The 50,280-nt window shown below is 67.5% G+C and carries 37 protein-coding genes; 15 read left to right on the top strand and 22 right to left on the bottom strand.

The features are described 5' to 3' along the window. On the top strand, window positions 1-1,239 hold a 1,239-nt coding region (locus tag ACXJKJ_RS22265), incomplete at its 5' end, for a rhamnogalacturonidase (RefSeq protein ID WP_457392526.1). A 76-nt stretch (window positions 1,240-1,315) separates the two neighbouring features. Here ACXJKJ_RS22265 and ACXJKJ_RS22260 read toward each other — a convergent pair. Continuing rightward, the gene (locus ACXJKJ_RS22260; protein WP_457392523.1) at window positions 1,316-1,555 is read right to left on the bottom strand and encodes a hypothetical protein; all 240 of its coding nucleotides are present in this window, start codon (window positions 1,553-1,555) and stop codon (window positions 1,316-1,318) included. Further along, complete coding sequence (locus ACXJKJ_RS22255; protein ID WP_457392521.1) at window positions 1,552-2,490, bottom strand: LysR family transcriptional regulator; 939 nt, start codon at window positions 2,488-2,490, stop codon at window positions 1,552-1,554. The genes ACXJKJ_RS22260 and ACXJKJ_RS22255 overlap by 4 nt, the downstream gene beginning before the upstream one ends. Before the next feature lie 142 nt (window positions 2,491-2,632). On the opposite strand from ACXJKJ_RS22255, the gene ACXJKJ_RS22250 reads away from it, so the two are divergent. The 3 genes from ACXJKJ_RS22250 to ACXJKJ_RS22240 are packed head-to-tail and all read left to right on the top strand — an operon-like array spanning window position 2,633 to window position 4,624. Further along, entirely contained in the window at window positions 2,633-3,517 is an 885-nt protein-coding gene (locus tag ACXJKJ_RS22250) for an MBL fold metallo-hydrolase (protein WP_457392519.1), read from the top strand. 5 nt (window positions 3,518-3,522) lie between these two features. After that, the gene (locus ACXJKJ_RS22245; protein ID WP_457392515.1) at window positions 3,523-4,218 is read left to right on the top strand and encodes a DsbA family protein; all 696 of its coding nucleotides are present in this window, start codon (window positions 3,523-3,525) and stop codon (window positions 4,216-4,218) included. 13 nt (window positions 4,219-4,231) lie between these two features. Then, the gene (locus ACXJKJ_RS22240) at window positions 4,232-4,624 is read left to right on the top strand and encodes a nuclear transport factor 2 family protein (protein WP_457392513.1); all 393 of its coding nucleotides are present in this window, start codon (window positions 4,232-4,234) and stop codon (window positions 4,622-4,624) included. Window positions 4,625-4,640: 16 nt separating this feature from the next. On the opposite strand, the gene ACXJKJ_RS22235 is transcribed toward ACXJKJ_RS22240, so the two are convergent. The 3 genes from ACXJKJ_RS22235 to ACXJKJ_RS22225 form a co-directional block, all read right to left on the bottom strand. Continuing rightward, on the bottom strand, window positions 4,641-7,766 hold the full coding sequence (locus ACXJKJ_RS22235; protein ID WP_457392510.1) for a hypothetical protein: 3,126 nt from the start codon (window positions 7,764-7,766) through the stop codon (window positions 4,641-4,643). Continuing rightward, window positions 7,763-13,066, bottom strand: a complete 5,304-nt coding sequence (locus tag ACXJKJ_RS22230) for a hypothetical protein (protein WP_457392507.1) — start codon at window positions 13,064-13,066, stop codon at window positions 7,763-7,765. The genes ACXJKJ_RS22235 and ACXJKJ_RS22230 overlap by 4 nt, the downstream gene beginning before the upstream one ends. A gap of 274 nt (window positions 13,067-13,340) precedes the next feature. Then, the gene (locus ACXJKJ_RS22225; RefSeq protein WP_457392504.1) at window positions 13,341-14,480 is read right to left on the bottom strand and encodes an ABC transporter substrate-binding protein; all 1,140 of its coding nucleotides are present in this window, start codon (window positions 14,478-14,480) and stop codon (window positions 13,341-13,343) included. Window positions 14,481-14,879: 399 nt separating this feature from the next. Here ACXJKJ_RS22225 and ACXJKJ_RS22220 point away from each other — a divergent pair, with 399 nt between their 5' ends. Together ACXJKJ_RS22220 and ACXJKJ_RS22215 are read left to right on the top strand one after the other, a co-directional pair. Then, window positions 14,880-16,163: an AAA family ATPase gene (locus ACXJKJ_RS22220; RefSeq protein ID WP_457392501.1), complete on the top strand. Its 1,284-nt coding sequence runs from the start codon at window positions 14,880-14,882 to the stop codon at window positions 16,161-16,163. After that, window positions 16,163-16,786 carry an RloB family protein gene (locus ACXJKJ_RS22215; protein WP_457392499.1) on the top strand — a complete coding sequence of 208 codons (624 nt, stop codon included), beginning with the start codon at window positions 16,163-16,165 and terminating at the stop codon, window positions 16,784-16,786. Before ACXJKJ_RS22220 ends, ACXJKJ_RS22215 begins: the two co-directional genes overlap by 1 nt. Window positions 16,787-16,850: 64 nt before the next feature. Here ACXJKJ_RS22215 and ACXJKJ_RS22210 read toward each other — a convergent pair whose 3' ends face one another. From ACXJKJ_RS22210 to ACXJKJ_RS22195, 4 genes are all read right to left on the bottom strand, one after another. Next, window positions 16,851-18,098 carry a hypothetical protein gene (locus tag ACXJKJ_RS22210; protein ID WP_457392496.1) on the bottom strand — a complete coding sequence of 416 codons (1,248 nt, stop codon included), beginning with the start codon at window positions 18,096-18,098 and terminating at the stop codon, window positions 16,851-16,853. Window positions 18,099-18,223: 125 nt separating this feature from the next. Beyond that, window positions 18,224-19,000: a GH12 family glycosyl hydrolase domain-containing protein gene (locus ACXJKJ_RS22205; protein ID WP_457352981.1), complete on the bottom strand. Its 777-nt coding sequence runs from the start codon at window positions 18,998-19,000 to the stop codon at window positions 18,224-18,226. A 195-nt stretch (window positions 19,001-19,195) separates the two neighbouring features. Beyond that, window positions 19,196-20,788: an alpha/beta hydrolase family protein gene (locus tag ACXJKJ_RS22200; RefSeq protein ID WP_457392494.1), complete on the bottom strand. Its 1,593-nt coding sequence runs from the start codon at window positions 20,786-20,788 to the stop codon at window positions 19,196-19,198. 157 nt (window positions 20,789-20,945) lie between these two features. Next, on the bottom strand, window positions 20,946-21,821 hold the full coding sequence (locus ACXJKJ_RS22195) for a LysR family transcriptional regulator (RefSeq protein ID WP_457392528.1): 876 nt from the start codon (window positions 21,819-21,821) through the stop codon (window positions 20,946-20,948). A 139-nt stretch (window positions 21,822-21,960) separates the two neighbouring features. Between ACXJKJ_RS22195 and ACXJKJ_RS22190 the strand changes: the two genes are divergently transcribed. The 3 genes from ACXJKJ_RS22190 to ACXJKJ_RS22180 all read left to right on the top strand — a co-directional run bounded on the left by ACXJKJ_RS22190 (window position 21,961) and on the right by ACXJKJ_RS22180 (window position 24,815). After that, window positions 21,961-23,139 carry an acyl-CoA dehydrogenase gene (locus ACXJKJ_RS22190; RefSeq protein WP_457392491.1) on the top strand — a complete coding sequence of 393 codons (1,179 nt, stop codon included), beginning with the start codon at window positions 21,961-21,963 and terminating at the stop codon, window positions 23,137-23,139. A 273-nt stretch (window positions 23,140-23,412) separates the two neighbouring features. Continuing rightward, window positions 23,413-24,144 carry a DUF6445 family protein gene (locus tag ACXJKJ_RS22185; RefSeq protein ID WP_457392488.1) on the top strand — a complete coding sequence of 244 codons (732 nt, stop codon included), beginning with the start codon at window positions 23,413-23,415 and terminating at the stop codon, window positions 24,142-24,144. Window positions 24,145-24,356: 212 nt separating this feature from the next. Then, entirely contained in the window at window positions 24,357-24,815 is a 459-nt protein-coding gene (locus ACXJKJ_RS22180; protein ID WP_056201763.1) for a YybH family protein, read from the top strand. Between the two features lies 1 nt (window position 24,816). On the opposite strand, the gene ACXJKJ_RS22175 is transcribed toward ACXJKJ_RS22180, so the two are convergent. From ACXJKJ_RS22175 to ACXJKJ_RS22150, 6 genes are all read right to left on the bottom strand, one after another. Next, a complete protein-coding gene (locus ACXJKJ_RS22175) occupies window positions 24,817-25,599 on the bottom strand; it encodes a glutaminyl-peptide cyclotransferase (RefSeq protein ID WP_457392486.1) in 783 nt (260 codons plus the stop codon). A gap of 4 nt (window positions 25,600-25,603) precedes the next feature. Then, complete coding sequence (locus ACXJKJ_RS22170; protein WP_457392483.1) at window positions 25,604-25,945, bottom strand: low molecular weight protein tyrosine phosphatase family protein; 342 nt, start codon at window positions 25,943-25,945, stop codon at window positions 25,604-25,606. Then, window positions 25,942-27,330: a TolC family protein gene (locus ACXJKJ_RS22165; protein WP_457392480.1), complete on the bottom strand. Its 1,389-nt coding sequence runs from the start codon at window positions 27,328-27,330 to the stop codon at window positions 25,942-25,944. Before ACXJKJ_RS22165 ends, ACXJKJ_RS22170 begins: the two co-directional genes overlap by 4 nt. Window positions 27,331-27,500: 170 nt before the next feature. Continuing rightward, a complete protein-coding gene (locus ACXJKJ_RS22160; RefSeq protein ID WP_457392477.1) occupies window positions 27,501-29,516 on the bottom strand; it encodes an ATP-binding cassette domain-containing protein in 2,016 nt (671 codons plus the stop codon). A 627-nt stretch (window positions 29,517-30,143) separates the two neighbouring features. Continuing rightward, window positions 30,144-31,295, bottom strand: a complete 1,152-nt coding sequence (locus ACXJKJ_RS22155; RefSeq protein WP_457392474.1) for an efflux RND transporter periplasmic adaptor subunit — start codon at window positions 31,293-31,295, stop codon at window positions 30,144-30,146. A 176-nt stretch (window positions 31,296-31,471) separates the two neighbouring features. Then, a complete protein-coding gene (locus ACXJKJ_RS22150; RefSeq protein WP_457392472.1) occupies window positions 31,472-33,379 on the bottom strand; it encodes a glucokinase in 1,908 nt (635 codons plus the stop codon). Between the two features lie 351 nt (window positions 33,380-33,730). On the opposite strand from ACXJKJ_RS22150, the gene glk reads away from it, so the two are divergent. The 6 genes from glk (at window position 33,731) to ACXJKJ_RS22120 (ending at window position 41,474) form a co-directional block, all read left to right on the top strand. Beyond that, on the top strand, window positions 33,731-34,723 hold the full coding sequence (gene glk / locus ACXJKJ_RS22145) for a glucokinase (protein ID WP_056201784.1): 993 nt from the start codon (window positions 33,731-33,733) through the stop codon (window positions 34,721-34,723). Window positions 34,724-35,180: 457 nt separating this feature from the next. Then, the gene (locus ACXJKJ_RS22140; RefSeq protein ID WP_457392469.1) at window positions 35,181-37,970 is read left to right on the top strand and encodes a TonB-dependent receptor; all 2,790 of its coding nucleotides are present in this window, start codon (window positions 35,181-35,183) and stop codon (window positions 37,968-37,970) included. A 221-nt stretch (window positions 37,971-38,191) separates the two neighbouring features. Then, the gene (locus tag ACXJKJ_RS22135) at window positions 38,192-39,484 is read left to right on the top strand and encodes an alpha-amylase family glycosyl hydrolase (RefSeq protein WP_457392467.1); all 1,293 of its coding nucleotides are present in this window, start codon (window positions 38,192-38,194) and stop codon (window positions 39,482-39,484) included. Continuing rightward, window positions 39,481-40,227, top strand: coding sequence for a sugar nucleotide-binding protein (locus tag ACXJKJ_RS22130; protein ID WP_457326331.1), 747 nt, complete (start codon window positions 39,481-39,483; stop codon window positions 40,225-40,227). Before ACXJKJ_RS22135 ends, ACXJKJ_RS22130 begins: the two co-directional genes overlap by 4 nt. Then, window positions 40,220-40,603: a RidA family protein gene (locus ACXJKJ_RS22125; protein WP_457392464.1), complete on the top strand. Its 384-nt coding sequence runs from the start codon at window positions 40,220-40,222 to the stop codon at window positions 40,601-40,603. Before ACXJKJ_RS22130 ends, ACXJKJ_RS22125 begins: the two co-directional genes overlap by 8 nt. 31 nt (window positions 40,604-40,634) lie before the next feature. Beyond that, the gene (locus tag ACXJKJ_RS22120) at window positions 40,635-41,474 is read left to right on the top strand and encodes a PA4780 family RIO1-like protein kinase (protein ID WP_457392462.1); all 840 of its coding nucleotides are present in this window, start codon (window positions 40,635-40,637) and stop codon (window positions 41,472-41,474) included. Window positions 41,475-41,704: 230 nt separating this feature from the next. On the opposite strand, the gene ACXJKJ_RS22115 is transcribed toward ACXJKJ_RS22120, so the two are convergent. The 7 genes from ACXJKJ_RS22115 to ACXJKJ_RS22085 all read right to left on the bottom strand — a co-directional run. Next, entirely contained in the window at window positions 41,705-42,781 is a 1,077-nt protein-coding gene (locus ACXJKJ_RS22115) for a hypothetical protein (RefSeq protein WP_457392460.1), read from the bottom strand. Then, entirely contained in the window at window positions 42,763-43,641 is an 879-nt protein-coding gene (locus ACXJKJ_RS22110) for an aldo/keto reductase (protein ID WP_457392458.1), read from the bottom strand. The genes ACXJKJ_RS22115 and ACXJKJ_RS22110 overlap by 19 nt, the downstream gene beginning before the upstream one ends. Further along, complete coding sequence (locus ACXJKJ_RS22105; RefSeq protein ID WP_457392456.1) at window positions 43,638-46,010, bottom strand: glycoside hydrolase family 13 protein; 2,373 nt, start codon at window positions 46,008-46,010, stop codon at window positions 43,638-43,640. The genes ACXJKJ_RS22110 and ACXJKJ_RS22105 overlap by 4 nt, the downstream gene beginning before the upstream one ends. 5 nt (window positions 46,011-46,015) lie before the next feature. After that, window positions 46,016-46,906 carry a maltose ABC transporter permease MalG gene (malG, locus tag ACXJKJ_RS22100; protein WP_056201809.1) on the bottom strand — a complete coding sequence of 297 codons (891 nt, stop codon included), beginning with the start codon at window positions 46,904-46,906 and terminating at the stop codon, window positions 46,016-46,018. Window positions 46,907-47,184: 278 nt separating this feature from the next. Continuing rightward, on the bottom strand, window positions 47,185-48,756 hold the full coding sequence (malF, locus tag ACXJKJ_RS22095) for a maltose ABC transporter permease MalF (RefSeq protein ID WP_457392454.1): 1,572 nt from the start codon (window positions 48,754-48,756) through the stop codon (window positions 47,185-47,187). A 5-nt stretch (window positions 48,757-48,761) separates the two neighbouring features. Further along, window positions 48,762-50,003, bottom strand: a complete 1,242-nt coding sequence (gene malE, locus ACXJKJ_RS22090) for a maltose/maltodextrin ABC transporter substrate-binding protein MalE (protein ID WP_457352939.1) — start codon at window positions 50,001-50,003, stop codon at window positions 48,762-48,764. Then, window positions 50,000-50,280, bottom strand: a 281-nt coding sequence (locus tag ACXJKJ_RS22085) for a TOBE domain-containing protein (protein ID WP_457392451.1), incomplete at its 5' end; no start/stop codon positions are given. The genes malE and ACXJKJ_RS22085, both read right to left, overlap by 4 nt.

Here is a 50,280-nt window from a genome sequence, read left to right as displayed (position 1 = left end):
GGCAACTATCAGGACTACGGCCACAGCCACTGGCAAAACAGCCTGATCTGGGGTATTGGCCTGAACAACGTGGCCATCGTCGGCGGCGGCTTGATTCATGGCAAAGGCTTGATCAGCGGCCACGACAAGTACACCGGCTACTACACCGACAAACCGGACCAGCCCGGCGAAGCCGACAAGGCGATTGCGCTGCGCGAATGCAGCAACGTGACCTTGCGCGATTTCTCAATCTTGCATGGCGGCCATTTCGGCATATTGGCGACCGGCTGCGGCAATATGCTGATTGACCACTTGACCATCGATACCAACCGCGACGGCATGGATATCGATGGGTGCAACAACGTGCGCGTCACGAATTGCAGCCTGAATACGCCCTGGGACGATGCGATCTGCCTCAAGGCCAGCTACGGCCTGGGGCGCATCCAGCACTGCGAAAACATCACGATATCGGATTGCCTGGTATCGGGAAATTTCGACGAAGGCAGCGTGATTGATGGCACCTTCAAGCGCAGTGCGCCGGAATACCGCTCGGGGCGATACGGCCGCATCAAGATGGGCACCGAATCGAATGGCGACTTCAAGAACATCACCATCACGAACTGCATTTTCGACGAGTGCCGGGGCCTGGCGATTGAGAGCGTGGACGGTTCACACATCGAGGACCTGACGATTTCCAACATCACCATGCGCAACGTGGTGAACGATCCGATCTTCATCCGCTTGGGCGCGCGCCTGCGCGGACCGAATCAGCCGCGGGTGGGCACGATCAAGCGCATCAATATCAGCAACATTGTGGTGTCCGGTGCGCACGTCAATCACGCCAGCACCATCGCCGGGCTGGAAGGGCATCTGATCGAGGATATTCGTATCAGCAATGTGCAGATAGAAACGCAAGGCGGCGGCGATGCGGCCTGGAGCAAGGTGGTTCCGCCCGAAAACGCAAACGGATATCCGGAGCCCGGCATGTTCGGCAAGGCGCCGGCGTATGCGTTTTACATGCGCCACGTGAAGGCCATCGAGGTTCATCACGTCAAGGTYGGCTACGTCAAGCCGGAGGGGCGAACCGCGGTCGTGCTGGACGATGTCAGCGATGCCAGCTTCCATGCCGTCAATCTGCGGCGCGGGCAGGGCGGGGCGGCGCTGTTCGCGCTGCGCGGGGTCAGCGACTTCTCGGCCAGGGATGTGCGCGGCATGCCGGACCGCGAGGTCCCGGGGCGTGTGGATGCGCTGACATTTTGAGGGGCTCGCGGCCGGCCAGCGCCTGACCCTGCACCTGAGGGGCCGCCAGGCCGGCCTGCGCGCGCTGTCGCGCCAGTTAAAGACGCAGCTGCCGCTCCAACACGTCCAGCTCCTCGGCCAGCCCGAGGCGGCGGCGCCAGTCTCGGCCGGCCTTGCCGTACCAGTACTCGGCGTCCTCCAGGTCGCCCTCCTGCACATGCACCAGGGCATGCAGCCAGGCGGCCTCGGGCGAATCGTGGCGCTGCACCTCGTCGTGCGCCTGCACCCATTGGCCGGCGCGCAGCAGCGCCAGCACGTCGAGCAAGGGCTGGTTCATGCAGTCTCCTCGTGCGCCACCGCAGGGGCGGCGTTCAGTTCACGGTCCCAGGGCTCGCCTGCGAAGCGTGCCGCCAGGAAGTCCACCAGCAGCCGCAGCGCCAGCGGCTGGTGCTGGCGCGACAGGTAGATGGCATGGATGCCCAGCACCTCGGGCTGGTGGTCGGGCAGCAGGGGCAGCAGCCGGCCGGCGCGCAGATCATCGCCCAGGTAGTAGGTGGGCAGCATGCCCACACCAGCCCCGGCCAGCACGGCGCGGCGCAGCACGGCGGTCTCGTTGGTGTGCAGGCTCCATTCCACCGGCACGGTGATCAGCTCGGCACCGCGCATGAAGCGGTACTGCTTGCCGATGCCGAAGGCGTGGGCCACGCAGCGGTGCTGGCGCAACTCGTCGGCGGTGCGCGGCGTGCCGTGCTGCTGCAGATAGGCCGGCGAGGCGCACAGCACCGAGCGGCACACGGCCAGCGGGCGGGCGATCATGGCCGGGTCCAGCGTGTTGGTGATGCGCACGGCCAGGTCGACCCGCTCGGCCACCAGGTCAGCCGCCTTGTCGGCCACCGACAGCATCACCTCCACCTGGCGGTACTGGCGCTGGAAGTCCACCACCGCGGCCGTCAGCTGCGCTTCGGCCAGCGAGCCCGGCGTCGTCACGCGCAGCAGGCCGGCCGGCTCGCGGCTGCGCTCGGCGGCCAGGTGCTGGGTCTCCAGCGCCAGGTCCAGCATCTGGCGGCAGGCGGGCAGCACGGCGCTGCCGGCATCCGTCAGGCTGACGCGGCGCGTCGTGCGGTGCAGCAGCCGCGCTCCGAACCAGTCCTCGGCCGCCGCCAGATAGCGGCTGACCATGGCGGTGGACATCTCCAGCTGATCGGCCGCCTGGGTCAGGCTGGCGCGGTCGGCCACCTCGACAAAGACGCGCATGGCGGTCAGGCGATCCATGATCTCTTTCTTTGATTGCGACGAAAAACGAAATAAATAGTCAACCGAATCGGTCTTTATCAACCATACCGCAAAACCTAGAGTTCGCTCCACACCCCGCCGACACCTCGGCACGTCCCCCTGACCCCCACCGGAGATGCTCATGTTCCCTCTCAGCCAACTCGCCCGCCGCCTGCTGCCCACCCTGGCCCTGGGCATGGTTGCCACGGGCAGCGCCCTGGCCCAGGCCCCGCTGGCCGTCAAGGTCTACAACGCCGACGGCAACAGTTTCCACGTCAACGCCGTCGTCATCAGCGGCAAGACCGAGGCCCTGGTCATCGACAGTGGCTTCACCCGTGCCGACGCTCTGCGCGTGGCTGCCAACGTGCTGGACAGCGGCAAGACGCTCAAGACCATCTTCATCAGCAACGCCGACCCGGACTACTACTTCGGCGCCGAGACGCTCAAGACCGTCTTCCCCCAGGCCCGCGTGGTGACCACGCCCGCCGTGCGCGAGAAGATCCAGGCCAAGCTGGCTGGCAAGGTGGCTTTCTGGTCGCCCAAGATGGGCGCCAACGCGCCCCAGCAGCCCATCGTGCCCGAGGCCCTGCAGGGCACGACCCTGACCGTCGACGGTGAGACCATCGAGGTGCGCGGCACCACCGGCCTGCTGGCCCACCGGCCCTATGTGTGGATCCCGTCCATCAAGACCGTGGCCGGCAACATCGCCATCTTCGGCAACCTGCACGTCTGGACGGCCGACACCCAGAAGCCCGCCGAACGTCAGGCCTGGCTGGCCCAGCTCGACGAGATCGAGGCCCTGCAGCCCGCCACCGTCGTGCCCGGCCACATGGCCGCCGGCACCGCGCTCGACACCAGCGCCATCCGCTACACCCGCGACTACCTGCGCCGCTTCGACGCCGAGGCCGCCAAGGCCAAGACCGGCGCCGACCTCATCGCCGCCATGAAGCAGGCGTATCCCCAGGCCGGTCTGGGCATGGCCCTGGACATCGGCGCCAAGGTCAACAAGGGCGAAATGGCCTGGTGAGCACCATGACGAGCCCTGTCCTCCACTACATCTACGACCCCCTGTGCGGCTGGTGCTGGGGCGCCGCGCCCCTGGTGCGCGCGGCCCGCGGCCTGCTGCCGGTGCGCCTGCATGCCGGCGGCATGATGACCGGCCCGCAACGCCAGCCCGTCACGCCCGAGTTGCGCGCCTACGTGCTGGCGCATGACCAGCGCATCGCCCAAGCCACCGGCCAGCCCTTCGGCGACGCCTACCGCGACAGCCTGCTGTGCGACCCACAGGCGGTGTTCGACTCCGAGCCGCCCACCGCCGCCATCCTCGCCGCCGAAGCCCTTGCCGGCCGCGGTGCGGACATGCTGGCCGAGCTGCAGGCCGCCCATTACGTGCAGGGCCGCCGCATTGCCGAGCCCGCCGTGCTGATCGAGCAGGCCGTTGCCATCGGCCTGCCAAGGGCGGAATTCGCGACCGAGCTGGGCCGCCAGAGCCTGGGCCCGGTGCAGGCCCACATCGAGCAGACGCGCAGCTTCATGGCGCAGACGGGCGCGCGCGGATTCCCGAGCTTTCTGCTGGAGACCCCGGCCGGCCTCAGCCGCGTGGACGCCTCGGCCTATCTGGGGCGGCCGCAGGACTTCGCGTCCGCCTTGCAGGGCATGCTTGGCCAGGCGCCAGCGCAGCCGGGCGACGCAGCCGCGCTCTGCAGCATCGATGGCTGCGCCTCGTGAGCCAGAGGCAGGCATGAAGAGCAACCTGCAAATCATCAGCGACCACTACGCCGCCTCGGCGCGCGGCGACATTCCGGCAATGATGGCCGACATGGCCCCAGACGTGGCCTGGACGGAGATGGCCGGCTTCCCCTGCGCGGGCACCTGGATCGGCCCCGCGGCTGTCGTCAGCAACGTCTTCGCGGTGCTGGGCCGTGACTGGGACGACTATCGCTTCACGCTGGAGCAACTCATCGACGGCGGCGAGCAGCTGGTCGCCCTGGGCCACTACAGCGGCCGCCACCTCGCCACGGGCAAGGCCCTGCATGCGCGGGTGGCCCACGTGTGGCGGCTGAAGGCGGGGCGGGTGGTGGCCTTCGAGCAGTTCACCGACACCTTGCTGGTGGCCAGGGCGATGACGGCCTGAGCCACCGCCGCCGGCGTCACACCGGCGTGGCGGYGACCCGCAGCAGCGGCGCCTCGCGGCCGACCGGGTCGACCAGCACCAGCGCCAGCTGCAAGGCCGGCACCGGCGGCACGGCAGGCACGGCACGCTCGATGACGAGGTCCAGCGCGCCGCTGTCCAGCGGCACCGCGGCAGCCTCGGGCGCCCAGTCGCCGTCATCCAGCTTCAGATGCACCTGCACCCTGAAGCTGCCCACCGCACGCGGGTGGGCCACCGGGCCGCCGCGGATCGCCAGCGTCAGCCGCCACGTGCCGGCTGCGGCACCGGCGCCTACCGTTGCCGTCACGCTGCCGTCCGGCAACGCCGGGATATCCGCCGGCACGAACATGGCCATCGCGGGCGCGGACGCGCTGCTGAACGCGCCTGGCGCGTCCAGGCGCTGCGCCGGCTGCAGCGGCTCGACGGCGCCGGCGGGGAGCGGGATCTCGGCCACGCCGGGCGGCAGGCGGCGCTCGGGCGGCATGCGCAGCTCGGCCCAGTAGTGGTAGCGCACGTAGGCGCTCAAGCCCTCGGGCGTTGGCGAGTCGTCCACCTCGGCGACGAACTCCCCGCCGTCGCGCCTCAGCACGCCGCGGCCAATCTCGCGGGCGTATAGCGCCTCGGGCACGCCGCCGCTGGCGCGCCGCAGCCGGTACTCGGGCGGCTGCGCGTCCGCGGCCGGTGGTTCGTCGAACAGGCCCGCCTCGGCGGCGCGCAGCGCCACCAGGTCCACGCCCGGCGCGCGCACCGTGACGGTGGCCACGCCGCTGACCGGGTCGACGCGGGTCTCCACCCGCGGTGCGGGCGGGCGCCGGTCGCTGGGCACGGCCACCGGCAGCAGCGGGCAGCTCTCGAATGCAGCCTCGTTGCCCTGGCTGCTGAGCGGCACGAAGCGCAGGAACTGCACGGTCTCCAGCGCCCGCGGCAGGCGCGTGTCGAACAGCACGCTGCCATCGCCGCCGGGCGTCAGCGGCGTGTCGGTAAGCAGGCGGAAACGATCGCGCAACCCCAAGCCCGCCAGGCCCTGCTGCGCGCCGTCGACGGCCACCTCGGCGCGGGTGCGCGGCCGCTCGCCGTCCATCAGCGCGATGCCCAGTCCACGCGCATCCGCCAGGTAGGCGCGGTAGCGGGCGCCGGCCACGCCGGTGAAGCGCAGCCGGAACTCGACATCGGTCGCCGGCGCCGGGCGGCTGCTCCAGACGATGGCGATACCCGTCTGCGGCACCGGCGGCGTGCGCGGGTCGTGGAGGGCGATGGTCGCTGCCACGGTGGGGCCGGGCGTGCCCGCGTCATCTTCAAAATGGGCGGTCGCGGTAACGGCGCGGCTTTCCATCGGCAGCAGCGCCGGCAGCTCGAAGTCGAAGTGCAGCACGCCGCCGTCCTGGGGCGCCGCGGCGTCCTGCAGTGCGCCATCAAGGTCGATCACGACGCGCGACAAGGGCCGCGAGCCGGCCGTCATCTCGTGCAGCGCGGGCACCACCACCGACCAGCGCACGCTGCCGGCCACGGCCGCCGCGTCGCCAGCCGCCCGCCCGACCAGTTGCAGGTGTGAGCGCAGCACCGGCTGCGGCATGGGCGGCCGCGGCGGCGTCGGCACGACGACCTCGGTCGCTGCGCCGAAGCGGCCGAACACGTCGGCCAGGGCCACGCGGTAGCTCCAGGGCGCGTTGCCGGCGTCGATGTTGGCATCCGACACGATGCCGAAGACGCCGTCGTGCAGCTTGTCGGCGTTGCCCAGCATGCGCGGGGCGGCGCGCTCGGCGGGGTCGGCATCGGGCGTGGCGGGGGTCAGGTCCACCATGTCATGGCGCGTGCGCCAGCCGTCGGCCTCCAGCCGGCCCAGCGCCACCAGCGTGGCCAGCGCCGGCGTGGCGATGCGCAGCTGCTGGCGGAACCGAATGCTCGGCCCCTCGTCCTCGCGCTGCCAGCCGGCATCGCCCAGCAGCACCTCGGGTGCGGCTGGCAGGTCGGGCGGCGGCGCGGCCAAGGCGGTGGCCACGAAGGCACGCAGCGTCAGCCCATGGCGCTGCACGGCCAGTTCGGCCGGGCCGCGCAGCCCAGGTTGCAGTTGCATCAGCCGCTCGATCAGTTCCAGTTCCGTCGCGTCGGCGTCAGGCAGCTCGAAGCGCATGGCCGGGCCGACGGCAAACAAGCCCGCCGCCAGCCAGCCGCGCGCGCCGGGTGGCTGGAACGGGTTGTCAGGCACGAGCAGGTTGTCCAGCAGCGTGGCGGTGCCCAGGTACCGCCCTGCGCCAGGGTCCAGCGCCTTCATCAGCAGGCTGCCCTGCACCCACTCGGTGGCGCGCTGCCACGGCCGGCGCTTGCCGTTGAGAGCCACGGCAGCCTCCCAGAGATGGGTGCGCTGCACCAGCGACGGCGGCTTCTCCGCGTCGCCCACCAGGCGTTGGGTGTCGTCGTCCAGGTCGGCCTGCAAGGCGGCCACGCGCGCGCGTTCGGCAGAAGGCGGCAGCGCATCGAAGGGGCCGTCGGGGCGGTCGGGGCGGGTCCAGCGCTCAGGCGCCGCACGCTCGGCGCGCTGCAGCGCAACCGCGGTGCCTTCGCCGCCTGCATACCAGGGCTGGTCGCCCTCGATGGGTAGCGACAGGCTGGCGAAGGGCTGCTGGCCGAGTAGCGCCTCGATCGCCCGCCCGGCCGAGATCCCCCAGCCTTGCAGCGTGACCCGACCGCGGCCGCGCAGGCGCAGGCCGGTGATCTGCGGCGCGGCCACCAGCCAGCGCGGCGAAGACCGAGCCGCCACGACACGGTCGCCGCTGCGGCCCAGCAGGGCCAGCTCGCCGCTGCCCTGGAAGCGCGCCTCGATGCCGGCCACACGGGCGTCGCTGGGCGCCTCGAGYTGGCGGCGGCCGATGAGCTGGCCGCCCCCGGCGTCGAGGTTCAGCGCGGGCAGCAGCCGGCCGTCGCGGGCGAACCAGTCCATGGCCGGCGCATCGGTCGCGGACGCCTCGACCGGCCACACCAGAAAGGGCGCCAGTGGAAAGCCGAGCGCCGCCGACGGGAACAGGCGCAGATGCGTGCCCTTTGGCAGGTCGGGGTCGGGGGCGACGATGCCGGCCGCCGCCGCGTGGGCCGAGAAATAGCGCGGGTCAACGAGCCAGCTGTTCATGCGGCCTCCTGGGCAAAACTGGGCTGCAGCGGAACTTCAAGCAGCCCCTGCAACGGCTTGGGTGGCAGGCCGATGGGCTGGTCGGTGCAATGCAGGCGCAGCCTGGGCATGACCCACGCGAAGCCAATGCCGCGCCGCGTGCGCCGCGGCACGAAGGGCGCGGACGCGGCGAACAGCAGCCGCGAGCCGCTGCGGTCGCGCAGCCGCACGTTGAAGTTGGCGCTGTTGGCGCCGCTCACGAGTTGCAGGTCGGTCACATCGAAACGGCCATCACGGTGCACCGGTTCGGGCGATTCGATCAGCGCGCCGGCACACAGCCAAGGTGTTCCCGCGGCCACCGGCGGCAGCCACAGCAGGCTGATGCGCGGCTCGGCGGCGGTGGGCCAGCCGTCCATCCCGAGGCTGTCCAGGAAGGCATCGAAGGCGGCGTCATCCCCCTTGCTGACCTGCGCGGCCAACACCGTGCCGGGCTGCAGCGCCACGTCGCCCTGCGGGTGACCCGCCAGGCCGCTGATCGGGAAGTGCAGGCCCGCCAGCATCTCGGTGCCGGTGGCCCAGCGCGAGGTGCGAAAGCTCACGCCGGGCAGCCGCCCGTCCGCCACGCCTTCCCGCTTTGACTTGGCCAGCGCGAACACCTCGTACCAGGTGTCGCGCGTGAGCGTCACGTCCACGCGCAGCTCGGCCACGTTGGGCGCCAGGCCGCAGGTCGAGGCGAGATAGGCATTGGCGATGACGGCGGCGCTGCCGGCCAGTTGTGTGGTGCTGGTGACCCAGGCGAGCTTGGGCACGAGCAACTGGTCGGGCTCCACCTCCTCGGGCTGGTCGAGCCGGCGCAGGCCGCACAGCAGCTCGTACTTGTAGGCGGCGGCCAGCAGCGCCACGTGGCCCGGTGCGAAGCGCATGCGCACGGGGTCGTGGGCAAACCGGTGCAGTTCGCTCTGCGCGGGCTCATAGCCCAGCAGGTAGCGCTGGAGCATGGCCGGGTCAAAGAAATCGCGCTTGCGGTGAATCAAGTCGAGATAGGCATGCGTGCTGGGCGCCGGCTTGCCGCCCGCCCCGAGCAGCGGCGCGGTGCGAAACCAGTAGCTGCGCACGCTGTCGGTCGTGCCATCGGCGGCTTGTGGCACCAGCACCTGCTTTTGGCCCTTGTCATCCACCTCGTACAGCGTGCCGGACCAGCGCATGCGCACATCGATGCGGTACAGCCGCCCGGGGTCGAGCACGGCGCGGCGCGTTTTCGATGGCTGGGCGTCGGCCTTGGGCGGTCCGTCGTCGGCAGCCTTCTTCTGCTTGGCCGCTTCGGCAGCCGTGGCGGCATTGCGCGCCGCAGCGGCAGCGGCCGCCGACAGCGTGATGCCGCCCAGCGCCAGCAAGCCCAGCCGCGTCCCTGCGACGCAGCTCGCTTCGATGAGCTTGACGGCGCCGTCGGCGGGCGGCAGCCAGCGCACGGCCAGCCAGCCGTCGCCCAGATCCGCTTGCAGATCGGGTGCCCAGCGGCGCGCCAGGTCGTCGACGACGACAAAGGGCCGCGCCCCGGCGGCATTGGCCTGCCAGTCGGTGGCGCGCACCACCAACCACAGGCGCGGCTGCGTCAGCGCCTCGTCGGGCACGATGCGCAGGTCGTGCCGCGGTTGCACGCGCTGGAAGGCGAAGTCGATGCGCGGCGTGAACTGCACGGCGCCGGGGTCGAGCCAGGCGTTGAACTGCCGCCCGTCCAGCGACTGCGGCGCGAACGGCCACACGCGCGGGCCGGTGTAGCCCATGTGCAGGGGCAGCAGGTTGGCCGCGGTCTTGTCGAGCACGACGGGGGCCTGCGCGGGCTGCGTCAGCAAAAGCTCCACGCGCGCCCGCACCTGGCTTTGCAGCGGGTCGGCGCTGTGCGGGTCGGGCGGCAACCGGAAACCACTACCTTCGCGCGCGGCCGAGCCGCCCAGCGCCCAGCCGAAATGTGCATCCGCCCGCAGATGACAGATGTCGGCGAGCGCCTGCAGCGGCTTTCCCGCCACGCCTGCGCCCGCGTCGCCCACCGCATGCATCCACGGGTCGCGAAAGGGCGTCAGCAATAGCAGCTCGGCCGGCTGCGGCTGGCCGCCGGCATCGCCATGCTTGCCTCCGTGCCAGGCACTGCTGAAGGGCCCGGCGACCACCACGTCGGCCTCGGTGGCGTCGATCAGCGCCACGTCCAGCAGCTCCCAGTCGTAGCTGAGCAGATCGCTGCCGAGGGGCTTGGCACGCAAGCCCTCGGGGTAGCCGCCGGCATCGGGGAATTGCGCCGAGGCGAACGACAGCTTGGGCGCGTTGCTGAAGGCCAGCAGCGGGATGCTGTCGGGCCACACCGCACTCTCGGGCGTCGCATCCTCGGGCTTGGTGGCCAGCGGCGCCAGGCGGTGGTATTGGTCGTCCACCAGCGAATGCCCGTGGCCATCCAGCGGGTGCTCGGGCTCGGGCACCTTGTCCTTGGGCGACGGGCTGCCGTATTCCAGCGTCACGCACTTGCGGATCTCGTCGAAGAACAGGTCGATGCTGCCGCACAGCTCGGCCTTCACGTGCGGGTCGGAACCGTCCACCAGCACGACGTTGATGGTCGCGTCGATGCCCACCGAGAAGATGCCGATGTGCAGCCCGCCRCCGATGGTGCCCGCACCGACGAAGCTCATCGGGTGCGTCGCCACCAGGATGTCGGCCCGCGCGAACACGTCCGCCCAGACCACGGGCTTGAAGCCGTAGACGATGTCGAAGCCGACGCCGAAGGCGAGGACGAAGCTGCCCGGGGCGGCGCAGAAGGTGCCGCCGCGCGGCCAGTTGTTGATGCCGTTGCCGCGGATCATCAGATAGGCGTCGGAGCTCTGGCCCACGATGTCGGGCAGGAAGATGGAGCGCACCGGACCGCGCTCACGGCTTTCGGCGGGGTAACCGTCGGCGCCCAGATGGATGAACCAGTCCGCTGATTCCGTCGGGAAATGCGCGCCCACTGGCACGGTGGTGGTGACGATGTGCGGGATCTTGTACTCGCCCTCGACGGCGATGGTGACGCCGTCGGCCGGGTCCACCAGGATGACGCCCTTGGCCTGCAGCAGCGACAGGTCGTTGCCGCCGCGTGCGATCTTCATGCGCGGGCCCATGTAGCGGCCTTCGACCGAGCCGCGCACGATGATGTCGGGCGTGGTCACGAACAGGCCGGCACGGGCGCTGAAGGTAAAGCCCATGTCCGGCGCCGTGCCGATGACGGCCTCCAGGCCGAAGCTGAAGGCGCCCGTTTCCTCCACGAACATGCCCGCTTCGCGGTAGTCCCAGTCCAGCGCCGCCTGCACCGGGTCATCGCCCGGCGGCACCGGCTTGGGCTTGGCGTTGATCGCGAACATGCCGCCCACGCCGTAGATCGCCAGGCCCGAGTTGGCCAATGGCAGCGGGCCAGGCAGGTCCACGCCCAGCGCCAGCTTGAGCATCTCGCCTTCGGTCTCGATCTCGGCGCTCGCGCCCAGCTTGCCCAGAGGCATGATGCTGGCTTCCATCGCCGCACGAAAACCATTGGGCGTCAACATCACCGCGCCGCTGCCGGTGATCATGGGCTGCAGCGCGATGGACGCTTCCAGCCCGCGCAGCTCGCCGCTGAGCTTGCCGTTCTCGTCGAGCGTGCCGCGGATGGTGCAACCGCTGACCTTGACCGGCCCCAGGTCGAGCTTGAAGCGCAGGTCCACCTCGATCCACATCGAGCCGCGGCCCGAGCGTGTGCCAAGCACGTCGAAGAGCGAGCCCGGCCCCTGCACCAGCCAGCCGCCGGGGTCCTCCACCTCCATCGAGCTGCGGGCGTAGTCGAGATGGAATTTCTCCAGCCCGGGCTTGTCGGGGAAGATGCTCAGCACCACCTCGCGCACCCGCACGCGCAGCGGCTGGTTGGGCTGCATCTGCACCGACAGCACACCCACGTCGATGCCGGTGACAGTGGCCGCCACCGAGTAGTCGAGTTTCAGCCGCACCGCCTTGCCGGCCGGCAGCATGCCGCCGCTGCTGATCAACTCCGCGCCGTGCAGCACCAGCTCGCCGTGCTCCAGGAAGCTCGACAGCCCCGTGGCCGCCACCAGCAGCGTCTGCAGCACCACACCGCTGTCGTCGCCGCCGGGCGGCGGTGGCTGCTGAGCAATCAGCGCCGTGGCCAGCGTGGCCGCGGTGACGGCGATCTTGGCGCCCAGGCCACCCGGCGTGCTGTCGATCTTCAGCAGCCCATCCGGCCCCTGGCTTTCCAGTGCCAGGCTCATTTCAGACGCGGGCGCCGCGCCGGCCGATCCCGGCTTGCGTGCGTAGCGCAGCCGCGCCAGCACCGGCGTGCCGGCCGCAAACGTCAGCGCCTGGCCGAAGTTCTCGGTGCGGCCGTTCAGGGGCAGCTCCATCACCGCCTCGACCAACGTGGGCACGAAGCCGTCCAGCCCCGTCGCCGTGGGGTCGCGGCATTCGATGCGCACGGCAATGGCCGGCCGGTCGCCGTCGGCCGGCACCTGGGCATTCACGATGAGGTCGATGCCCGGCGTGGGCGGCAGGCCGAGCTGCAGCCACGCGTCCACCGCATGGCCGCCGAGGAAGGGCACGCCCTGGGGCAGGAAGAAGCGCGCGCGGTTGACGGCAATGCCCTGCCAGGCGGGTGCGTCCGCAGGCGTGGCAAGCGCAACGCCATCGACCACCACGTCGTCCGCCGGCCCGGCCTCGCTGGAAAAGTCCAGCACGATGCCATGCGTGAACTCGAACCCGAAGCTGGTGCCACCCAACAGCACCGTGGGCGGCTGCACCTGCAGCACGACGACGTCGTCAGGCGCCTCGCGGTTGGGCGACAAACTCAGCTTGACGCTGCCACCGGCCTGCCCCTGCATCACCAGGAACAGGCCCTGGCCGACGAGTTGCACCGGCGGGTTGCCTGGGGCGGCCGTCAGCGACTGGCCGTCTGCCGCCAGCGTGGCTGCCACCAGGCCGTGCGATGCCACCGAGCGCGCCAGGTTGAATAACGGCCGCTGCGCGCCTTCCTCCAGCGACACCGCCAGCCGGAAGCCCGTGCGCGCGCCGGGCGCGCCATCGAAGGACAGGAAATAGTCGCGTTCGGGAACCGCTTCAGGCGGCGGCACCAGGTGCAGGTTGAACACACCCAGCGCATGCTCGTCCGCGGCCAGCAACATCCTGCCTTCTTCGGTCTGATCGGACAGCACCGTGGTGGAGACGATCTGCAGCGTGGATAGCAGCGCGTCCACCGGCACGCTGGTGATGAGCTCGGCCAGCAGCTTTTCGTCGGACAGATGTTGTCTGGTGCTCTTCATACGTCCCTGCCTCGCCTTGCTGCGGCCCATGCATGCGCCGGCCTAGGCGGCGGACTGTTGGACGTGGGGCGAGCAGGCGCCATCCCGCAGAACACAGGGCGGGAGCGGGCAGTTGGGCGGCCCTCCATGGCCGCGCGCGCCGGTGCACTCCGGCGCCTTCATCAATCGGGAGGAAGAGGGGCGTGCTGGGGTGTGCGCAAAGCCGCGCCGTTAGCAGAAGGCGCGGGATAGGGCGAGGAAGAAGGCGAGGGCGAGCCAGCGCCGGGTCAGCCCCTCAGCGGCGGAACTTGCCGCTCTGGTCAATGATGGCCAGGTCCACATAGTCCAGGCCGCTGTGGTCCGTCGGGCTGTAGCCCACCTCGATGCCGCCCAGGTCATAGCGGCTCATGCCCTCCAGCGCCTTGCGCAGGCTGTCGCGCGTGGGCTGCTTGCCGGCGCGCTTCAGGCCTTCCACGAGCACCTTGGCCGACACATAGCCCTCGACGACGGTGGGAGTCACGTCCACGCCGGCCTTCTGGGCGGCCTCGGAGATCTCCTTGATGATGGGCTTGGCGATGGAGCGTTCATACGGGAACACCTGGCTGACGATGACGCCATAACCGATGTCGCCCAGGTCCTTGATGAAGCCCATCGAGGCGTTGTTGGACAGCGTCACCAGCTGCGCATTCGAGCCCGCCGCGCGCACCGCCTTCATGCCCTGCACGACGGCCGTGCCCGAGCCGATGAACATCACCGCCTGGGGCTGCTTCTCCAGCAGCTTGGGCACGATGGGGCCGAAGTCGGGCTTGGCGCGGTCGTACTTCTCGTGGGCCACGGGCTTCTTGTTCGTCTTGGTCAGGCCGGCCATGGCGCCCTGCACGGCGTCGTCGCCAAATGAGTCGTCCACCTGCACGATGGCGATGCGCTCCATGCCGATCAGGCTCAGGTGCTCGATGGCCCGCTCGGCCTCTCGCTGGTAGGTGGCGCGCACATTGAACAGCCAGGGGTGCACGGGCTTGTGCAGCACCATGGCGCCTGTGGACGGCCCCACCAGCGGTACCTTGTGCTCGGTCAACAGCGGCATGATGGCCTGCGTATGGGGCGTGCCGCGGTTCAGGAACAGCGAGACGACGCCCTGATCGATCAGCTGCTTGGCATTGGTGACGGCGATCTTGGGGTCGAACTTGTCGTCCAGCGACACCAGGTTGATCTTCTGGCCATTGACGCCGCCGCCGGCGTTGACGATGTCGAAGTAGAGCTTGGCGCCCTTCGTCGCCTCACCCACGCTGGCCGCCACCTGGCCGGTGTGGCCGGCGGTCTGGCCGATGGTGATCTGGGCGTGGGCGGTGGTGGCTGAGAAGCCGGCCGCGAGGGCTGTTGCCGTGGCGGTAATCAGGAAGCAGTGGCGGGCGAGCTGCCGGAGGGAGGTCTTCATGTTGGCTGTCTCCAAGGGGCCCCTGGGTGCGGCGGCTCTTGATGCGCTAGGTGGCCTGCTCGCGGGTGTGCAATTCAAGCATGCGGCGTGTGTCGGCAGGGCGTCGCCAGCGTGTGGACTTCACGTATGCGTGGCGCCGGTGCCTGCTTGAGATCCAGCGGACAGTTCACCTCCACAGGCAACCTGCCCAGCACTACAAATTTGGGACCTGACCCCGATCCTTTGACCCCGATCCTTGACTGACCCCGATCCTTTGGACATTACCTATGGGAAAGCGGTGCGCCACTTCAGCAACCTTCGTTCGATGCTCAAAGTCAGCAGACATCGAATGAACTGCAAAAAAACTGCAGATGAACTTCCCGTGTGGCATCATCGCTTCGCCACTCCCTACCAAGCCCCATGCTCCTTGAGATCTCCGTTAGCAACTTCCGGTCTTTCAGAGAACGCCAGACGTTTTCTATGACCGCGGTCCCTCGGCTTAAGAAGAAGAGCAACGTCTTTCCAGCGCCAGTTGACGGAGAGAAATTGCCGGACTTGCTCAAAGTCGCGGTTATGTATGGTCCGAATGCTTCAGGTAAGTCCAATTTCTTACTTGCACTCGAACTAGTTGATCGTGTGGCTAGTAGACCAGCCGACATGACGGGCAATTTGCCAGTTACTCCGTTTAGATTTGATAGCGCGCTTCATAATGAGCCAAGCATTTTCGAAGTGCACTTCCTTGCCGGAAGATGTCGCTTTGAATTTCTTCTTGCACTAACGAGGGACCGAATCTTACGGGAGAGACTGTGCGCTTATCCGCGAGGTGATGAAACGGTTCTTTATGATCGTCAACATATTGATGGTGTTGACGTGTATGACACGAAGGGCTTAGAGGGCGGTGATACCGTTCATGATGCTTGGAAAAAGCTTACTCCTCCACGTGCGCTTTTCATTTCTCAGGCGGTGGCTAGTAGTAGCGAAGAATTAATGCAATTGCGCGCGCCGCATGCATGGCTAACTCGCGCTTTGTTTAGTTTTGCCTCCAAGAATGTTTCATCTATCGCAGAACGAGCCCTTCGGCTCACCCGCGATAGCGGTCATGAACAAGCGTTCGGTTCAGAGATTGCGGCGTTTCTGAGCGATGTTGACGTACCTGTGACCAGGGTCCGTGTTGAACGGCCGGAGCCTGTGCCGGACACAGATGTCATTCGGCGCAATACTTTGGAGCGGTTGGGACATAATGAGTCCCCACGGATTCCTCCGCCCGCGCGCAAGGGCGCTGTATTCACTCATCAAACTGCATTAGGCGAAGCGGACTTTGGTTTCGATGAGGAATCTGAAGGAACGCAGAATCTTGTGGGATTCTGGCTGCCATGGTCAACTCGTGAGCCGGCTACGCATAGTGACCGGTGTATATTGGCAGTGGATGAGATGGATAGTAGTCTTCATCCTGCAATTGTTGCAAACCTAGTCAAAAAGCATCTTGAGGCCGAAACTCCGTCTCAGCTCATTTTTACCACCCACGACACGCATTTAATGGATAGCCGGTTACTTCGGCGAGATCAATTTTGGATTGCCGAAAGGAATGTCAATGGGGCGACGGAACTTCGTAGCATTCATGATTTCCAAGGTCGCGAAGGTGAGGACATAGAAAAACGCTATTACGAGGGGCGCTATCGGGGGCTGCCGTTGGTGAGGGGCTGATGGGTAAGTCCTCTGCTTCATTTAAGCGTGGTCCAGCGCGCTTCAGAACGCAGCCTCGGGTCCTTGTGCTGTGTGAGGATTCCAAGTCAGCTCTCAATTACCTCGTCGACGCAACGCGACATTTTCGGTCGTTCGCCGAGGTCAGCGTTGCGCATTGCGGAAGAACGGATCCGATAGGAATAGTTGAGGAGGCAATTAGCAAGAAAAAGGATTTCGACACGGTCTATTGTGTGATTGATCGAGATGAACACGATTCGTTTAATGCGGCTTTAAACCGCGCCTATGCTCAGCCAGAAATAAAAATAATATGCTCATATCCTTGCTATGAATTTTGGTTGTATCTTCACTTTAAATATAGTCGGGCCGGTGTGAGATCTGTTGGCGGGCAAAGCGCAGGGGCTCGGATGACCACGGCGTTGCGTGAACAAGAAGGATTTGGGACCTACCACAAAGGCTCAAATGCTTCAGTGTTCTACCAGCTCCTGAATCAACTACCAACTGCGCGCGCGAACGCCGCGCGCGTTCTTGCGGAGGCCATCGCAGACATCGAAATGAATCCAAGCACACGCATGCATCTCTTAATTGATGCAATTGAGGAGCTTGGGAAGCTAAAACCTCTATAAGTCGCAGCGCTGATTACGTGTCGCTTGGGGGTTAGAAAGCTGGTTTCGCCCAAGCTGCCTCGGGTTACCAGCTGCCCTGAAACGAATCCCCACTGAACCGGCTGTCACCCGTGACCACGCCCATGTCCACGAACTCAAAGTCCGACGCCCGCAGCGTCTTGAGGTTGGAGATCGTCGCGTCTTGCCACTGCGCACTGGGCTCGCCCTGCACGTACAGGTCGGAGCCGATGTCGGCGACGTAGAGGCCATAGCGCTGCATCGCCACCGCAACAGCCTTGGCCTGGGCGCTCCAGGCCCCCGGCGGAACAAAGCTGGCTTTCAGCCGCAGCACGGCGCCAAAGGGCACGCCGCCGGCCGTGTCCCCACCCGCGTGGTGGCGTGCGGGCCAGACATGGCTGCGCGCGAGCACGCTGTCGCGCAGCGTGACGCGTAGGGCATGGCGGATCTCGCCGGCGCTGGCTTCAGCAGCGCGCGCCAGCAGCGGCAGCATGGRCAGGCCGGCGGCGTCGCCCGAGGTCCAGGTGTCGGGCCGCATCGCGTTGCTCTTCAGGTCCCAGGCGGCGGTTGAATAGCTGTACCACTGCGCGTTGAGCTTGAAGCTGGCGTAGCTCTCCCACAGCCGGCAGCTGCCTTGCTCGACCACCAACACATGGCGGTCGCCGCATTGCTGGGCGTCATTGCAGGCGCCGCCCTCGGCCTTGAGCAGGTCGTCGCGCGGGAAGGGGAAGCGGCGGTTGGGCGCGGTCAGCGTCGTGCAGTCGCGCACGAGGCTGTAGCCGCCGCCCACGGGCGCGGCGCAGTCGCTCTCGTCGGGCGCGCCGTCGCCGCTGCCCGCGCGCGGGTCGGTGGGATTGAAGGCGACCGTCGGCCAGCTGCTGGTGGCTGTGGCCGCGGTGCTGCCGTCCACCACGTTGTACGGGATGCCGTAGTAGTCGGCCGGCTGCTGCTGGTTTTCGCTGGTGCCCCAGTCCGGATGAAATGACCTCGTCGCGCCGATGCTGGTGATCCACGCCGCGCTGCTGGCGTGCGCGGGGAAGCGCTGCGCGTCGTCGATGCGCGTGTTGAACACCGCCGTGGCGGGGAAGACGTCGCAGCCGCCGATCTGCGGCGCGGCGCCGGGTGCGGGGGAAGGCGTGGGAGCCGGAGCAGGGGCCGGCGGAGGTGGCGGCGGCGCAGGAGAGGGCGTGGGAGCGGGCGATGGGGCTGGCGGCGGCAGGGGGCTGCCGCCACCGCCGCCACAGGCCGTCAGGCCGACGGCCGTGGCCAGCAGGACGAGCCCGCCGATGCTCTTTTTGATCGGGTCGCTTTGCATTTGTTCTTCTTCAACAGGGCGCCGGCCGAAGTGCCGGCGGCCATGTTGAAACAAGTGCGTCGCAGCGAGCACGCCCAGGTGTACGGGGATGTAAGCGCGGCCGTGTTGGCCGCGCTTTGCCTCGGCTACCTCACGGTGACGGAGAAGTTCCTCGACCCGAAGTTCATGCCGCCCGACGACGACGTGATCTCGAAGCCGTACTGCACATCACCCACGACCAGGTCGGCCATCCAGCCGAGGTTCCTCAGGTAGTTGAGGATGCCCAGCACGTCGATGGTCGTGTTGTTCGTCTTCGAGGTGCGCAGGAAGGAATAGACCATGTTGGCGCCGTTGTTGCCGCGGTAGACGTTCCAGGTCGAGCCGCCCACGTTCACGTTGGTGTAGACGGGGATGGCGCAGCCCTGCGCGTTCCAGTTGTAGGAGATGGGCTTGACGTTGCCGCAGCCGGCCGCGGTGCCGGTGTAGTTCAGCCACAGCATGATCTCGTGGGCGTTGTTGCCCACCCAGACGTCGAAGGTCGACGACCAGGCGCCGCCGGCCGGCGTGGTGGCGGCGATGGTGGACGACAGCTGCGACAGCGAGCTGATGGTGCGGTTGACCGCGTAGCCGATGTGCGGGTACGACTTGATGCCGCCGGTGTTGGGCTGGTCGGACCAGACACCCCAGTCGGCATTCGAGTTGACCCAAATGGTCTGCGGGCCGACGGCGGCACCGCCGCACGGGCCCCAGACGTCGTTGTTGAAGTTGTAGCTGCCGTAGTTCCAGCTGGCGAACAGGTTGGGGGCCGAGCAGGATGACGTGGCGGGCGAGGAGGCCCCCCAGGTGGCGGCCTGCGCGCCCGGGGAGGCGAGGGACATGACGACAAAGGCGGCAGCGCCCAACGCGCGGTGGATTGATTTCATATGTCTCCGTTATGGTTGAAAGGGGTCATCGCCCATGACCGCTACCTTGTGAATGGCAGCGTTGTCATGGGCAAATAAATTCGAGCCGCGAACAATTAGTTCGACCATCGGGCTTACCCGCTGATGTGAAACAAGTCGTCGGGCTGGCCCCGCTTTGCCGTCGTACGGGAGCGTGCGCCTTGAGCGATCAGGCGTTCAGCGCTTGTCGGCACCTTGCCCGGTCAGCCCGTGCGCCTTCAGCCAGCGCACCAGCGTGGGAAAGTAGTCGGCGTGAAAGCCCGTCGTCGTGGCCGCCTTGTGGCCGCTGTCGAGGTCGGTCGCCCACAGGCCGTGGGCGGCGTGGTCGAGGAGAGTGATCTGGTGGTCGCGGTTGCCGGCTTGCGCGAGGGCCTGGCGCAGCAGCGCCACGCTGCGCTCGACCGGCACGAAGGCGTCGCGGTCGCCGAAGACGGCGAGCATGGGCACCTTGACCTGGGCGTAGGACGGCATGGGGTCGAAGTACCAGAAGGTCTGAGCGCGCCGGCTCGGCACGTCGGGCAGCTTCTCGTGGAACTCCACGAGGTGGGCCCAGCGCGCGTCGAGCTTGGTGCGCGCCGCGTCCTGCAGCCACTCGCGGCCTTCGCCGGTCTTGACCCAGTGCATCAGGCGGCGCTCGTAGTCGGCCGCCTCGGCCACTTCCGCCGCGCTCAGGCCTTCGTTGCGGGCGCTGGTCTCGACGCGGTAGATCTCCTGTTCGGCCGCGGTGACCGACGGCCCGGACTGGGCGATGACGAAGGCGACGTCGCTGCTGCGCGCTGCCGCGATCGGGGCGACCCAGCCGCCCTGGGAATGGCCCCAGACGCCGATGCGCTGCGGGTCGACGCCCGGCGTCTGCTTGAGCAGCCGGACGGCCGCGACTGCGTCGTCGGCCAGGTCGGTGAGGCCGGTTTCGCGCACGTCGCCCTTGGACTCGCCGACGCCGCGCTTGTCGTAGATGAGGGCGGCCAGGCCCTGGCTGACGAAGAACTCGGCCTGCTGGCGGTAGGCCTCGCGCGGTGCGTCGGTGGACATCGGCGACAGCACGACGGTGGCATGCGGGCCGGGCGTGGGCGGCAGCATCAAGGTGCCACCCAGGCTCAGTGCCCCGTTCGTCCAGCGCATCGGGCGCTCGACGATGTCCACGCGTTCGCCAATCTGAGGCGCGGCGCCGTTCTCGGTCCACAGCAGCCGCTCGGCCTGGCCTTGCGCGGGCAGGCGCTTCAGCGTCAGGCGCACCGGCCACGGAGATTGAAGCGACGGCCCCGCGGTGGCCTCGCCCGCGCCGCGCTCGAACAGGAAGGCCCAGCGGCCGGTGCCGAACTCGATGACGGTCGGCTGCGGGAAGTCGGTGAAGGACCCGATCGACACGAGCCGGCCATCACGCAGCCGATACAGGCCGGGTGTGATGGCGGGCTGCGGCTGCGGCGGCGTCGCGACCTGCACCATCGACAGGCGGCAGCTGTCGGTCGCCGCGGAGAGCAGTGCCTTGCCCTCGCGCCGGGCCGTGCAGGAGCCACCGCCCATCGCAGCCGGCAACGTGAAGCCGATGCGGCCATCGCCCATCGTTGCGCCGGGCAGCGGCTGCCAATCGCCACCGGCGTTCACGCCGCCGCCGGGCATGGCATAGGCCAGGCGCGGCTGGTTGTCGACGAGTTCGGTGCGCAGGCGCCAGAAGGAGGGGCGGCCGGCCACCTCGATCAGGCCGGCCCATTCGCCGCCGGTGGGTTCAGCATGCGCGCCGGCCAGCGGGGCGAGCAGGAGGGAGAGCAAGGCGGCGCCGAATCGGGCGCAAAAGCGGGAGCGGGTCATGAAAAAAGTTGTCGGATCAGTCGAACGAAGCCTGCATCTTGCTCAGCCGGGGCCGGCGGCGCTGCTGCGGTGCGACAGATTGCGGGATGGCGGCGATGAAAAGTTGCACCGGGGCCGGTCAGCTCGCTGGCCGTGCGGCCAGGAAGCTTTCCCGCAGCACCGCCTCGGCATCCTTGCGCCACGCCGCAAACACCGCAGACGCCTCGATGGCTTCGGCCAATGGCCGGAACACCGCGCCCTGCACGCCCGCGCGCTGGAAGGCGGCCGGCACGATGCTGATGCCCATGCCCTGCGCCACCAGCGACACGACCGACAGCCAGTGCCGTCCCTCGTGCTGCAGCCGCGGGTAGAAGCCGTGCTGGCGGCAGATCTCGACGATGCGGGCGTGGTAGTCGGGCGAGCCCTTGCGGGAGAAGAGGATGAAGGGCTGGTCGCTCAGCGTCGCCAACGGAATCTTCTTCAGCTTGGCGCCCGGGTGGTTGGCCGGCAGGCAGGCGAGGAAGGGCTCGCTGTAGAGCGGGGTCGATGCCAGCGCTGGGGGCAGACGGTCGGTGTGGACGAGGCCGAGGTCAAGCTCCTCGCCGAGCAGCGCCTCGATCTGGTCCTGCGAGTTCAGCTCGATGACGATCACCTCGACCTTGGGGTGGCTGGCCTGGAAGGCCTGCAGCCAGGCGGACAGGCCGTTGAACAGCGTGGAGCCGACAAAGCCCAGTCTGAGCCGTCCCACCTCGCCGGCCTGCACCTCGCGGGCGAGGGCGCAGGCGTCTTCGGCGCGGTCCAGCAGGGCTTGCGCGCTGGTGCGGAAGGCGTCGCCCGCGGGCGTGAGGCGCACGCCCTTGCTGTCGCGGTCGAACAGGCGGGCGCCGACGCTGGCCTCCAGCTGCTGGATGGCGACCGACAGCGGCGGCTGCGAGATGGCCAGGCGCTGGGCGGCGCGGCCGTAGTGCAGCTCCTCGGCCAGGGCGATGAAGTAGCGCAGGTGGCGGAACTCCAGGGAGCGGGTAACGGTGTCGATAGGCATTGCGAATCGTCGAAGTCGTTTCGTGAATTGGACACGAATCGGGCCGCGGCGCAATACTTCTGCCATTCGCGCCCGGCGCTTTTGCCGGGCGTTGCTCATTAGGACGCGCACCATGGCCACCAAGGCAAGCTTTCACTGGGATGACCCGCTGCTGCTGAACGAGCAGCTCACCGACGATGAACGCATGGTGCGCGACGCCGCCGCGGCCTACTGCACCGACCGCCTGAAGCCGCGAGTGCTGGAGGCCTTCCGCAACGAGAAGACCGACGCCAGCATCTTTCGCGAGATGGGCGAACTGGGCCTGCTGGGCCCGACCATCCCTGCCGAGTACGGCGGTGCCGGCCTGAACTATGTGAGCTACGGCCTGATCGCCCGCGAGGTGGAGCGTGTCGACTCGGGCTACCGCTCGATGATGAGCGTGCAGTCGTCCCTCGTCATGGTGCCGATCAACGAGTTCGGCAACGAGGCGACCAAGCAGAAGTACCTGCCCAAGCTGGCCAGCGGCGAGTGGATCGGCTGCTTCGGCCTGACCGAGCCCAACCACGGCTCCGACCCCGGCTCCATGGTCACGCGCGCCCGCAAGGTGGACGGCGGCTACGAGCTGACCGGCAGCAAGATGTGGATCACCAACAGCCCCATCGCCGACGTGTTCGTCGTCTGGGCCAAGGATGATGGCGGCCAGATCCGCGGCTTCGTGCTGGAAAAGGGCGCCAAGGGCCTGAGCGCGCCGGCCATCCATGGCAAGGTGGGCCTGCGGGCGTCCATCACCGGCGAGATCGTCATGGACAGCGTGTTCTGCCCCGAGGAGAACGCCTTCCCCGAGGTGCGAGGCCTCAAGGGCCCGTTCACCTGCTTGAACTCGGCTCGCTACGGCATTGCCTGGGGCGCGCTCGGTGCGGCCGAGGATTGCTGGCACACGGCCCGCCAGTACACGATGGACCGCAAGCAGTTCGGCAAGCCGCTGGCCGCCAACCAGCTGGTGCAGAAGAAGCTGGCCGACATGCAGACCGAGATCACTCTGGGCCTGCAAGGCTGCCTGCGCCTGGGCCGCATGAAGGACGAGGGCACGGCGGCGGTGGAGATCACGTCCATCATGAAGCGCAACAGCTGCGGCAAGAGCCTGGACATCGCCCGCATGGCGCGCGACATGCTCGGCGGCAACGGCATTTCCGACGAGTTCGGCATCGCCCGCCATCTGGTGAACCTGGAGGTGGTGAACACGTATGAGGGCACGCACGACATCCATGCGTTGATCCTGGGCCGGGCGATCACGGGGATTGCTGCGTTCTGAGAATTGGAAGGCTGACGGGCGTCCCCGGCAGGCTGGACGACCGGCGCCAGCGCTGGCCTCACCTATCATTCTGGACACTGCAGTTGACGGGCCGTCAGCCGTGTGGGCTCACCGCCATGTTCACCCGTCGAAAGACAACGCTGCCAGTACGCCGGCCGCGTAGCTCCTTCCTTTCGGGCAGAACTGCGCACCTCGCCATCGCAGCCCTTCGGACGAGCCCGCCGCGGTTTCCAGGATGAACGAACACAAGACAGGTTGGAGAGGAGCGCCGTGTTGACAGAGTGGCTGGACGCCGAGGGTCGTTTTTTTCATCCCGAGCCGAGCGTGCGGGTCGTGCCTCTGCCGCATGGCAGCCACTGCGTGGTGGTGGACAACGCCCTGGCCAATCCGGAGGGCGTGCGCCAATGGGCGGCCTCGCAAGCTTTCCGGCCGCCGACGCACTTTCCTTATCCGGGCTTGGTGCTCGACGCGCCCAAGGTGCTGGGCGAGCGGATGGCCGATTTCTTCGCGAAGCATGCGCGCGCGCCGCTCGGTGGTCGTCGCACGCTGCATCAAGAGGCGCGGCTGTCATTGCTGAACACGCCTCCCGAGGCGCTTGATCACCGGCTTTGGCTATGCCACCGCGACGTTGTGCTCGTCGACCGAAGTTTGTTGTGCGCAGCCAGTGTGCTGTATTTGTTTCATGACCCCGCGCTGGGGGGGACCAGCTTCTATCGCCCACTGCGGGACCCGCAAGAGATCGACCGCGTGCTGGAGGACAGTTTCAAGCTGGACGGCCCGACTTTCAGTGCGCGCTACGGGTTAGAGCCGGGCTACATGAAAGGCGACAACGCGCATTTCGCGCGTGTGGCCAAAGTCCTCGCGGTCTGGAACCGCGCCATCTTCTACGACGGCTCCCTTTTTCATTCGCCTGACGTGGATCAGCCCACGCTGCTGAGCTCCGACGCGCTTCAAGGCCGCCTCACGCTGAACGGTTTTTTCACGTGCAAGCGCCAGGCGGCGTGAGCGGCAGCGCCAGCTCACGCTCGGCGGACCGGCCAGCACTTCTGGATCCGGCCCGCGTCTACCGGGGAGCGGGTGACGAAGAGGGGCGAGCCGTGGTTGCTGCCGATCCCGGGTGCCGAGCAACACGAGCAAGACCGCAAACGCGCTGGGTGACTTGAGGCAGGGCGTGGCCCGCGAGGCATGCTCGTGGCTTCCAGCAAACGGAGAAGCCGATGACCACCCGCCGCCATGCCCTGCTTGCCGCCGCCACGCTGCCTGCCGCTGCTTCGGCCGCGTCGGAACCAGGCTGGCCGTCAGCCGACGAAATCGCCAGGCGGGTCGAAGAGGCTCGCGCCGCCGAGACCGCCTTTGCCGCGGCCTTCGCAGCACGTGACGTGGCGGGGTTCCGGCGCATGCTGGCGCCCGACACTATCTGGATGGGCAAGGCGCCGCTGCACGGTCCCGACGCAGTCATGACGGCCTGGAACGGCCTGCTGACTTCGCCCAAGCCGCCCTTCAGCTGGTCACCCGACCTGGTGCTGGTGCTGCCCAGCGGTGACCTGGCGCGCACGACGGGCCCGGTGCTGGACCCCGATGGCAAGGTGACGGCGCGCTTCCAGTCGGTGTGGCGCCGCAAGCCGGCGGGTGGCTGGGAGATCGTTTTTGACTTCGGGACGGAAGTCTGCCGCTGAACTATTTCCTGGTCAGCTGGATCTCGAACAGCTTCGGCCACAGCTTGCCGGTCACGAACAGCCGCTTGGTCTTGGCGTCATAGGCAATGCCGTTGAGCACCGCATCCGGGCTGCTGCGCAGGTTGTCAGGCAGCAGGCCGCTCAGGTCGATCCAGCCGGTCACGCGGCCGGTCTTGGGGTCGATGCGGGCGATGCGGTCGGTCTGCCAGATGTTGGCCAACACCTCGCCGTCCACCCACTCGAGCTCGTTGAGCTGGTCGACGGGCTTGCCGTCGGCCGTCACGCGCACGCGGCGCAGTTCCTTGAAGGTCAGCGGGTCGAGGAAGCGCAGCTCGGGGCTGCCGTCGCTCATGACCAGCTCGCGGTCGTTGTGCGTCAGGCCCCAGCCCTCGCCGGGGTAGGAGAACTTGCGCCAGAGCTTGAAGGTCTTGAGGTCGAGCACATAGGCGGTCTGCTCCGTCCACGTGATGCCGATGAGGCGGTCACCCCATTGCGAAATGCCTTCGCCGAAGACTTCAGGCGGCAAGTCCACCTGCTGGACCACCTTGCCGGTCTCGATCTCGACCTTGCGGATGCTGGAGCGCCCACGCAGGCCGGTGCCTTCGAACAGGAAGCCGTCATGGAAGAACAGGCCCTGGGTGAAGGCCTGGCCGTCGTGCGGATAGCTCTTGACGACCTTGAAGCCCTGGACAGGCGTGGCGGCGATGACTGGCGCCGTCAGTGCCGCGGCGATCAGCGCGAGGGCAGCGCGCCGCTGCAGAAAAGAGGAGGAGGTAGAACGCATGCCGTCAGCCTAGCCGAAGCAGCGGGGGCACAGCTGTCTGCAACAGTTCGATCAGTTCGGGGTCCATGAAGCGGTAGTCGTCCGGGATGTCCAGCACATGCAGTTCCTTGCCCGCCAGCGATGCGGCGTGGTCCTGCATGAGGCGCGACCGGTGCTTGCTTTCCATGACGAGGATGACGTCGGCCCACTCGAGGTCGGCAGCGCTGACCTGCTTGCGCGCGCTGGCGCTGGTGCCGGCCGAGCGCACGTGCAGGGCTGGGTGGCGGCGGAACACCTGCTCGGCCGTCGGGCTGCGCCACTGGTTGCGGCTGCAGATGAAGAGGACCTTGAGCCTGTCTGGGCTCATGCGCCGCCAAGGGACTTGAACAGGGCCGCCTGCCTGACCCATTGCTGCAGCCGCAGCCGGATGCGTCCCTGCTCGGCGTCGAGCACGGCGCTGCGCGTCTGCAGCCAGTCGGCGCGGGCCACGGCGCCCACCTCGTAGCGCAGCGCGGCCAGGCGCTCGTTCTCGGTCGCCTCGCGCAGCCGGCCTTCGTTGGCGGCAAGCTGCTGGGCCACGCGCTCGGCCTCGATGCGCTGGGTCTCGATGTCGGCCAGCGCGCGTTGCAGCGTGTCGCGCAGGGCGAGCGCGGCCGCGTCGAGTTCGGTGCGGGCGCCGTCGCGCTGCAGGGCCAGGCGCTGCCAGTCGATCATCRGCACGATGAGGTTGGTGCCGAGAGACGCCAGCGGCTGCGACAACCAGTCGCGTGCATGGCTGCCCCCCGTACTGAGACCCGCCGAGAAGGACAGGCGCGGGTAGCGGTCGGCCTCGCTGACGCGCAACCGCGCCAGGGACGCATCCACACCGAAGCGGGCCTTCTGCACATCCGGGCGGCGCGCGAGCACCTCGGCGGGCTCGGCCAGGCGCCAGCGTGGCGGCTCACCCGCCGGCAGCGCAGCCTCGGGCGAGGGGCCGGGCAGGGGCTCGTCGAGCAGCAAGGCCAGGATCTGGCGCTGCAGCTGCGCGTCGGCGGCGAGGTCGGCCAGGCGCGACTCGGCGGCCTGCAGGTTGACGGCAATCTTGTCGACCTCGATCGGCAGCAGCTTGCCTTCACGAACGCGGGATCGCGTCAGCTCCAGCGTCTCGCGGGTCAGCGCGAGCTGGGTCTCGGCCAGCGGCTTTTGTGCGCGGATGGCGGCCAGCGTCCAGTAGGCCTCGGCCACCTGGCTGCGGATGGACAGGCGGGCGGCGTCGATGTCGGTGCGGGTGGCCTCGGCATTGGCGCGCTGGGCGGCCGTGCTCTGGGCCAGGCGGTCCCACAGGTCGAGTTCGTAGCCGACGCCGATGGACGCGCCGTAGCTGCGGCTCCAGCCGGTCGAGGTCGTTACGGGAATCGTCACGCCGCCGACCTCGACGTTGCGCGTGCTGCTCTGCGTCTCGATCGGGCGGCTGGCATTGGCCGACAGGCTGGCGCTCGGAGACCAGCGCAGCGCGCTCTGCTCGGCCAGCAGTTGCGCTTGCTTCCAGCTCAGCGCGGCGCGGGCGATGTCACGGTTGGCTTCCAGTGCGCGGGCCTGCAGCGCGGCGAGCTGGGGGTCCAGCAGGCCGGCCCAGTCGGGCGCCGCGTCGCCGCTGCCCAGGCTCCAGGCCGTGGGCACCGGTACGTCAGGTGCCTTGGCCGCGGGGCCGAGCGCGCAGCCGGCAAGCAGCAGGGCGGCGGCCAGGACGATCAGGGTCTGTCTCGTTTTCATATCAGTTGTCCATTCGCCTCGCGTCGCATACGTCGTGAATCTGGCGGGACGAGCGACGGGCCGCTCCCTAGCCGGCCCGCTCTGGCGATGTGCTTGCGGCTTGATGCCGCAAGCATCGCCGTCCCCTCGGGGGACCGGCCAAGGTTCTCCTTGGACGAGGGGCTCCATTTCTACTCCCGTGCCAGCGCGTCGACCGGGCTGAGAGCCGCCGCACGGCGCGCGGGCAGCGTGCCAAACACCAGGCCTACGCCGCTGGACACCGCAAAGGCCACGCCGAGTGCCGCCCAGCTGATGACCACATGCAGATGCTGCTGGGCCGCGTTGACGGCCTGGGCCGCCAGCCAGCTCAGGCAGACACCCACAAGGCCGCCCAGGATGCACAGCACGACGGCCTCGATGAGGAACTGCAGCCGCACATCGCCCTGGCGCGCGCCAACGGCCATGCGGATGCCGATCTCGCGGGTGCGCTCGGACACTGACACCAGCATGATGTTCATGACGCCCACGCCGCCCACCAGCAGCGAGATGGCCGCGACGCCAGCGAACAGCGCCGCCATCGCGCTGGTCACGCTCTGGAACTTGCGGAACTCCTCTTCGCCGTTCCAGGTGCCGAAGTCCTCGCGGCCGTGCAGGGCCTTGAGGCGGTGGATGATCTGCTCGCGCACCTGCTGGGGCGGCACGGTCAGGTCCAGCAGCACGTCGAAGTTGTCGACGTCGGCGCGCGCGTCCAGCTTGCGCGAGAAGGTGGTGTGCGGGATGTAGAGCTGGCCCAGCCAGCTGCCAAAGCTGAAGGCGCCGCCCTCAGGGGCGACGACGCCGACGACGGTGAAGGGCAGGGCGGCGGTGGGCGGTGGTGGCGCACCCGGTTGCTGGGCGGCCTGGGCGTCAGGCGCCATGCCGGGGTTGACGAAGACGAGCTGGCCCAGTGGCGACTCGCCTTTCTTGAACAGCGCGTCGCGCGATTTTTCGTCGAGGACGACGACCTGGCTGCGCGTCTCGAAGTCCATCGCGCTGAGGTAGCGGCCCTGCACGAGCTTGAGCTTGCGTGCCTTCAGCGTGGCCGTGTCGCCACCGATGGCCTCCAGCATCGCGTCGCGCGACTGGTGTCGCGCGGTCAGCTGCATCTGGCGGTTCAGCGTGATGCTCTTGACGCCATTGAGCGCGCGTAGCGAGTCGATCTCGTGTGGCCGGAAGGGCTGGGGCACGGCCCCGGGTGGCAGGGCGGGGTTGCCGCGCCAGACGGGGATGCGGCCGGAGATCAGGCTGCTGAGGTCGGTCTCGATGGAGTCCCGTGCGGCGGTGGTCAGCGCGACGATGCTGACGACGGAGGCGATGCCGATGCTGATGCCCAGCATGGACAGGGCCGTGCGCAGCCGGTTGCCCTTGAGCGCCAGCAGGGCCGTCGCGACGGCCTCGCGCCATTGCACCTGGAGGCGGCGCAGGCGGCCGCCTTCCTTCACCGGTGGCGCATCGCTGGGCAGTTCGGTGGGCGCGATGTGGCCGGCCGGCGTGCCGTTGTCGGCAACGACCTTGCCGTCCTTCAGCTCGATGACGCGCCGCGCATGGGCGGCCACGGCGGCGTCGTGGGTGACGAGGATGATGGTGTGGCCGCGCTGGTTCAGCTCTTCGAGCAGGCGCAGCATCTCGGCGCCGGATGCCGAGTCCAGTGCGCCGGTGGGTTCGTCGGCCAGGATGATCTGGCCACCGTTCATCAGCGCCCGGGCGATGGACACGCGCTGCTGCTGGCCGCCCGAGAGTTCATTGGGCCGGTGGTGCAGGCGGTCGCCCAGGCCCAGCCGCTCCAGCAGCGTCCGAGCCCGCCCGCCGCGCGCGCCGGTGCCGACGCCCGCATAGACGGCGGGCAGGGCGGCGTTGGCGCGCGCGTCCAGGTGGGGCAGCAGGTGGTAGCGCTGGAAGATGAAGCCGAAGCGTTCGCGGCGCAGGGCGGCGAGCTCGTCGGGGCCGAGGGTGCTGGCGTCCTTGCCGTCGATGACGAAGCTGCCGCTGGTGGGGTTGTCGAGGCAACCGAGCACGTTCATCAGCGTGCTCTTGCCCGAGCCGGACTGACCCATGATGGCAACGAATTCGCCGGCCTCGATGTTGAGGCTGACGCCGTCGAGGGCGGGGACGTCGATTTCGCCGAGTTGGTAGTGGCGGGCGACGTTGTTGAGTTCGATCAGAGGCATTTAGAAGCCTCCGGCTGAGGTGTGTTTTTGGCCAGGCCCATGCCGGGAGTTCGCCCCGGCGGGCGACCTTCTTTTTGAGCGACCAAAAAGAAGGCAAAAAGTCGCCCCCGAACCGCCCGGCCCTCAGCTGCGCAGCGGGCTGCCCTGCGGTGCACGGACTTCAAGCCCGCGCGCCGAACTCGCGCCGCTACGCTCTGCTCAAACAAGCGTCGCGAGTCAGAAGTTGAAGCGTGCTTCGCACGCGGGCTTGAAGTCCTGCGCTCCTCGGCGGGCTCAGAGGGGGGGTGAATGAACAGCCCGATGACGGCGGGATTTCGGGTTTGGCTGTTGCGGCTGTTCGGGGCCTCCCCTTCTAAACCGCCGAGAAGCACAGAAGACCGAGGCGCGCGCTTGCGCGCTTCAAGAACTGACTCCGCGCAACTGTTTGACCAGAGCGTAGCGGCGGGAGTTTTGCGCGGGCCTCGGTCTTCGAGCATCGCAGGGCACCCGGCTTCGCCGGGCGGTTTTGCAGGGGCGATTTCTTTGCTTACTTTCTTGTTCGCACAAGAAAGTGAGTCGGCCGCCGGGACGAAATCCCGGCTGGACCTTGGCGTCAGACCACCGCCGGCCAAAGCAACGAAACCCATGTCAGCTGCTTGCCGCGCTCGCAGGAGCGGACGCCGCATCCGCCGCACTTGGTGGCGCCAGCAGCACCTTCTCGCCGGCCTTCAGGCCGTCCAGCACCTGCACCTTGGCGCCATCCTGCAAGCCCACCTTGACCTGCCGCGGCGTCTGCTTGTTGGCTGCGTCCAGCACCTGCACCGTGAAGCGCCCGTCCTTGCCGCGTTCACCCAGCGCGACGATGGGCATGGCCAGCACCTGCCTGGCCGAGCCCGTCTCGATGTCGACCTGCACCGTCATGTCGCTGAACAGCGCCCGCTCGCGGTTGTCCACCTCGAACAGCACGTTGTAGAACACCGCATTGCCCGCGCGCTCCGGCACGGGCTGGATGACGCGCACCTTGCCCTCGTAGCGCTTGCCTTCGCCCGACAGCGTGGTGAAGCGCGCCGTCTGGCCGACCTTGATGGCCTGGATGTCGGCCTCGGGCACCTTGGTGCGCACGGTGATGGTGTCCAGATCGGCCAGCGTCAGGATGACGGGCGTGATCTGCACCGAGATCAGCGTCTGGCCCACCTGCACGGGCAGGTTGACGACGGTGCCATTCATGGGCGCGGTGATGCGCGTGTAGGAGAGGCTGACCTTCTTCTTGTCCAGCTCGGCCTGCAGGCGCGTGAGGTTGGCGGCCTGGCCACGCAGATCGGCTTCGATCTTGGCGATGTCGATCTCGGCCTTCTCGGCTTCGTTGCCCGAGGTGGCCTGGCCAGCCAGCAGGCGCTGCTGGCGCTTGAGTTCGCGGCGGGCGGCTTCGGCGTCGACGCGGCGGCTGTCGATAGACGCGCTGGCCTGGGCCACGGCGGCTTCGGCTTGCGCCACGTCGCTGCGCGCCAGCTCGGGGTCGAGGCTGACGAGCAGGTCGCCCTTCTTGACTTGCTGGCCCAGCTCGATGTGGATGGTCTGGACCTGGCCGCTGACCTGGGCGCCGACGTCGACGCGGGTCTTGGCCTGAAGCACGCCGGCGGCCTGCACGGTCTGGGTCACGTCAGCCAGGGCGACGACGCCGCTGGGCGGTGGCGGCGGCGGCGGCGGCGTGCGGGTGAACCACCAAGTGGCCCCGCCAGCGGCGAGCACGGCGATGACGATCAGGCGCACGCGCCAGCGTTTCAGAAAAGAAGCTTTCATGTCCCTCCCAGGACGATGGGGTCTTATTCGCCCCTTCCGGCCGGCATTGGCGTGATGGGTCGGCTAGCGTAGCAGTCGAACGGAGCCTGGCGGCCCCACTGACGCATCGTCGTGAATGAAGCGCCGCTTGGCAAAAGTCATGTGGGGTCAGGGCTTGAGTACTTCAAGCCGTGCACTCAGCGGCTGTGCGAGGTCAGCCGGGCCAGCGGCGAGGCCATGCTCACTCCCGGCGCCGCCGTGCTGGCGCCGCGTGCAGTCTTGCCGTCGTCGTCCTCGCCGCCGACGGTCAGCGCGGCGATGCTGTCGGGGCTGCGGCGCATCGCCACGCCCACGGCGAGGATGTCGATGACCAGCAGGTGCAGGATGCGGCTGACCATCGGCAGGTGGGTGGCGATGTCCTCGATGTGGTCGACGATCAGCGTCGCATCTGCCTTCTTGGCCAGCGGGCTCTGGCTGGCCGTGATGGCCACGACCTTGGCGCCGCGTTCCTGCGCCTTCTCGACGACGGACAGCAGCTCGGGCAGGCGGCCGCCGCTGCTGATGACGACGGCCACGTCGCCTTCGCGCAGCACATCGGCGGCCAGCAGTTGCAAGCGCGGGTCGGTGTAGGCGCCGCAGGGCATGCCAAAGCGCAGGAACTTGAACTGCGCGTCCTGCGCGACGACGCCGTAATGGCCGAGCGCAAAGAACTCGATGCGGTGGGCCGACAACAGCATGTCGATGGCGCGGTCGATGGTGTCGCGGTTCAGGTGGCTGCGCACCTGCAGGATGGCGCTGGCGGTGTTGCCCAGCACCTTGGCGCCCAGCTCCAGCATGGAGTCGTTGGTGTTGACCTGGGTGTGCGTCACCGGCACCGTGCCCGTCAGGCCGGAAGCCAGGCGCAGCTTGAAGTCGGACAGGCCCTCGCAACCCAGCGAGCGGCAGAAGCGGATGACGGTGGGCTGGCTGACGCCAGCGGCGCGGGCAATCTCGGCGATGGGGTCGTTCAGCACGGAGCGTGGTTGGGCCAGCACCAGGTCGGCCACGCGCAGCTCGGCGGGTGACAGCTCGCTGCGCGCACGGCGGATCTGGCCGAGGATGGCCGAGCCGGGCGAGGCCTGCAGGTTGCGCAGCTGGTTCTCGAGGATGGCCGACGCGCCCTTGAAGGTGGCGTGCTCGGCTGTGATGACGAAGGTCGGGATGGCCGACACGTAGTCGCGGAAGCGCCCCTTGTCCTCGAAGCGCTCGCGAAACGGGCTGCGGTCGAAGTACTCGCCCAGGCGCGGCACGATGCCGCCGCCGATATAGATGCCGCCCAGCGAACCCAGCGTGACGGCCAGGTTGGCCGCGCAGGTGCCAAGCAGGCCGCAGAAGACTTCCAGTGTTTCCAGGCAGAGCGCGTCGCCATCCTCCAGCGCGCGCTGGGTGATGGCAGGCGCCTGCAGCGGCTCGGTGGCCACGCCGTTGCGGTCGGCCAGGGCCTTGTAGATCAGCTCCAGGCCGGGGCCGGAGATCAGGCGCTCATAGGAGACGTGGTCGAGCGTCTTCCAGGCGAACTTCAGGATGTCCATCTCGCGCTCATCACGCGGGCCGAAGTTGACGTGGCCACCCTCGGTGCCGAGCGCAATCCAGCCTTCCCCGGCCGGGATCAGCCCCGACACGCCCAGGCCCGTACCCGCGCCCAGCAGGCCGATGACGCTGGGTCGGCGCGCCTGGCCGCCACCGACCTGGTGCACGTCGACCTCGGCCAGCCGGGGCAGGGCCATGGCCAGGGCGGTGAAGTCGTTGACGACGACGAGGGTGTCCAGGCCCAGGCGCTGGCGCATCTCGTCGATGGAGAACTGCCAGTGGTAGTTGGTCATGCGCACCCGATCGCCTTCGACCGGGTTGGCGATGGCGATGGCTGCATGCGCGATTTGCTGTGCGCCGCCGTCCTGCCAGCTCAGGCCTTGCAGATAAGCGCGCACGGCGGCGTGGAAGTCGGCGTGGTCGGCGCAGCGCAGCGAGGCCATCTGCGTGAACTCACCTGGGCCGATTTCCAGCGCGAAACGGGCATAGGTGCCGCCAATATCGGCAAGCAGGCGGGGGCTGTCGAAACGGGGCATGGGCGCTGAAGGAAACCTGAGGAAAGACGGGCGATTATCAGCAGGCGCGCAGGCGACCTGCCTTGGACCCTTTCGGGGGCGATTCCTGGTGTGGAAGCTCAAACGGGTTGTAGCTTCACTACAGATCCTCGGCAATCGAGTTTCCCCAGGGCGATGGCTGGCTTGCCGGGAGTTGAAAGCGGTTTCTCATTCGAGATTTGATTCCAAGGGCGAGTATGTATTGTCGATTTGATGTAGTTTTGCTACCGTCCGCCGCGACCGTCATTTCACCCTTTTCAGCCCTGTGTTTGCCACTGTCCGACTCCTGAATATCCGCTGCCTTGCGCCCCTCCTTGTTTCAGGAGTTCCTGTATGAGTGCCGCCTACCCCTGGTTGGTGGCCGACGTCGGCGGCACCAATGCGCGTTTCGGCACCGTTGCCGGCCCCGGCGCCGCAGTGGAAGACGTGCGGGTGCTGTCGGTGGCGGGCCATGCGGGCCCGGCGGCCGCTGTCCGCGCTTATCTGCAGGGGCAGCCCGCCGGCAAGGCCAAGCCGCAAAGTGCGGCCTTTGCGCTCGCGACGGCGCTGGACGGCGATCACATCGAGCTGACCAACGGTGCCTGGAGCTTCTCGCGCGCCGGCACGCAGGCCGAACTGGGCCTGAAGACGCTGCTCTGCCTGAATGATTTCGAGGCCCAGGCGCTGTCGCTGCCGCGGCTGCGGGCCGACCAGCTGCGCGCCTGGGGTGCGCCCCCGCCGGCGACAGGTGATGTGGCTGTGGGCACGGTCATGGCTGTCATCGGCCCGGGTACTGGCCTGGGCGTGGGCGGCGTCGTGCGCGCACCCGGTCGCTGGCTGGCGCTGCCGGGTGAGGGTGGGCACGCAACGCTGGCGCCGGCGGACGATTTTGAGAGTGCCGTGCTGAGCCAGGCGCGCCGCGAGTTCCCGCATGTGTCGGCCGAGCGCTTCCTGTCGGGCATCGGCCTGCCGGTGCTGTGCCGCGCCGTCGCGGCCGCGCTCGGCGAGGGCGAAGACGTCAGCTCGCTGCCGACCGAGCAGATCGTCGCCCGGGGCCTGGCCGGTGAATCGACTGCTTGCGTGCGCACGCTGGATCTCTTCTGCGCCATGCTGGGTGGTTTCGCCGGCAGCGTCGCGCTGACGCTGGGTTCGCGCGGCGGCGTCTTCATCGGCGGCGGCATCGTGCCGCGCCTGGGTGAGCGCTTCTTCCAGTCGGAGTTCCGCGCCCGTTTCGAGGCCAAGGGGCGCTTCCAGCCCTTCCTGGCGGGCATCCCCACGGCCCTCATCACCGACACGCTGGCCGCATTGTCCGGCGCCGCCCTGGCGCTGGAGCAGGCCGACGCCTGACACGGCGCGCGCGGTCTGCGCGCGCCGTCTTCTCACACGCGATCTTTGGCACCACGCCGCCGCCGCGCGGCCGGTGTGGCTTCGCCTTGCGTGCTCTCGCCTTGCATGACCGCCCCCTTGCGCCTTGCGTCGCCCGGACGCGATCGGTCACGCCGGCAGACCTGTTGTTAACCCCTAAGTTGATGCTGTAGTTGCGCTACAAGTTTTGACTTCTTGCGTAGTTGTTCGCTCTGATGTTTCGTCGGCAGTGTCAATTCCATGCTGGTTTACCCGCGGTTTTTGACTGAAATCGGGTCGTTTCTTCGCAACGTCTAGGGTTTACGCAGATGCTGGAAAAAATCTAGTTTTGATACAAACCTGCTCGAGACGTTGGGTTCTCGCCCACGAGACGCGCGCCGGTGGCCCCGGAGGCGGACTTCGGGCCAAGCCGTTTTCCAATGAACTAGAGGAGACATTCATGACCATGAGCCAAGACAAGTGCGGGTCGGGCACCGCGGCGTCGTTCCGCATCAGTCCGATTGCCATCGGCTGCACATTGCTGATCGCCGCCGCAGGCGCACAAGCGCAGACCCAGCAACTCGAAACGGTGACCGTCACCGGCATCCGCAGAGGCATCGAGGCATCGATCTCGGTCAAGAAGAACGCCGACAACATCGTTGAGTCGGTCTCGGCCGAAGACATCGGCAAGCTGCCCGACATCAGCATCGCCGAGTCCATCGGCCGCCTGCCGGGCCTTTCCGCCCAGCGCGTGGCGGGTCGCGCCCAGGTCATCAGCGTGCGCGGCCTGTCGCCCGATTTCGCCACCTCGCTGCTCAATGGCCGTGAGCTGGTGAGCACCGGCGACAACCGCTCGGTCGAGTTCGATCAGTACCCCTCCGAGCTGCTGGCCGGCGTGAGCGTCTACAAGACGCCGGACGGCGGCCTGGTCGGCCAGGGCCTGTCCGGCACCATCGACATGCAGACCGTGCGCCCATTGAACTTCGGCAGTCGCGTGATGGCCGTCAACGTGCGCGGTCAGAGGAATTCGCTGGGCGGTGCCGCCGGTTCCAAGGGCACGGGCAACCGCGTCAGCGCCAGCTACATCGACCAGTTCGCCGACCGCACCGTCGGTCTGGTGCTGGGCTATGCCCACCAGGAAACCCCGATCCAGGAAGAGCAGGTCGGCCTGTACGAGCCCTGGCAGTCGCTGGGCGCCGGCTGGCGTCCGGGCGTGGCGGCAGGTACGTTCTATTCCGATGGCATCAAGGCCCTGCGCCGCACTGGGGTGACCAAGCGCGACGCCTTCATGGCGACCGCCGAGTTCCGCCCGAACAAGGGCTTCACCAGCGTGGTGGACTACTACCACACCAGGGCCACGCAGGAGGACACCGCSAACCAGTTCGAAGTCMAYMTCGGCGGCTACAACGGCGGTTACAACCCGGGCCTGAACATCGCTTCCCCGGTGGTGAACGGCAACAACACCTTCGTCGGCGGCAGCGCCAGCGGCCTGTACCCGCTGGTGCGTGGCATGTACAACGACCGCAGGGACACCATCGATGCCTTCGGCTGGAACAACAAGCTCAAGCTGGCCGGCGGCGGCACGCTGACGGCGGATGTGAGCTACTCCAAGGCTGACCGCAAGGAAACCAATCTCGAGAACAACACGCAGTTGCTGCCCACCGGCGCAACCGCACCGCTGGACACCCTGAAGCTGAATTTCGCCACGTCCAGTTTCCCGACGCTGACCCCCACGCTGAACTACTCCGACCCGACCAAGCTGTTCCTGCGCGGCACGATCTACGGCTCGGGCTACGGCAAGCGTCCCAGCGTTGAGGACGAACTCAAGTCGTTCAAGCTGGCTGGCAACTTCCCGCTGCCGGATTCGATCAAGGGCTTCTTCCAGGACGTGGACCTGGGTGTCAACTACGCCGACCGCTCCAAGAAGAAGCGCCAGCCCGAGGGCAACATCAACGTCGGCTCGCAGGGTGACACCGCCATTGCCAGCGACCTGCAGTACGCCCCCGTGGACCTGAGCTTTGCGGGCCTGGGCAGCATCCCGGCCTGGAACGTGCCGGGCGCCGTGTCGCGCTACATGACGTTCAACCCCAGCGAGACCAGCGCGGCCTATCTGATCCCCAAGGCCTGGAACGTGTACGAGAAGGCCACCACCGGCTTCATCAAGGGCAACATCGACACCGAGTGGGGCGGCATCCCCATGCGCGGCAACGTGGGCCTGCAAGTCATTCGCGTGGATCAGTCGTCCACGTCGAATTATTGGGACAGCAACGCGCCCGCCGGCAGCAATGTCAAGACCAACAGCGACGGCAAGGTGCGCACCGACGTGCTGCCAAGCATGAACCTGGCTTTCTCGCTGGCCGATGACCAGACCCTGCGCGTGGCCCTGGCCCGCCAGATGGCCCGCCCGCGCGTGGACCAGCTCCGCTCGGGCATCGAGTTCGGCGTCGACAACTCGACCGGCAAGCCCGGCGCCAGCGGCGGCAACCCCAAGGCCGATCCGTGGATCGCCAATGCCTTCGACGTGTCCTATGAGAAGTACTTCGGCACCAAGGCCTATATCGCCGCGGCGGGCTTCTACAAGGACTTGAAGAGCTACATCTACACCCAGAAACAGGACGGCTACGACTTCACGGACTTCGTCAAAAGCTACACGCCGCCGAACACGTGCACGACGCCTGCCGGCCCCAATCAGCCTTGTCCCGCCGCGCTGCCCACGGGTACGTTCACGGCGCCGTTCAACGGCAAGGGCGGGAAGCTGTCTGGTGTCGAGCTCTCGGCCTCGCTGCCGCTGAGCCTCGTCTCCGACACCTTCAAGGGCTTTGGCATCCAGGCCAGCGCCAGCTTCACCCACAGCAGCATCAAGATACAGGATCCGGAGAGTGCGAGCAGCGTGGGTGGCGGCGACATCGCGCTGCCCGGCCTGTCCAAGCGGGTCTACAACCTGACGGCCTACTACGAGGCCAATGGGTTCGAGGCCCGCGTGAGCCAGCGCCGCCGCTCGGACTTCATTGGTGAAATCGGCAACTTCAACGGCTCACGTACCCTGCGCTACGTTGTTGGCGAGAAGATCACCGACCTCCAACTGGGCTACTCCTTCAACGAGGGCGCCTTCAAGGGTCTGGGGCTGCTGTTCCAGGTCAACAACCTGACCAACGAGGCTTACCAAACCTACGCCGGCACCAAGGATCGCCCGTTGGAGTACATCCGCTGGGGGCGCACCTTCCTGCTGGGGGCGAACTACAAGTTCTGATGCTTCGGTGTTGAATGAGGCCCGGCCGTGCGCCGGGCTTTTTCGTTTGGGGGCCCTCATCGGCCCGGTCGGGAGACGGGCGATGATTCAGGGGACACATGACGCACAAGCTGGAGAGAAGCTCGACCTCTGTCGCACGCATGGACGCATCTTCCGTTTCAGCGGCGCCACCGCTTGCCACTTGCCCGCGATCACGCAGCACGTCCCTCATCTAGACCGCCATGCCCAACCGCCGCACCGTACTGACCGCCGCCACCTCACTCGCCCTGCCCGCCATGAGTGCCTCTGCCGCCGCCTCCGTCGAGATGCCCCATCTGCCCTGGACCCGCCAGGCCGTCATCTACCAGATCAACGTTCGCCAGTTCTCGCCCGAAGGCACGTTCAAGGCCGTGCAGTCGGACCTGCAGCGGCTGAAAAGGCTGGGCGTGGACATCCTGTGGCTGATGCCCATCCAGCCCATCGGCAAGCTCAACCGCAAGGGGACGCTGGGCAGCTACTACTCGATCAGCGACTACACGGCCGTGAACCCCGAGTTCGGCACGCTGGCCGATGCCAAGGCGCTGGTCGCTGCGGCGCACAAGCTGGGGTTCAAGGTCATCCTCGACTGGGTGGCCAACCACACGGCCTGGGACCACCCCTGGGCTACGGCACACAAGGATTGGTACAAGCTCAACGGCAAGGGTGAGATCCACGCCGTCACTTTCAACGAAGGCCAGCCGGGCGAGGAGCACTGGGACGATGTCGTCGCGCTGAACTACAAGAGCCCGGGCTTGCGCGCCGCAATGATCGACGCGATGAAGTTCTGGGTGCGAGAAACCGGCATCGATGGCTTCCGCTGCGATGTGGCCAGCCTGGTGCCGACCGACTTCTGGGTGCGTGTGCGCAAGGAGCTGGACGCGGTCAAGCCGATGTTCATGCTGGCCGAGTCCGACGCCATCGACCTGCACACCAGCGGCGCCTTCGACATGACCTATTCCTGGGACCTGGCCGACCAGGTGTTCAAGAGTATCGGCAAGGGCGAGGCGGGCGCCCCACTGTTGAAGGAGTGGCTGGCCAAGCAACCGGCGGGCTTTCCCGCCCATGCCTACCGCATGCGCTTCACGAGCAATCACGACTTCAACTCCTGGCACGGCACCGACGCCGATCTCTACGGCGACGCCTACCCCGCACTGGCGGTACTGACGTTCACGCTGCCCGGCATGCCGCTGGTCTACAACGGCCAGGAGTCGCGGTTGACCAAGAAGCTGGAGTTCTTCGAGAAGGACGCCATCGACTGGAAGACCTATGAGCTGAGCGACTTCTACGCCAGCCTCGCTGCGCTCAAGCACCAACATCCGGCGCTGGCCGCCGGCCAGTACGGCGCGCCGGTGAAGCTGCTGGACAGCCCGCCCGACATCGTCGCCTTCGAGCGCCGCCTGGACCAGGACCTGGTACGCGTGGCTGTCAACCTGTCGAAGATGGAACAGCTCTGGCAGGGCCACAAGCTGCGCCCATGGGGGTGGCAGTTGTCATGAGAATCCTCATCACTGGCCTGAACGGCACGTTGGCGCCACGCTTGGCCGAGGCGGCCCGCGCAGCCGGGCATCAGGTCATCGGCTGGGACCGCACCGCGGTGAACCTCGACGATGAGAAGCTGTCAGCCGCCTGGCTTTCCGCGCAGTCGGTGGACGCGATCGCCCACCTGGGCATGGCTTCGGCGCGCTTCGCGGGCTGGCTGGCGTCGCGCTGTCCGAACTTCCTGTTTACCAGCACGGTCATGGTCTTCGACCACGAGCCCGACGGCCCGCATGACGTGGCCGACGCGCGCAACGCCAAGGACGAATACGGCCGCTACAAGGCCGAGTGCGAAGACGCCGTGTTGCTGGCCAATGAGAGGCCCGTCATCGCCCGCATCGGCTGGCAGATCGACGCGACCCGGCCTGGCAACAACATGCTGATGACGCTGGATGAATGGCAAAAGCGCGATGGCCATGTGGCCGCAAGCCGAGCATGGACGCCGGCCTGCTCCTTCATGACCGACACGGCCGCCGCGCTGCTGGCGTTGATCGAACGGCCGCTGCCCGGTGTGCACCACCTGGACAGCAATTCCGAGGAGGGCTGGCGCTTTGATGAGGTGGCGCGCGCACTCGCGATCGAGTTCGGCCGCGACTGGCAAGTCCAGGCGGACGAGGGCTACCGGCATGACCAGCGCCTCATCGGCGGCGTCAGCCGCTTGCCACCGCTTTCGGCGCGCTTGCCTGGGCTCACCCGTGATTGAGCGCTGGCCCATCAACGGCAAGGGCCGCAGCCGCACGGTGGCTCATGGGGGTTTTGGCGGCCTGGTCTGGACGGTGGCCAACGCGACCGACTTCTCGGCCGGCTTTGAAGAACAGGTGCGTCAAAGCCTGCAGATGCTCGAAGCGCATCTGCAGGAAGCCGGCTCGGCGCGCACCCACCTGCTGTCGCTGCAGGTCATCCTCACCGACATCGCCAACCGGGATGCTTTCGACCTGCAATGGCAGGCATGGATCGGGCCGCATCCCGAACATTGGCCGCAGCGGGCCTGCTTCCAATCTGGCCTGGCGCCGGGGTTGTTGATCGAACTGGTGGTCGTCGCGGCGCCTGTTTCGGCGGGGCACAAGCTGGGCTCCTGAGCCCAGGCCTGCCCGCATCGACAATGGCGCCATGAAACCACCCGCCCGCCTGCAGGCACTGATTGATGAAGGCCTGATCGACAGCGTCGTTAGGCAACTGAAGAGCGGCAAGGAAGCCGATGTCTACGTCGTGCGCTGCGGCGATGACACCTGTGCCGCCAAGGTCTACAAGGAGGCCAACAAGCGGGGCTTCCGCCAGGCCGTCGACTACACCGAGAACCGCAAGGTCCGCAACAGCCGGCAGGCGCGCGCGATGGCCAAGCGCACGACCTTCGGCCGTCAGCAGCAGGAGGCGGYGTGGCAGAGCGCCGAGGTCGACGCGCTCTACCGCCTGGCTGCGGCCGGCGTGCGGGTGCCGCGGCCCGACAACTTCCATGATGGCGTGCTGCTGATGGAACTGGTGGCCGATGAGTTCGGCGACGCTGCACCGCGGCTCAATGACCTGAGCTTCAGCGCGGCCGAGGCGCGCCAGCACCACGACACGCTGATCGGCGAGGTGGTGCGCATGCTCTGCGCGGGTGTCATCCATGGCGACCTGTCCGAGTTCAACGTGCTGCTGGCCGCCGATGGCCCGGTCATCATCGACCTGCCGCAGGCCGTGGACGCCGCCGGCAACAACCATGCGCCGCGCATGCTCATACGCGACGTGAACAACCTGCGCAACTTCTTCGGCCAGCACGCGCCGGACTTGCTGGCCACGCAGTACGGCCCCGAGATCTGGTCGCTCTACGCTGCCGGTTTGCTGGTGCCCGGCATGCCGCTGACGGGCCGCTACGAGCACAAGCGCGGCGAGGTGGACCTGTCGGGCGTGTTGCGCGAGATCGAGGATGCGCGCCTGGAAGAGGCAGCGCGCGTTCTTCGCATGAGCTAGGTTTCGCCCGGCTGCAGCTACAGCTCGCGCCGCTGGCCTGCAGCACGGCGCCGTAGAACTCGCGATGCAGACGCTGGAAGATGCCGTCGGTGATCCCCGCCTCCAGGCGGGTCTTCAGCTCGGCGGCCAGGCCGGGGCGACTCGGGCTGACGAAGAGATAGGCCGCCGCGGGGTAGTGCAGCATCAGGTTGGGCGCGATGGCCAGTCCCGCCGAGGTGACGGGGTTGACCCTAGAGCTGGTGGCGCTCGGCTTCGAGTTGTTGTTCGCGCAGCTGGTGCAGCAAAGCCGCGTCGTCCAGGGCTGCATCTTGCTGCGCCAATGCGCCGCAGCTGCGCAGGGTGTGGCCGTGCTCGCGCAGCGCCTGCTGCAGCCACTGGGCACGCCTGAGGGTGCGCGGCGTGCAGGAGCGGCCGCGCAGGTCGTCTTCGAGATCGCTGCGGTGGGCGCGCCAGGCGTCGGCCAGGTAGAGCCGACCCGGCGCGTGGACCAGTTCGTGGCGCCAGCGAACGGCCAGCCCACGGTAGTGACCGATGACGCGCCCGGTGGCGCCGCGGCAGGCCAGGCGCTCGGCCAGGCCCTCATAGGCCTGCGCTGCCAGCCGCTTGAAACCCAGGAAATGGGACAGGGCGTCGCCATCGCTGCCCGCATCGAGCAAGGCGCCGAACAGGTGGCGGCTTTCGATGCGTTCGGCGAGGTGGTATTGGGGGCGGTTGTGGCCATCGCCGGCGCTGTTGAACTGTGTCAGCGGGTCGAAGCGGTAGCAGTAGCCGAAGTCGTAGAGCCAGACGCGTTCGCCGTCGTCCAGCAGATTGCCGGCGCTGTAGTCCCACTCGAAGAAGCCGTGCTCGATCAGCGCGCAGCCGGCTTCGAGCAGCGTGCGCGCCTGGCGCTCGTCGAGCACGCCCGGGGGGCGGCCGGCAATCCAGGGCGATACGACGAGGCCATCGCGTAGCGAGCCGTAGGCGGGCGCGACGACGCCCGGCAAGGCCAGCCCGGCCAGCTCGGCGTGGCGCTGCAGCTCGTTCAGGAAGGATGTCTGGCCGTCGGGGTTGCGCACCCGGCATTCGGCGCGGGCGCGCTTGATGGCCCAGCGCTGGCCGGCGTGGTTGAGGCACAGCACCTCGGCGGTCAAGCCGCCGTTGTGCACGGCTTCAACGCCGGGGCTGTCGGCGTTCAGTGCCTTCAGTTGCGCGACCGGCAAGGGCAGCGCGGCCGCATCACCAAAGGCGAACTCGGCACCACTGGAGATGAAAGCCAGGTTGGTTCGCTGGCGTGCTTCGTCCAGCGTCAGATCAGGCCCGGCCATGCATCGCCATGTTGGTCGAAGGCCGCGCGGACGGCGACCACCAGTTCGGCTGGCAGCGGTCCACGCGAGATCGCTTCGATGTTGCGGCGCAGGTTGGCCGGTTTGGCGGTGCCGACGATGGCGCTGGCAACGCCCGTGTGGAAGGCCGCGAAGCGCAGGGCCAGGTCAGCCCAGTCTTCCTTCGCGGGCAGGCTCATGGCCTTGAAGCGGTCCCAGTACTGGCCTTCTGCGAAGTCATCCGGCCGCTGCGCATGGCGCCAGACGGCGCCGGCCAGCGGGCGTTTGGCGATGACGCCGATGCCGGCATGGTCGGCCCGAGCGGCACGCAGGTTCAGATGGGCCTGGTCGCAAATGCTGACCGAGGTCTGCAGGCTGCCAAAGGCGTCACTGGCGATCGCGAAGTCGATCTCGGCGTTGTCACCCGAGTAGGCGGCCACGCGCAGCTTGCCGCTCGCACGGCAGTCGTTCAGCGCGCGCACGACCTCGCCTTGCTCCAGCACATGCAGCGGGCAGGAGTGCAGGTGGACGATGTCGAGCCAGTCGGTCTGCATCAGCTTGAGCGCGCGCTCGACGCCTTGCACGATGCAGTCGTACGTCCAGTCCGGCACGCCTTCGATGCCGTAGCCGACCTTGGTGGACAGCACGAAGTCCGCACGGCGCGTGTTGAGGTGGCGGCCGATCCGCTCCTCGCTGAGGCCGTAGCCGCGGGCGGTGTCGACGAGGTTGATGCCAAGGTCCAGCACATGGTTCAGCAAGGCGCCGGCTTCAGCCTCGGTCGTGCGCTCGTCGTTGATGTGCATCGCACCGAAGCCCAGCGCGGAGACCTTGAGGCCTGTGTGGCCGAGAGGGTTCAGGATCATGGGGTGATGAGGACGCGGCCGAACAGCGGCGGCACGGTGAGTTGAATCCAGCCGTTCTTCACGGTCACGGTGGAGCCGCCCAGTGCGTCGCGCAGTTGGTCGGCCGGGAAGGGCAGGCCAACGCTGACGGTGCGTGGCTTGTCGCTGTTGTTGGTCGCCGTGATGGCCCAGGTCTTGCCGTCCTGGCGCGCCAGCACGACGACGTGGTCGTCGACATGCAGCGGCTCGCTCAAGCGACCGTGGCGCAGCACGGGCAGGTCGTGGCGCAGCTGGGTCAAGCGCTTGAAGTCGGCCAGCAGCGCGTTGTCGGGCTGGCCGCCTTCGTCGGCCCAGGGGTAGGGCGCGCGGTTGTAGGGGTCGTCGCCACCGCCCAAGCCCACTTCGTCGCCGTAGTAGATGGTCGGCGAGCCGGGGTAGGTCATCTGGAAGAAGACGGCGAGGCGCAGGCGCTGCTTGGCCAGCGCCAGATCGCGGTCCTCGCCGAAGTGGTGCAGGGCGCGCGGCTGGTCGTGGGTCGACAACAGGTTCATCAGCGCATAGAAGGACTGCGCCGGATAGGCCTCGCGCATCAGCTCCAGGTTGGCGGCCATCAGCTTGCCGCTCTTGCCGGCGGCGTAGTCCAGCACGGCGTTGCGGAAGATGTAGTTCATCGTCGAGTCGAACATGTCGCCGAGGAAGTACTTCGACGAATCGAACCAGGTCTCGGCGACGGTCAGCGCGTCGGGCTTCTTGGCCTTGACAGCCTGGCGCCATTCGCGCCAGAAGTCGTCGGGCACCCAGGGCGCCACGTCCATGCGCCAGCCGGCCGCGCCGCGGTCCAGCCAGAGGTTGGTCACCGAGTCCTTGTCGCGGTAGGCGTAGGCGCGAAAGGACGGGGCGCTCTTGTCGATCTCCGGCAGATCGGACACGCCGACCCAGCCCTGGAACTGCTTGTTGGGGTCAGTCTCCTCGGGCTTGAACTTGAACCAGCTCGCATACGGCGAGGCGGGGTTGATCTTGCCGCCGTCAAACGCACCGCCCGCGGGGAAATTGGAGAAGCGGTTGAAGTAGGGAGAGTCTGCGCCGACGTGGTTCAGCGAGGTGTCGGGGATGACGCGGATGCCGCGCTTGGCGGCTTCGGCGCACAGGCGAACGAAGTCGTCGTTGCTGCCGAAGGCCGGGTCGATCTGCTTGTAGTCGGCCGCGTCGTACTTGTGGTTGCTGGGCGCGCGGAACACCGGCGTCAGGTAGATGGCGTTGGCCCCCAGGCTCTTGATGTAGTCCAGCTTCTCGATGATGCCGGCGAGGTCGCCACCGAAGAAGTCGTTGTTGTAGAGCTTGTCCGAGCCGTCACCCGTACTCGGCTTGAAGGGCTTCTCGTTCCACTTCTCGTGGCGTTCGACGTCGCGGTCCTGGTAGCGGTCCTGTGGCCGGCCGCCGCCGGGGCGAGGGTCGTTGCCCTTGTCGCCATTGCGGAAGCGCTCGGGGAAGACGTAGTAGTAGACGATGTCCCGGGCCCAGGCCGGCACCTCGAAACCGGGCGCATGGATGGTCTGGCGGTAGCGGCGCACGCGGTTGGTGTTGGACGGCAGGCGCTCGACCGAGGCAGGCCCCATGGAGCCCTTCTCGCGCGTCCAGTAGATGGGGTCCTTGTTGTTCTGCAGCGCGTACTTGCCCTGGGCGGTCTCGATCTCGAACCAGTAGCCGTAGATGCCAGTGGCGTCGAAGCGATAGCTCGCTGTGAAGCCGATGCCCATGCCGCGCGAATGTGGCGTCATGGCGATGCGGGCCACAGATTCGTAGGCGAGCTGCTCCTGGTTACCGGTCATCTGGCGGCGTTCGATGACGAGGGTGGCCTGCTTCAGGCCGGGCACGTCGTTACCGATGCTGAAGCGGATCTCGCTGCCGGCGGGCTGGGCACCGAAAGGCGCCTTGGACTCGGCACTGCGGGAGTCGAAGTGGGTCGTCAGCGCAGCCTTGTCGGTGAGGGGCTTGGGTGGCGTGGGTTTGAAGGTCCTGGGGCCGACGGTAAGCGTGGCGCTGCCGTCGGCGGCAATCGCCAGGCGTAGCGTCTGCTCCCCCTTGAAGTCGCGCTTGAGGTTGCCACCGGCACCGCGAGCCGGGTCGCCCTTGGCGTCGCCGCCAAAGGTGAGGGCGGCCGTCCAGTCCTCATCGGCGAGCTTGAACTCCTGCGGCCCTTTGGCTTTGAGGTTGAGGAAGTAGGCATCGCAGCGGTACTCGAAGGCGTGGTCATCCTGCGCCGCCCAGTTGTTCAGCCCACCGCGCAGATAAAGAGTGGCGTCGCCGAGCGGTGCGGGTTTGCAGTTGGCGGCATGAGCCGCAGGGACGAGCGAAAGCAACGCTGCGCACAGCGCGAATGTCTTCAACATATGGATCAGCCCTTGACGCCGCCAGCAGTCAGGCCGGAGACGATCCAGCGCTGTGCCAGCAGGAAGACCAACGTGATCGGCAGGCCCGACAGCACGGCCGCGGCCGCGAAGTCGCCCCACAGGAAACGCTGGTCGTGCAGGAAGTATTTGGAGCCCACCGCGAGCGTGAGGTTGCCCTCTTCGCGCAGCAGGATGGACGCCACCGGGTACTCGATGATGGTGCCGATGAAAGCCAGCACGAAGACCACCATCAGGATGGGAATCGCCATCGGCAGCAGCACGCGCGAGAAGGCCTGCCAGTGCGTCGCGCCGTCGACCTTGGCGTTCTCCTCGATCTCGACGGGGATGGTCTCGAAGTAACCCTTGATGGTCCACACATGCGTGGCGATGCCGCCCAGGTAGGCGAGCACCAGGCCGGCGTGCGTCTCGATGCCCAGCGCCGGCACATAGGTGCCGATGGTCTCGAAGATGGCGTAGATGGCGACGAGCGCCAGCACCGGCGGGAACATCTGCAGCAGCAGCATGCCGTTGAGCACCGGCTTGTCGAAGCGGAACTTCATGCGCGCGAAGGCGTAGGCGGCGCTGGTGGAGATGGCGACGATGAGGAAGGCCGAGATGGTGGCGATCTTGATCGAGTTCCACAGCCAGGTCAGCACGGGGAAGGGCGGCTGCACGAGGCTGCCGTCGGCGGCCTGGTAGGGGATGCCCAAAGCGAGCTTCCAATGCTCCAGGCTGATCTCGGTCGGGATCAGGCTGCCGGTGGCGAAGTTGCCGGGGCGCAGCGAGATGGACACGACGGCCAGCAGCGGGAAGATGGTGGTGGCGATGAAGAGCCACATCACCGCGTGGCCGGCGAGGGTGCGCCAGCGGGCTTGTTTGCCGAGGACGATGGCCATGGTTCAGAACTCCGAATGTCTTTCTGGATGGGTCGGGATCGGCCCGGGTGAGCGGTCTGCTCCGTGTCCCCCGCCCGCTGCGCGGTCTCCTCCTTTACCTGCGCAGCCCGCCCACCCGGCCCGATCCAACACCAGCGGTTTCCTTCGCTGAAGAAACCCACTGGGTCCAGTTGCCGAGTGCGGCGGGCGAGGGACGAAGGTAAAGGAGGAGGTCGCGTAGCGGCCGGGGGACACGTAGTCCCTCGTCTGCCGCGCTTGGCAACCCATCGATGCCAGCATCATTTTTGTGCCTTGGCGCTCATGCGAAGGTTGATCAGCGACAGCGCCGCCACGAGGAAGAAGATCAGCGTCGAGATCGCCGCAGCCAGGCCGAAGTCGGAGCCCGAGTCCTTGAAAGCGATGCGGTAGGTGTAGCTGACGAGGATGTCGGTCTGGCCCGCGGGCAGCTTGGTGGACAGGAAGTCCGGCCGGCCGTCGGTCAGCAGCGCGATCAGCACGAAGTTGTTGAAGTTGAAGGCGAAGGCACTGACCAGCAGCGGCGCCAGCGGCTTGATGATCAGCGGCGCAGTGATCTTGAGGAAGTTGGTCGCGGGGCTGGCGCCGGCCAGCGCCGAGGCTTCGTACAGGTCCGCGGGAATCGCCTTCAGCAGCCCAGAGCACAGGATCATGATGTAGGGATAGCCCAGCCACACGTTGACGATCAGCAGCATGGTCTTGGCCAGCAGCGGGTCGGCAAACCAGGCCGGCTTGACGCCGATCAGTGCGTTCAGGATGGCATTGATCTCGCCGAAGTTCTGGTTGAACAGGCCCTTGAAGACGAGGATGGAAATGAAGCCCGGCACCGCATACGGCAGGAAGAGCAGGGTGCGGTAGGTGGTGCGGTACTTCATGCCCTCCCAGTTCAGCAGCACGGCGAAGAGCATGCCGATGGCGGTTGAGAAGACGACGGTCAGCGCAGAGAAGATGACCGTCCAGCTGAAGATGGACAGGAAGGGGCCGCGGAACTCGGCGTCGAACAGCATGCGCGTGTAGTTCGCCATGCCGATGAAGGCCTTGAAGCCGGGCTGCAGCGTCTCGCCAGCTGCCGTCTGGAAGAAGCCCGTGTCGCGGTTCGCCTTGAACACGGCACCGTCGGCGGAGCGTGTCAGGCTGCCGTCGGCATTCGTCGTCCACATCGGCTTGACGGGGCCGAACTCGCGCAGGCCGAGGTAGTGCAGCTCGGTCTTGTCGGGCGCAACGAGCACGAGCTTGGCGAGCGCGTCGCGGTGCTTGATCAGCTCGGGCAAGGGCAGGGCGGCGTCTGTCGGTGCGGACGTGGCGTCCGCCGCGGCCAGGTCCACGCGGATTTCCTTGCCCGCGCGCAGCGCCAGCGGTGGCGACATCCACTGCGGGTTGGCTTCGCCCTCGGTTTTCAGCACGAGGCGATATTCGGCGCCGCTGGCATGCAGGCTGTAGCTCAGCACCCGGTCTTCCACTGCGTCATGCTGCTCCAGCAGGTACTCGCGCACGCGGCTTTCGCTGAGCAGGTGGATGCTGGAGTAGTTCGTCAGGCCGATCTGCGCCGTGTAGACGAGCGGAAAGGCAATGAACACCAGCATGCCGGCCACGCCGGGGAACAAGTAGCGCCAGGCAAAGCCGCCGCGGCTCAGGTAGACATAGAAGCCGGCCGTGAACAGCAGCAGCACGCCGGCGGCCCAAGCGGCCTGGCCGGTCGTGTAGATCAGGAAGACGAGATACAGCGCGGCAACCATGCCGGCGATGGCGAGCGGCCAGTGCAGCCACTTGGACAGCTTCTCGGTCAGCGAGGGCGGCAGCGTCGTGTAGGCGCCTTGGCCGAGGGATGAGGACAAGGCGTTCATTTGTTCAGCAGCATCCGTGCGGCGGCGCCGTCGAGCGCGTCCTTCGGTGATTGCAGTCCGTTGGTGATGGCTTCGAGCGCCGCGTCCATCGCGGTCCAGAAGCGGCCGACCTCGGGGATGTTGGGGATGGGCGCGCCGTTGCGCGCATTGGTCATGCTGGCTGCGATCAGCGGGTTGACTGACAGCTCGGCGTAGAAGGCCTTGTTGGCCGGCACGCCGATGGGCACGTCGGCATCCAGCACCTTCAGCGCTTCGGGGCGCATCAGGTGGTTCTCGATGAACTCCTTGGCGATGTCCTTGTTCTTGCTGGGCGCCGAGATCATGCAGCCCAGCACGCCGACAAAGCTCTTGCTCGGCTTGCCGGCGATGACGGCCGGGATGCCTGCCACACCGATGTCGATCTTGGCGCGCCTGGCGTTGTCCCAGGCCCAGGGGCCGGAGATCATCATGGCCACCTCGCCACGGGCAAAGGCGGACTCCATCTCGGAGTAGCGCGCGCCCTTGGGCATGTGGCCGCCCTTGATGAGGCGCTCGATCATCTGGGCACCAGCCAGGGCGCCTTCGTTGTTGACGTCCACCTTCTTGGGATCGAAATCACCCTGGATATCACGGCCGAAGATGACGCCACCCGCGCCGGCAATCATGGGCCAGCTGAAGAAGCTCTTGTTGTAGTCCCACAGCACGGCGTGCTTGCCGCTGGCCTGGAGCTTCTTGTCCAGTGCAATCAGTTCGTCCCAGGTCGCAGGCGGCGTGGGCACCAGGGCCTTGTTGTAGATCAGGCCCGTGGTCTCGATGGCGATGGGGTAGCCCCAGATGCGGCCCCGGTAGCTCAGCGCATTCCAGGCCTGTTCCTCGGACTCGGCCTTCAGCTTGGCGGAGGGGCGCAGCGGCGTCAGCAGGCCGGCCTTGGCCCATTCGCCGACACGGTCGTGAGGCCAGCAGAAGATATCCGGGCCCTTGCCGGCGCCGGCGGCCTGCTGGAACTTGTCGGTCGCATCGACCGGGTGCTCGACGACGACCTTGACGCCCGAGGCCTTCTCGAAGGCATCGCCGACCTTCTGCAGGCCGTTGTAGGCCTTGTCGCCATTGATCCAGACCAGGAGCTTGGGTGTGTCCGCCGACGCCGCCGAAATGCCGCCACAGAGGCACAGAGACACAGTGAAACGCGAAAGGGCTTTCAGAGCTTTCTTCTCTGTGCCTCTGTGCCTCTGTGGCTGTGTTTTCTTCACAGCCGTCATGCCTGCAGCTCCGGCGCAGCCAGCCGGCGCAAGGCCAGACCGTTGGCGTCGAACACGTACAAGGCTTCAGCCGGCAGATGCAGGTCCAGATCCTGGCCGCTGCGCAGGCGGTCGCAGCCGTTGCGGCCTTCGAACTGGCAGGTCAGCGGCTCTTCGAGGCCGGGGTAGGGACAGTAGGCGAAGGTGATGCCGCCGAGGGATTCGACGAAGGCGACGGTGCTGTACACCAGGTTGTTCTCGCCACCTTGACGGATGTGCTCCGGCCGCACGCCGAGAG

This window comes from Roseateles sp. P5_E1, assembly GCF_054049335.1.
The sequence above is the reverse complement of the archived record's forward strand: the minus strand, read 5'-3'. Positions and strand labels throughout refer to the sequence as shown.

Coding starts and splice junctions, on each gene's coding strand:
- ACXJKJ_RS22260 (WP_457392523.1), bottom strand. CDS start 1,555: ATGAACCAGCCCTTGCTCGACGTGCTGGCGCTGCTGCGCGCCGGCCAA.
- ACXJKJ_RS22255 (WP_457392521.1), bottom strand. CDS start 2,490: ATGGATCGCCTGACCGCCATGCGCGTCTTTGTCGAGGTGGCCGACCGC.
- ACXJKJ_RS22250 (WP_457392519.1), top strand. CDS start 2,633: ATGTTCCCTCTCAGCCAACTCGCCCGCCGCCTGCTGCCCACCCTGGCC.
- ACXJKJ_RS22245 (WP_457392515.1), top strand. CDS start 3,523: ATGACGAGCCCTGTCCTCCACTACATCTACGACCCCCTGTGCGGCTGG.
- ACXJKJ_RS22240 (WP_457392513.1), top strand. CDS start 4,232: ATGAAGAGCAACCTGCAAATCATCAGCGACCACTACGCCGCCTCGGCG.
- ACXJKJ_RS22225 (WP_457392504.1), bottom strand. CDS start 14,480: ATGAAGACCTCCCTCCGGCAGCTCGCCCGCCACTGCTTCCTGATTACC.
- ACXJKJ_RS22220 (WP_457392501.1), top strand. CDS start 14,880: ATGCTCCTTGAGATCTCCGTTAGCAACTTCCGGTCTTTCAGAGAACGC.
- ACXJKJ_RS22215 (WP_457392499.1), top strand. CDS start 16,163: ATGGGTAAGTCCTCTGCTTCATTTAAGCGTGGTCCAGCGCGCTTCAGA.
- ACXJKJ_RS22205 (WP_457352981.1), bottom strand. CDS start 19,000: ATGAAATCAATCCACCGCGCGTTGGGCGCTGCCGCCTTTGTCGTCATG.
- ACXJKJ_RS22190 (WP_457392491.1), top strand. CDS start 21,961: ATGGCCACCAAGGCAAGCTTTCACTGGGATGACCCGCTGCTGCTGAAC.
- ACXJKJ_RS22180 (WP_056201763.1), top strand. CDS start 24,357: ATGACCACCCGCCGCCATGCCCTGCTTGCCGCCGCCACGCTGCCTGCC.
- ACXJKJ_RS22175 (WP_457392486.1), bottom strand. CDS start 25,599: ATGCGTTCTACCTCCTCCTCTTTTCTGCAGCGGCGCGCTGCCCTCGCG.
- ACXJKJ_RS22170 (WP_457392483.1), bottom strand. CDS start 25,945: ATGAGCCCAGACAGGCTCAAGGTCCTCTTCATCTGCAGCCGCAACCAG.
- ACXJKJ_RS22160 (WP_457392477.1), bottom strand. CDS start 29,516: ATGCCTCTGATCGAACTCAACAACGTCGCCCGCCACTACCAACTCGGC.
- ACXJKJ_RS22155 (WP_457392474.1), bottom strand. CDS start 31,295: ATGAAAGCTTCTTTTCTGAAACGCTGGCGCGTGCGCCTGATCGTCATC.
- ACXJKJ_RS22150 (WP_457392472.1), bottom strand. CDS start 33,379: ATGCCCCGTTTCGACAGCCCCCGCCTGCTTGCCGATATTGGCGGCACC.
- glk (WP_056201784.1), top strand. CDS start 33,731: ATGAGTGCCGCCTACCCCTGGTTGGTGGCCGACGTCGGCGGCACCAAT.
- ACXJKJ_RS22135 (WP_457392467.1), top strand. CDS start 38,192: ATGCCCAACCGCCGCACCGTACTGACCGCCGCCACCTCACTCGCCCTG.
- ACXJKJ_RS22130 (WP_457326331.1), top strand. CDS start 39,481: ATGAGAATCCTCATCACTGGCCTGAACGGCACGTTGGCGCCACGCTTG.
- ACXJKJ_RS22115 (WP_457392460.1), bottom strand. CDS start 42,781: ATGGCCGGGCCTGATCTGACGCTGGACGAAGCACGCCAGCGAACCAAC.
- ACXJKJ_RS22110 (WP_457392458.1), bottom strand. CDS start 43,641: ATGATCCTGAACCCTCTCGGCCACACAGGCCTCAAGGTCTCCGCGCTG.
- ACXJKJ_RS22105 (WP_457392456.1), bottom strand. CDS start 46,010: ATGTTGAAGACATTCGCGCTGTGCGCAGCGTTGCTTTCGCTCGTCCCT.
- malG (WP_056201809.1), bottom strand. CDS start 46,906: ATGGCCATCGTCCTCGGCAAACAAGCCCGCTGGCGCACCCTCGCCGGC.
- malE (WP_457352939.1), bottom strand. CDS start 50,003: ATGACGGCTGTGAAGAAAACACAGCCACAGAGGCACAGAGGCACAGAG.